The sequence below is a fragment of the Lentimicrobium sp. S6 genome (genome assembly GCF_013166635.1).
Lineage (GTDB): Bacteria > Bacteroidota > Bacteroidia > Bacteroidales > UBA12170 > UBA12170.
Window position 1 is genome coordinate 1 of the sequence record NZ_JABKBZ010000003.1, and the last position, 57,671, is coordinate 57,671.

The 57,671-nt window shown below is 36.0% G+C and carries 47 protein-coding genes and 1 tRNA gene (1 of these 48 running past the window's edge); 21 read left to right on the top strand and 27 right to left on the bottom strand.

Annotation, left to right across the window (positions count from 1 at the left end; genetic code table 11):
* The 6 genes from HNS40_RS01755 to HNS40_RS01780 all read left to right on the top strand — a co-directional run.
* Nucleotides 1-206 (top strand): gliding motility-associated C-terminal domain-containing protein (locus HNS40_RS01755; protein ID WP_172276720.1); only part of this gene is annotated, 206 nt, incomplete at its 5' end.
* Between the two features lie 241 nt (nucleotides 207-447).
* Nucleotides 448-1,188 carry an ABC transporter permease gene (locus HNS40_RS01760; protein WP_172276726.1) on the top strand — a complete coding sequence of 247 codons (741 nt, stop codon included), beginning with the start codon at nucleotides 448-450 and terminating at the stop codon, nucleotides 1,186-1,188.
* Complete coding sequence (locus tag HNS40_RS01765; protein ID WP_172276731.1) at nucleotides 1,185-1,943, top strand: ABC transporter ATP-binding protein; 759 nt, start codon at nucleotides 1,185-1,187, stop codon at nucleotides 1,941-1,943. The genes HNS40_RS01760 and HNS40_RS01765 overlap by 4 nt, the downstream gene beginning before the upstream one ends.
* Nucleotides 1,944-2,480 (top strand): CvpA family protein, encoded by a 537-nt coding sequence (locus HNS40_RS01770; protein ID WP_172276734.1) that lies wholly within the window; start codon nucleotides 1,944-1,946, stop codon nucleotides 2,478-2,480. It begins immediately after the preceding gene.
* A gap of 306 nt (nucleotides 2,481-2,786) precedes the next feature.
* Nucleotides 2,787-4,181: a sensor histidine kinase KdpD gene (locus tag HNS40_RS01775; RefSeq protein ID WP_172276737.1), complete on the top strand. Its 1,395-nt coding sequence runs from the start codon at nucleotides 2,787-2,789 to the stop codon at nucleotides 4,179-4,181.
* A 3-nt stretch (nucleotides 4,182-4,184) separates the two neighbouring features.
* Nucleotides 4,185-4,883, top strand: a complete 699-nt coding sequence (locus HNS40_RS01780) for a response regulator transcription factor (protein WP_172276740.1) — start codon at nucleotides 4,185-4,187, stop codon at nucleotides 4,881-4,883.
* Here the strand turns inward: HNS40_RS01780 and HNS40_RS01785 are convergent.
* Nucleotides 4,870-5,958 carry a serine protease gene (locus HNS40_RS01785; protein ID WP_172276743.1) on the bottom strand — a complete coding sequence of 363 codons (1,089 nt, stop codon included), beginning with the start codon at nucleotides 5,956-5,958 and terminating at the stop codon, nucleotides 4,870-4,872. The genes HNS40_RS01780 and HNS40_RS01785 overlap by 14 nt on opposite strands.
* Nucleotides 5,959-6,240: 282 nt before the next feature.
* On the opposite strand from HNS40_RS01785, the gene kbl reads away from it, so the two are divergent.
* The 3 genes from kbl to HNS40_RS01800 all read left to right on the top strand — a co-directional run bounded on the left by kbl (nucleotide 6,241) and on the right by HNS40_RS01800 (nucleotide 11,682).
* Entirely contained in the window at nucleotides 6,241-7,431 is a 1,191-nt protein-coding gene (kbl, locus tag HNS40_RS01790; protein ID WP_172276746.1) for a glycine C-acetyltransferase, read from the top strand.
* A 124-nt stretch (nucleotides 7,432-7,555) separates the two neighbouring features.
* A complete protein-coding gene (locus tag HNS40_RS01795) occupies nucleotides 7,556-9,547 on the top strand; it encodes a sensor histidine kinase KdpD (protein WP_172276749.1) in 1,992 nt (663 codons plus the stop codon).
* Nucleotides 9,548-9,717: 170 nt separating this feature from the next.
* Complete coding sequence (locus HNS40_RS01800) at nucleotides 9,718-11,682, top strand: HAMP domain-containing sensor histidine kinase (protein WP_172276752.1); 1,965 nt, start codon at nucleotides 9,718-9,720, stop codon at nucleotides 11,680-11,682.
* 129 nt (nucleotides 11,683-11,811) lie between these two features.
* Here the strand turns inward: HNS40_RS01800 and HNS40_RS01805 are convergent, their stop codons facing one another.
* From HNS40_RS01805 to HNS40_RS01840, 8 genes are read right to left on the bottom strand one after another with little or no spacing between them, the layout of a single operon-like run.
* The gene (locus tag HNS40_RS01805; protein WP_172276755.1) at nucleotides 11,812-13,899 is read right to left on the bottom strand and encodes a S9 family peptidase; all 2,088 of its coding nucleotides are present in this window, start codon (nucleotides 13,897-13,899) and stop codon (nucleotides 11,812-11,814) included.
* A 48-nt stretch (nucleotides 13,900-13,947) separates the two neighbouring features.
* Nucleotides 13,948-15,051: a lipid-A-disaccharide synthase gene (gene lpxB, locus HNS40_RS01810; RefSeq protein WP_172276758.1), complete on the bottom strand. Its 1,104-nt coding sequence runs from the start codon at nucleotides 15,049-15,051 to the stop codon at nucleotides 13,948-13,950.
* A 38-nt stretch (nucleotides 15,052-15,089) separates the two neighbouring features.
* A complete protein-coding gene (gene surE / locus HNS40_RS01815; RefSeq protein ID WP_172276761.1) occupies nucleotides 15,090-15,854 on the bottom strand; it encodes a 5'/3'-nucleotidase SurE in 765 nt (254 codons plus the stop codon).
* Nucleotides 15,855-15,878: 24 nt separating this feature from the next.
* Complete coding sequence (locus tag HNS40_RS01820; protein ID WP_172276764.1) at nucleotides 15,879-16,478, bottom strand: DUF502 domain-containing protein; 600 nt, start codon at nucleotides 16,476-16,478, stop codon at nucleotides 15,879-15,881.
* 3 nt (nucleotides 16,479-16,481) lie between these two features.
* Complete coding sequence (locus tag HNS40_RS01825) at nucleotides 16,482-17,084, bottom strand: Maf family nucleotide pyrophosphatase (protein ID WP_172276767.1); 603 nt, start codon at nucleotides 17,082-17,084, stop codon at nucleotides 16,482-16,484.
* Entirely contained in the window at nucleotides 17,081-18,037 is a 957-nt protein-coding gene (locus HNS40_RS01830; RefSeq protein WP_172276770.1) for a geranylgeranylglycerol-phosphate geranylgeranyltransferase, read from the bottom strand. The genes HNS40_RS01825 and HNS40_RS01830 overlap by 4 nt, the downstream gene beginning before the upstream one ends.
* 59 nt (nucleotides 18,038-18,096) lie before the next feature.
* Complete coding sequence (locus HNS40_RS01835; RefSeq protein WP_172276773.1) at nucleotides 18,097-18,621, bottom strand: HAD family hydrolase; 525 nt, start codon at nucleotides 18,619-18,621, stop codon at nucleotides 18,097-18,099.
* Nucleotides 18,622-18,623: 2 nt separating this feature from the next.
* On the bottom strand, nucleotides 18,624-19,403 hold the full coding sequence (locus tag HNS40_RS01840) for a Rossmann-like and DUF2520 domain-containing protein (RefSeq protein ID WP_172276776.1): 780 nt from the start codon (nucleotides 19,401-19,403) through the stop codon (nucleotides 18,624-18,626).
* Between the two features lie 132 nt (nucleotides 19,404-19,535).
* Between HNS40_RS01840 and HNS40_RS01845 the strand changes: the two genes are divergently transcribed.
* The 5 genes from HNS40_RS01845 (at nucleotide 19,536) to HNS40_RS01865 (ending at nucleotide 25,174) form a co-directional block, all read left to right on the top strand.
* Nucleotides 19,536-20,285 (top strand): MTAP family purine nucleoside phosphorylase, encoded by a 750-nt coding sequence (locus tag HNS40_RS01845; RefSeq protein WP_172276779.1) that lies wholly within the window; start codon nucleotides 19,536-19,538, stop codon nucleotides 20,283-20,285.
* A gap of 20 nt (nucleotides 20,286-20,305) precedes the next feature.
* Nucleotides 20,306-21,805 carry a glycosyltransferase family 39 protein gene (locus HNS40_RS01850; RefSeq protein WP_172276782.1) on the top strand — a complete coding sequence of 500 codons (1,500 nt, stop codon included), beginning with the start codon at nucleotides 20,306-20,308 and terminating at the stop codon, nucleotides 21,803-21,805.
* A gap of 236 nt (nucleotides 21,806-22,041) precedes the next feature.
* A complete protein-coding gene (locus tag HNS40_RS01855) occupies nucleotides 22,042-22,773 on the top strand; it encodes a bifunctional 2-polyprenyl-6-hydroxyphenol methylase/3-demethylubiquinol 3-O-methyltransferase UbiG (protein ID WP_172276785.1) in 732 nt (243 codons plus the stop codon).
* Between the two features lie 222 nt (nucleotides 22,774-22,995).
* Nucleotides 22,996-23,919 (top strand): DUF3137 domain-containing protein, encoded by a 924-nt coding sequence (locus tag HNS40_RS01860; protein ID WP_172276788.1) that lies wholly within the window; start codon nucleotides 22,996-22,998, stop codon nucleotides 23,917-23,919.
* Between the two features lie 37 nt (nucleotides 23,920-23,956).
* Nucleotides 23,957-25,174, top strand: a complete 1,218-nt coding sequence (locus HNS40_RS01865; RefSeq protein WP_172276791.1) for an NAD(P)/FAD-dependent oxidoreductase — start codon at nucleotides 23,957-23,959, stop codon at nucleotides 25,172-25,174.
* 286 nt (nucleotides 25,175-25,460) lie between these two features.
* Here the strand turns inward: HNS40_RS01865 and HNS40_RS01870 are convergent, their stop codons facing one another.
* Entirely contained in the window at nucleotides 25,461-26,327 is an 867-nt protein-coding gene (locus HNS40_RS01870; protein ID WP_172276794.1) for a DMT family transporter, read from the bottom strand.
* 51 nt (nucleotides 26,328-26,378) lie between these two features.
* Here HNS40_RS01870 and HNS40_RS01875 point away from each other — a divergent pair, with 51 nt between their 5' ends.
* Entirely contained in the window at nucleotides 26,379-26,744 is a 366-nt protein-coding gene (locus tag HNS40_RS01875) for a hypothetical protein (protein ID WP_172276797.1), read from the top strand.
* Nucleotides 26,745-26,918: 174 nt separating this feature from the next.
* On the opposite strand, the gene HNS40_RS01880 is transcribed toward HNS40_RS01875, so the two are convergent.
* Nucleotides 26,919-27,551 (bottom strand): NTP transferase domain-containing protein, encoded by a 633-nt coding sequence (locus HNS40_RS01880; RefSeq protein WP_172276800.1) that lies wholly within the window; start codon nucleotides 27,549-27,551, stop codon nucleotides 26,919-26,921.
* Nucleotides 27,552-27,828: 277 nt separating this feature from the next.
* On the opposite strand from HNS40_RS01880, the gene ygfK reads away from it, so the two are divergent.
* The 6 genes from ygfK to hydA all read left to right on the top strand — a co-directional run bounded on the left by ygfK (nucleotide 27,829) and on the right by hydA (nucleotide 39,454).
* Nucleotides 27,829-31,050, top strand: coding sequence for a putative selenate reductase subunit YgfK (gene ygfK, locus HNS40_RS01885; protein WP_172276803.1), 3,222 nt, complete (start codon nucleotides 27,829-27,831; stop codon nucleotides 31,048-31,050).
* Nucleotides 31,051-31,076: 26 nt separating this feature from the next.
* Entirely contained in the window at nucleotides 31,077-32,546 is a 1,470-nt protein-coding gene (locus HNS40_RS01890; protein ID WP_216663661.1) for a pyridoxal-phosphate dependent enzyme, read from the top strand.
* A 349-nt stretch (nucleotides 32,547-32,895) separates the two neighbouring features.
* On the top strand, nucleotides 32,896-34,134 hold the full coding sequence (thrC, locus tag HNS40_RS01895) for a threonine synthase (protein WP_172276809.1): 1,239 nt from the start codon (nucleotides 32,896-32,898) through the stop codon (nucleotides 34,132-34,134).
* Nucleotides 34,131-36,677, top strand: coding sequence for a selenium-dependent xanthine dehydrogenase (xdh, locus tag HNS40_RS01900; protein ID WP_172276812.1), 2,547 nt, complete (start codon nucleotides 34,131-34,133; stop codon nucleotides 36,675-36,677). Before thrC ends, xdh begins: the two co-directional genes overlap by 4 nt.
* A gap of 60 nt (nucleotides 36,678-36,737) precedes the next feature.
* Complete coding sequence (locus HNS40_RS01905) at nucleotides 36,738-38,009, top strand: amidohydrolase family protein (protein WP_172276815.1); 1,272 nt, start codon at nucleotides 36,738-36,740, stop codon at nucleotides 38,007-38,009.
* A 197-nt stretch (nucleotides 38,010-38,206) separates the two neighbouring features.
* The gene (gene hydA, locus HNS40_RS01910; protein WP_172276818.1) at nucleotides 38,207-39,454 is read left to right on the top strand and encodes a dihydropyrimidinase; all 1,248 of its coding nucleotides are present in this window, start codon (nucleotides 38,207-38,209) and stop codon (nucleotides 39,452-39,454) included.
* Here the strand turns inward: hydA and ygeW are convergent.
* The 16 genes from ygeW to rsmH form a co-directional block, all read right to left on the bottom strand.
* Entirely contained in the window at nucleotides 39,422-40,609 is a 1,188-nt protein-coding gene (gene ygeW, locus HNS40_RS01915; protein ID WP_172276821.1) for a knotted carbamoyltransferase YgeW, read from the bottom strand. The genes hydA and ygeW overlap by 33 nt on opposite strands.
* A gap of 170 nt (nucleotides 40,610-40,779) precedes the next feature.
* On the bottom strand, nucleotides 40,780-41,967 hold the full coding sequence (locus HNS40_RS01920; RefSeq protein ID WP_172276824.1) for a YgeY family selenium metabolism-linked hydrolase: 1,188 nt from the start codon (nucleotides 41,965-41,967) through the stop codon (nucleotides 40,780-40,782).
* 339 nt (nucleotides 41,968-42,306) lie between these two features.
* Nucleotides 42,307-42,379, bottom strand: a tRNA-Pro gene (locus HNS40_RS01925).
* A gap of 146 nt (nucleotides 42,380-42,525) precedes the next feature.
* Entirely contained in the window at nucleotides 42,526-42,981 is a 456-nt protein-coding gene (locus HNS40_RS01930; RefSeq protein WP_172276827.1) for a GatB/YqeY domain-containing protein, read from the bottom strand.
* 581 nt (nucleotides 42,982-43,562) lie between these two features.
* Nucleotides 43,563-45,101: a cell division protein FtsZ gene (gene ftsZ, locus HNS40_RS01935; RefSeq protein WP_172276830.1), complete on the bottom strand. Its 1,539-nt coding sequence runs from the start codon at nucleotides 45,099-45,101 to the stop codon at nucleotides 43,563-43,565.
* A 138-nt stretch (nucleotides 45,102-45,239) separates the two neighbouring features.
* Entirely contained in the window at nucleotides 45,240-46,532 is a 1,293-nt protein-coding gene (gene ftsA, locus HNS40_RS01940; RefSeq protein WP_172276833.1) for a cell division protein FtsA, read from the bottom strand.
* Between the two features lie 5 nt (nucleotides 46,533-46,537).
* Nucleotides 46,538-47,320 carry a cell division protein FtsQ/DivIB gene (locus HNS40_RS01945; protein ID WP_172276836.1) on the bottom strand — a complete coding sequence of 261 codons (783 nt, stop codon included), beginning with the start codon at nucleotides 47,318-47,320 and terminating at the stop codon, nucleotides 46,538-46,540.
* The gene (murC, locus tag HNS40_RS01950; protein WP_172276839.1) at nucleotides 47,317-48,684 is read right to left on the bottom strand and encodes a UDP-N-acetylmuramate--L-alanine ligase; all 1,368 of its coding nucleotides are present in this window, start codon (nucleotides 48,682-48,684) and stop codon (nucleotides 47,317-47,319) included. The genes HNS40_RS01945 and murC overlap by 4 nt, the downstream gene beginning before the upstream one ends.
* Complete coding sequence (gene murG, locus HNS40_RS01955; RefSeq protein WP_172276842.1) at nucleotides 48,681-49,784, bottom strand: undecaprenyldiphospho-muramoylpentapeptide beta-N-acetylglucosaminyltransferase; 1,104 nt, start codon at nucleotides 49,782-49,784, stop codon at nucleotides 48,681-48,683. The genes murC and murG overlap by 4 nt, the downstream gene beginning before the upstream one ends.
* A 1-nt stretch (nucleotide 49,785) precedes the next feature.
* Nucleotides 49,786-50,943: an FtsW/RodA/SpoVE family cell cycle protein gene (locus HNS40_RS01960; RefSeq protein WP_172276845.1), complete on the bottom strand. Its 1,158-nt coding sequence runs from the start codon at nucleotides 50,941-50,943 to the stop codon at nucleotides 49,786-49,788.
* A 12-nt stretch (nucleotides 50,944-50,955) separates the two neighbouring features.
* Nucleotides 50,956-52,290, bottom strand: a complete 1,335-nt coding sequence (murD, locus tag HNS40_RS01965) for a UDP-N-acetylmuramoyl-L-alanine--D-glutamate ligase (RefSeq protein ID WP_172276848.1) — start codon at nucleotides 52,288-52,290, stop codon at nucleotides 50,956-50,958.
* Nucleotides 52,291-53,547, bottom strand: a complete 1,257-nt coding sequence (gene mraY, locus HNS40_RS01970; protein WP_172276851.1) for a phospho-N-acetylmuramoyl-pentapeptide-transferase — start codon at nucleotides 53,545-53,547, stop codon at nucleotides 52,291-52,293. It abuts the gene before it with no gap.
* Nucleotide 53,548: 1 nt separating this feature from the next.
* On the bottom strand, nucleotides 53,549-55,006 hold the full coding sequence (locus HNS40_RS01975; RefSeq protein ID WP_172276854.1) for a UDP-N-acetylmuramoyl-L-alanyl-D-glutamate--2,6-diaminopimelate ligase: 1,458 nt from the start codon (nucleotides 55,004-55,006) through the stop codon (nucleotides 53,549-53,551).
* Nucleotides 55,006-57,087: a penicillin-binding protein gene (locus tag HNS40_RS01980; RefSeq protein WP_172276857.1), complete on the bottom strand. Its 2,082-nt coding sequence runs from the start codon at nucleotides 57,085-57,087 to the stop codon at nucleotides 55,006-55,008. The genes HNS40_RS01975 and HNS40_RS01980 overlap by 1 nt, the downstream gene beginning before the upstream one ends.
* A gap of 35 nt (nucleotides 57,088-57,122) precedes the next feature.
* Nucleotides 57,123-57,497 (bottom strand): FtsL-like putative cell division protein, encoded by a 375-nt coding sequence (locus HNS40_RS01985; RefSeq protein ID WP_172276860.1) that lies wholly within the window; start codon nucleotides 57,495-57,497, stop codon nucleotides 57,123-57,125.
* 5 nt (nucleotides 57,498-57,502) lie between these two features.
* A protein-coding gene (rsmH, locus tag HNS40_RS01990) for a 16S rRNA (cytosine(1402)-N(4))-methyltransferase RsmH (RefSeq protein WP_172276863.1) crosses the window boundary here: on the bottom strand, nucleotides 57,503-57,671 show its 3' end. 731 nt of this gene lie beyond the right edge of the window; 169 of the gene's 900 nt are visible here — the last part of the coding sequence; the start codon falls outside the window, past its right edge; it ends in the stop codon at nucleotides 57,503-57,505.

Genomic DNA, 57,671 nt, shown 5'->3' on the forward strand with positions numbered 1-57,671 from the left:
TCGAGGACAAGAGCTATCGTTTTAAAATCTTCAACCGTTGGGGCAAGCAGGTTTATGAAACCGATAACTACCTACAACCTTGGGATGGCATTGATGAAACCACTGGCGAAATTGCTCCGATTGGTGTGTATGCCTATGTGATAGAACTGGTTGACCTGAATGGTAATGTGGAGACTTATAAGGGTTCTGTTACTTTGATTTTGTAGCTTAGGGCGAAGAGTATAGAGCTTTATTAAAAAAACTCTGAGGACTGGACTTGACCTGGTTTTAGGAGTTTTTTTATTAAAATAAGAAGCCAATCTCTCTTTTATTTTAACTGTTTTGTCTTCCTGAATTGGAATTTATGATATTTAATTACGATGTAAAAAAACTGACCTGAATATTTTTCCACTTGCCCTTTCAAACAATATCTGTAATTTAGCGTTTATATAGAAACAAAAATTGCAGATGAATTTTTTTCAACAAACAGGTAGGTATCTGTTATTTATGTGGCAAGTTTTATCTAAGCCAGAGAAGCGTAAAGTGTTTTATAAGCAATTGATGACCGAGTTTTATGCTATTGGTGTAGATTCTTTTGGCATAGTAGTTATCATCTCTGTGTTTATGGGAGCTGTAGTATCTATATTAGTAGCTTATAATCTTGACAATCCTCTTATTCCTATGAAAATGATTGGTTATTCCACCAGGGAAATGGCCATTTTGGAATTTAGTCCTACCATGATTAGTTTGATTCTGGCCGGAAAAGTAGGTTCTAGTATTGCTTCACAAGTAGGAACCATGAGAGTGACAGAACAAATTGATGCCCTAGAAATCATGGGAATAAATCCAGCAAACTTTTTGGTATTCCCTAAGCTCATTGCAGCCATTCTAATTCATCCAGCATTAATTGTGTTCTCTATGGTGGTCAGTATTTTTGGTGGTTTTATAGTAGCTTCTCTAACTAATCTTTTCACCCCTGATGAATATATACAGGGTTTGAGATCTTGGTTCGATGCTTTCACCGTGTTTTATGCTTTAATTAAAACGGTGGTGTTTGCTATTATCATTGTGAGCATTGCAGGGTTTCAAGGGTATATTATCAAAGGAGGTTCTATTGAGGTGGGGCGTGCCAGTACTAAAGCTGTAGTTTATGCCAGTATTTTAATAATTGTTTTCAATCTAATTTTAACACAAACTATTTTAATATGATTGAAGCCATAAATATATCGAAGAGCTTTGGAGAACATCAAGTTCTAAAATCTGTTTCTGCTCAATTTGAGAAAGGAAAGAATAACCTAATTATTGGTAAGAGTGGGGCAGGGAAAACTGTTCTATTGAAATGTTTGGTCGGATTACATGAGGTAGACGATGGTCATATCGATTTTGATGGTCGAAACTTTTCAGAAATGAAAATGAAAGACCGCAAACAGATTCGAAAAGAGATTGGAATGTTATTTCAAGGAGGAGCTTTATTCGATAGCTATAATGTGGAAGATAACGTGATGTTTCCTCTCAATATGTTTACCACCATGAGCGAAGAAGAAAAGCTCGAACGAGTAAATCTAGTTTTAGAACGAGTAAAATTGGTTAATTCTAATAAATTAATGCCAGGAGAATTGAGTGGTGGAATGATTAAACGTGTTGCCATAGCTCGTGCCATCTCCAATAGTCCAAAGTACCTGTTTTGTGATGAACCCAATAGTGGACTTGATCCTAATACAGCAGGTGTGATCGATGACTTAATTGCCGAGATTACTGAGGAATATGATATTGTGACCATTGTGAATACCCATGATATGAATTCTGTTTTAAAGATAGGGGATCATATTTCATTTGTAAATGAAGGCCAAATTTGTTGGCAAGGAAACCGAGATGAAATTCTAGATTCAGATAATGAAATATTAAATGATTTTGTATTCTCTACAGAATTAACTAAAAGATTAAAACAATCAAAATATAGATAAATGAGCATATTAGATATTGTTTTTATAATTCCAGTGGTTTGGATGGCATATGTGGGTTTTAAAAAGGGATTAGTGGTAGAGTTATCTTCCTTAGTTGCTTTATTACTTGGGGTTTTTGTGAGCCTTTATTTCTCCGATGTTACAGCAGAGTTTTTAAAAGAAACATTTGAACTAAAAACAAAGTACCTCTCCTTAATCAGTTTTATTGTTACCTTTATTTTGGTGGTGATTGCTGTTAATCTAATAGGAAAGTTAGTTGAAAAACTAGTTGATATTGTGGCTTTGGGCTTTTTAAATAAAAGTGCTGGGGGAGCTTTTGGAGTATTAAAAGCAGCAGTTCTACTTAGTTTTGTCCTTTTCTTTATCGAAAAAGCAGATAAAAAGAAAGTTATTATCAGTGAGGATTTATCCGAAAATAGCTTGTTCTATCCCTATGTTCAGCCCATAGCAGATCATTTAATCAATATTTATGGAGATATAGAATTTGATTTCGATGCAGATGAGTTAAAAGAGAAAGTCTTGCATCCAAATATATAGTGCTGATTATGTTTGAAAAGTAAAGGCAAAAAAAATGCAGGCTATCTTGGGGGAAGCCTGCATAAACCAAAAATCAAAATCAAATCATTTATTCAATGTGGCCAGTTTCACAACTAGCTGTTGTATGAGAAAATTATGTGTTAATCATTGATGCAAATATATAGCCTCTAGCTTCTTGCAATTGTTAAGCGCTTATAACAAGCGTTAAAGAGTGTTAAACCAGTAGTTTCCACATTTTAAGCTTTTATCTTTGCTAAAAACAAAGACCATTTGAATAAGAAAATCATATACTTTATAATCAGCATTATGTCTGTGACATTAATCCTTTTAGTGGTCATTCAGGTGTACTGGATAAAGAATGCGATTATGGTTCGAGAAGCCATCTTTAACAGGGATGTGAATAAGGCTGTAGAAAATGTGGTATTTCAGCTCGATAGAATCGACAGAACAAAAATGATTTCTTTGAGAAAAGAAAAGCTGGATAGAGCTAGAATGAAATGGATTAAGCAAGATTCTCTTCAAACTTTTAGGATAGAAGACTTAAGTCAATGGGGGAGCTCTCAAATAATAGGACCAAATCCAGCAATAGGTAGTAATTTCCAAACTGGAAAGCTGATTGAAAGTATGTTCTCTAATGTCACTAAAGACCGTGGTCTCATCGAGAATCGCGTGAGTAGGAGTCTTGTAGATAGTTTATTGAAGATTGAACTTAGGATAGCAGGAATACATACCAAATATGAGTTTGGTATTTATAGTCCCATGAGGAATGCATTGATTCATCAAAAAACAGGTCAGTACCCAGAAGAATTAATGGGTTCGAGTTTTCGATACCTGTTGTTTCCAGGAGAAATATTTAGTCCTCAAAATTTATTAAAGATTTATTTTCCCAACGAAAGGTCTTACCTTATTACTAGAATCTGGGTTTTATTGGCTTTATCAGTTGTATTGATATTGACCATTATTATTTCATTTACCTATGTGATTACCACAGTTTTTCGGCAGAAGAAATTATCAGAAATAAAGAATGACTTTATTAATAATATGACCCATGAGTTTAAAACACCTATTGCAACTATTTCCTTATCTTGTCAAGCATTAACAGATAGCGATGTGGCAAAAAACCCAGTGGTCTACGAAACCTATCTCAATATTATTACAGAAGAAAATAATAGATTGGCAGGCATGGCCGAAAGAATTTTACAAAGCGCTCGTCTGCAAAAAGGAGAAGTAGTTTTAAAACCTGAAGATATTAATATTCATGATGTCATTAGTGATGCCATACAAAAGGTAAACCTTCAGGTGGAGAAAAAAGGTGGTAAAATAAGTATGGAACTAGAGGCTGAAAACCCAATGGTTTTTGCTGATAGAATTCATATCACCAATATCATATTTAATTTATTGGATAATGCGAATAAATACACACCATGGGCTCCTATTCTTTTAATTAAGACAAAGAATATAGGAGAAGGCATCATTTTTAGCTTAAAAGACAATGGCATTGGAATTAGTAAATCTAACCAAAAAAAGGTATTTGATAAATTATTTAGAGTACCTACTGGGAATGTTCATAATGTGAAAGGTTTTGGTTTGGGATTGAGTTATGTAAAAACAGTGGTGGAAAAACACCAAGGAAAAATTACAGTGGATAGTGAAATTAAAAAAGGTAGTACATTTAGTGTATACTTACCATTAAAACAATAAGATATGGAAAATAAAAATTTGAATATTCTGCTTGCAGAGGACGATAAAAATTTAGGTACAGTATTGAAAGCTTATTTAGATGCTAAGAATTATCAGTGTACCCTTTGTGTTAATGGTAAAGAAGCACTCGAGAAATATAAGGAAAATGAATTCGATTTCTTAATTCTTGATGTGATGATGCCAGTAATGGATGGGTTTACTTTAGCTCGCGAAATAAGAGAAACCGACCAGAATACACCAATTCTGTTTTTAACTGCCAAATCACTCCAAGAAGATGTAATGGAAGGATTTAAAGCAGGGGGCGATGATTATTTATCGAAGCCATTCCATATGGATGAGTTATTGGCTCGTATTGAAGCTATTTTGAGGAGGGCACAGGCGAAAAAAACAGCTAAGCAAGTAGATTCATACACTATTGGTAATTATTCTTTCGATGTAATCAGACATATTTTGAGCATTGGTGGAGTAGACCAAAAGTTAACAAGTAAGGAAGCTGCTTTGCTAGAGCTTTTATGCGCTAGTAAGAATGAGACTTTAGATAGAAGTGAGGCATTAAAAAAGATTTGGTTAGACGATAGTTATTTTAATGCAAGAAGCATGGATGTATACGTTACCAAATTGCGTAAATATCTTAAAGGAGACCCTACTATCGAAATTTTAAATGTACATGGTGTAGGATTTAAGCTCATCACTTCGGATTAGTATCCTCCACATTTTTAATTTCTTTTTTATCTGGACCCTTAAGGAATTGGGTGAATAAATAACCTTGGTCAGCCAATTCTAATTGGTGTTCATTGATAAAATCTCTAATACTATTACTGGCCACTGAGTAAGTGATTCCGTAATTGATGTTTTTCTTTACTTTTACATAAGAGTTTCCATTGTAGGGCATGCTGGGATTATACTTTCTAATATGGCTTTCCTCCTCTGGGACCAGGATGTTTTCATAGTTTGCAGCTACTGATTTGGCCATACCCACCATTTCAAAATTGGGAACTCCATCTCGGATGGCTAAAACTATTCCTCCGCTAATCCCCTTATTAAACAAAGCATCAATTAAGAAGTTTTTCTTGTGCTTTCCGCCAGGCGTACTTACTATTCCTCTTGTTATCATTTGGTAACCTGATGGATAGCCCATGATATATACAAAACTACCCCATTCCAATTCGTCAGAGTTCCCCATAGGATAATTAAATACATGTACTTCTCGTTTTCTATCTTTATCCACTTCTTCTCCCAATATTGCAATGTCTTGATCTTCATCCATCGCTAATATTTTGAGGTTTTTACTGATGGGAAGGTCTCTCACATAATTAAGTTGACGGCTCTTAACTGAAAAAGTTTGAATGGTTTTTACTTCACCTTTTTTGAATACTTCATAATACCCAATAATGGTATCCGGATAATTGATAATATGAGCAGAAGTTAATAAACCTATTCTTTCGCCATCATAAAATATCACTGTGGCTGTTCCGATGACACTTTCTGAATCAAATTGTTTGATGATATCATCATTACGCAAGAATTTCTTATCAATCATATCTTCTGTCACTTGCATCTCATGTGGGAATACATAGGTTTTGTATTCGGCAATACAGTGAATCTTTTTAATGCTTCGAGCCACCTCACCTATTTGCTTTGAACAGGTTTTATAGGGGAATTCGGTATCATATTTCCCATCATTAAGAGTGGGGTAAACGGTCTTTAAGGTATAGGTTTGACAGGAGGTAAAAGTAAAAAATAGTGCAATCGACAATAAAATAATGACTTTTCTCATAATACGATATTTAATGAACAGGTGATGGTTTTACAAGTTACGCTCATAATGCACGGGTAAAGATAATAAAAATGAAATTGTAGGATTCATACAGAGATGTTAAAAGTAATGATAGGAATTTGTGCGCTATTGAACAATAATAAAGTACAAAGAAGAAGGGCTTTTGTTTATGAGCGTTGTCAGATTCAGTAAATTACACATGAAAATCCATTCTTAAGGAGCCGGTTTTTTTTGTAAATTTGCAGCTCGAAAAAATGATTAACAGATTAAAAAGAAAATAATATGTATAAAGGTTTTCAAGAGTTTTTGCAAAAAGAAATGGCCGATATCAGAGAGGCTGGATTATATAAAGATGAAAGAGTAATTACTAGTGCACAAGGTGCAGTAATTAACGTTTCTACTGGGCAAGAGGTAATGAATTTTTGTGCCAACAACTATTTAGGTTTATCAAATAATCCGAAATTGGTTCAGGCTGCAAAAGAAGCTCTTGATGATAGAGGATTCGGTATGTCATCAGTTAGATTTATTTGTGGAACACAAGATTATCACAAGACTTTGGAGAAAAAGATTGCTGATTATTTTGGTACTGAAGATACTATCCTTTATGCTGCTGCTTTTGATGCCAATGGTGGTGTTTTTGAACCTTTATTAGGCTCTGAAGATGCTATCATCTCTGATTCTTTAAATCATGCTTCTATTATTGATGGGGTTCGTTTGTGTAAAGCAGCTCGTTATCGTTATGAGAATGCTAATATGGAGGATCTAGAAAAACAATTAATTGAGGCTCAAAAACAACGTTATAGAATCATCGTTACAGATGGTGTTTTCTCTATGGACGGAAATGTAGCTCCGATGGATAAAATTGTTGAGCTTGCAAATAAATACGATGCTATGGTGATGATTGACGAATGCCACTCTGCTGGTGTTGTTGGTAAAACTGGTAGAGGAGTAACCGAGTTATTCGATATTCGTGGCGAAGTGGAAATCATTACAGGAACATTAGGAAAGGCCTTTGGTGGCGCTATTGGTGGTTTTACTACAGGTAAAAAAGAAATCATTGAGATGTTACGTCAACGTTCTCGCCCATATTTATTCTCTAACTCATTGCCTCCAGTGGTAGTAAATGCTGGTATCAAGATGTTTGAGATGATGGATGAAACTAATGAGCTTCAAGATAAACTTCATTCTAATACTGATTATTTCATGGCAAGAATGACTGCTGCTGGTTTCGATATTAAACCAACAAAATCAGCTATTTGTGCCGTGATGCTTTACGATGCTAAGCTTTCACAAGATTTTGCTGCTAAGTTATTAGATGAAGGTATTTATGTAATTGGATTCTACTATCCAGTAGTTCCTAAAGGGCAAGCTCGTATTCGTGTTCAACTTTCTGCTGCTCACGAAATAGCACATTTAGATAAAGCCATCGCTGCTTTTACTAAGGTTGGAAAAGAATTGGGTGTTTTGAAATAATAAACTTCTATAAATGGTATAAAAAGTCATCCTTTAGGGTGGCTTTTGTTGTAATATGAAAATATAATGCTTAATTTTGAGCATTAAACACAGTGCCAACCATCTATTTCCTCAATACTAAAATATGATAAGTATTTGTCCATACTCTGGCTATGAAATAGAATCACATCCTTATTGGGTATTTAAAAACTTAGACCATTCCTATCGTATTGAGGTTTCAATAATCAATAAATGTATTCTACTGGTTAAACCTATGGGGTATTCTCACTATCTTGATAAGAAGTATATCAGGCCTAAACTTATCTCCCTAATAGAAGAAAGGTTTGACGATAATAAATACTTTTTGGTTATGGATTTATCTGAAACTAATGGAGGAAGTCCAAGGTCTCGATACAGTCTTATTAGCTGGATTAATAAAAATATGGATAGCTTTCATGGCGTTTATTTCTTTAATACTACTTCAGTATCCCAAGTGATGATTAAAGCGGGCTCTTTGGTTTCTAAATCACCAAATAAGGTAAAAATATTTGAGGATTATCAGAGTACAATTCTAAATATAAAACAAAGAGATGAGCCTCAGTTCTTGGAGCCAACTGGAATAATCGATTTAGCTAAACGAAATGATATTTCGGTGAAGGATTGGAAAAAGGGTATTGTTTTTAAATCCATTTCTGGGATTTATTATCCAGTATTGAAAGAGTGGCGGAATGACTTTGAAGGAGGATATACAATTACCTATCAAGTGCAACGGAATATATTAGTTAGGCTCTACTTTGGTAGCTTTAGTGATGATACATTAATGTATACAGAGAAAACCTTAGATGATATTTTAGATGAATTAAATCTAAGCAATCAAACTTTTCACTTTTATATTGATTTCTCAGAAACAACAAATATTTCGTTAAAGTATAGAAAAGATTCTGTAAAATGGTATTTAAAGCATGCAGATAAGATATTAACGAGTGGTTTTTTTCATTTATCACCAATTTTACAGAACGCGATTAACGTGGCTATCTCTTTTACTGCTTCAAGTCAATTAAGAAAGAAGCTATTTATCATCAAAAATGTATCTGATATTTTTAATGCGATTGAAGATTATAAAACCAATGAAGTTAATAAAACAAAGAGCCATGATGATTTAAGCAATCTAAGCAAAGAGCAATTGATTAAATTAATCAAAGACGAACGAGTAGATCGAGATAATAATATAAACCAGTTGTTTTATAAATTGGGTCGCTTATCTTGGGATGAAGAATATAAATTTGAGAAATATGATATTGATGAATCTAATCATCCTTTTGCTGATTTACATAACGCAGTCCGCTTGATCCAAGATGATTTAAAAGGTATATTAGATAGACGAGATGTTTTAATAGCTCAAGCTGAGGAGTCTGATAAGTTGAAATCGGCTTTCTTGGCCAATATGAGTCATGAAATAAGAACTCCCATGAACTCTATCATTGGCTTTGCTAATCTCTTGCTCGATATGCCAGAAATAAAAGAGGAGTCCCGAGTTTTTGTTGATGTGATTGGTCGAAATGGTAAGTTTCTCCTTACACTCATTAATGATATTATAGATATTTCAAAGATTGAAGCAGGTCAATTAGTCATTTATAATGAGGATGTACTTTTAAATAATGTGATTAGAGAAGTTTGTGAAAACTTTAGTCATAAGGTAAATAATACTGATGATTCTAAAGTGAGGTTTAATGTAATAAATCAGTTGGAGAAAGAAAATATATCTATATATGCTGATTCAACGAGAGTCACTCAGGTCTTGAATAACTTATTATCTAATGCTTTCAAGTTCACTAAACAAGGAGGCGTAGAATTAAAGGTATCTAGACTTGGAGGCCATGTCTTATTTCAGGTTAAAGATACAGGTATTGGAATTTCGGAGGAGGATATCCCATATTTGTTTAATAGGTTTGGCCGTAGTCAAGATTCTCAGAAAAACATTTCCTATAATGGAACGGGTTTAGGATTGGCTATTTCAAAAGCTTGTATCGATTTGCTAGGAGGTACATTCTCTGTTGAGTCTGAATTATCAAAGGGTTCTGTATTTGCATTTGAAATACCCATAGATGAACCATTGCAAACCAAAACATTAGAATAGATTTTCCTTTTCTTTCCCTTCCATATAAAATTAAGAGTTTTCAGAACTATTTCAGTTTATTTGCGTAGAAGTGCACATATTTGCACTATTATTTATACAGTACTCTGGATATAATGAGGTGTTTATATATATTGAGTCAGAGTTTATAAGCGCAACCAAACCAATTTGAAATGAGAAAATGTCGATTAACAGGATTTCATATTGAAGAAAAACCAGAATGGTCTTTTTTCTCTCCTAATCATAATTATGCTCTCAAACTTTCTATCATCGATGGAAACATTGTTCACCTCGAGGCTCAAGGTACTCCAACCATAAATAGCCGTAAAGATATTTGGCCAAAAATAAGTGGTATCATCAAGCAAAAGTTTGAAGGAAGAAAGTATTTTTTGGTTCATAATTATGCTGAGTTGAATGGTGTAAATGCTCGAACACGATACGATTATATCCAATGGTTGAAAGACAACATAGAAAACATTCATAATATTTATTTTTATAATACTTCCTCTTTGCTTAAAGTGATGATTAATGCAGGGAAATTAGTATCCAATAGGTTTCAAAATACTAAAATATTTTCTGATTATTATGAGGCTATAAAAGATATTGCCTCTTCAAAGAATTTTCTTAGGTGTAAGATTACTAATGATGTATTTAACTTACGTAAAGAAGGGGATGTTTTCAGTCATCAATGGAAGGAAGGATTAACGATATTGAGTAATTCGGGCCAGGAATACAGTGTTAATAAGATCTGGGATTTTAAGTCCGGTGCTGCCGAATCCAAGACTATACTTATTGGTGATAATATATTATTACGTATTTTCTCTGGTACATTTTCAGTAGATATACAACCTGAAAGTAAAGCGGCATTTGAAAGTGTTGTGGAGGAGTTGGAATTGAAAGATGGAAAATATCATCTTTATGTCGATTTTTCAAATACCAAAAGATTAAGCCCTAAATTCAGAAAAGAAGCTATAAAATGGTATACTAAAAATGAAAAAAATATACTGAGTGGTGGTTTTTTTCATATGTCGTCTGGTTTAAAAATGACTACAAAATTAGCAAGAACTATTTTACCTATTTTCGACTTAAGTCTCAAGGTAGACTTATTGAATTCAGCAAGTGATATGTTCGATAAAATTGAGTCGCAACTTAAAGTTCAGAAAAGCCAGTTTATTGGCAAAGATAGAATTAAAGGCTTGTCAAAAAAGCAGTTGAGAAATCGCTTAGAATTTGTACAAGAACGACAACAGCATGAAATAGATAGTTTATACAGAAAGTTGGGTAGGCTTTCTTGGGATGCTGAATATGAGTTTAGTGGGGCTCATATTGATGAGTCGGAAAATCCATTTGCCGATTTGCATAATGCTATTCATCTAGTGCAGCAAGACCTCAAAAGTATTTTAGATCGACGAGATGAACTGATAGCGAGAGCGGAGGAATCTGATCGGTTAAAATCAGCCTTTTTAGCTAATATGAGCCACGAAATAAGAACACCAATGAATGCCATTATGGGATTTAGTAGTCTATTGATGGCTACTCCAGATTTGGATGAGGATGTAAAAGAATATACAGTAGAAGTACAGAATAGCAGTAATTATCTACTAGCTTTGATTAACGATATGATTGATTTATCGAAGATTGAAGCAGGGCAGATGCAGATTCATAAAAAATATCAGAATCTAAATTTAGTGATAGAGGAGGCTATAGAAACCATATATGCTCAATATATTCACCCTAAGCAGCCTAAGGTAGTTTTCCGTTTGAAGAACGAGTTGGAAAATGGAATGGAATACATATATACTGATGCCACTAGATTGAAACAGACAATTATTAATTTGGTAACCAATGGTATGAAGTATACTAAAGAGGGAAATGTGACCTTGACCGTGAGTTCTTTTGCCGATGGAATACAATTCTCCGTTATTGATACTGGAGTTGGAATTTCACAAGAAGATCTTCCTCAGCTTTTTAATCGCTTTTCGAGGAGTCAAGATGATGAAAAAAATGTAAAACATTCAGGAACTGGATTGGGTTTGGCTATAAGTAAAGCTTGTGTTGAGTTAATGGGAGGAGAAATAAATATGGACTCTAAATTGGGAGAAGGAACTAGTGTTGTTTTCAAAATACCAAAGAAATAGCTTTAAAACAAAGAATAAAAAATCCGCTTCAAATCTTTGAAGCGGATTTTTTGATATTGGTATAAACTAAGTTAAGCCAATCCATCTTGTCGTAGCAAAACTATTATCTGTTAGTTATTAACTGCTAACTTACTCCTTTAGCCATTTATCCAACCAATTATAAAATCTTCGTTGCCATAAAATCCCATTCTGAGGTTGTAATACCCAATGGTTTTCGTCTGGGAAATATAAATATTCTGCTGGAATACCTCTTAATACAGCTGCATTATAAGCGGCCATACCCTGAGAAGCTACAATTCTATAATCCAATTCGCCATGAATCACCATTAATGGTGTATCCCAATATTGAACAAAATGATGAGGAGAGTTGGCATATGATTTTTGAGCGGTATGATTATGTTTATCCCAGAAAGGACCACCTAAATCCCAGTTCACGAACCACATCTCTTCAGTTTCTAAATATTGCTGCTCTAGGTTAAACATACCATCATGAGCAATAAAAGCTTTAAATCTTTTATTGTGATGTCCAGCCAACCAATAAACAGAGAATCCACCGTAACTAGCTCCAACAGCACCAAGTCTGTCTGCATCAAGCCAAGGTTCTTCTTTAACAGCATCAATAGCACTTAAATAATCTTTCATATTTTGCCCACCATAATCACCACTAATTTGCTCTAACCATTCTTGGCCAAAACCAGGTAATCCTCTACGGTTTGGTGCAACGATCACATAATCATTGGCAGCCATCATTTGGAAATTCCAACGGTAAGACCAAAACTGACTTACTGTTCCTTGTGGTCCACCTTGGCAATATAGCAAACCAGGGTATTGTTTGCTCTTATCGAAGTTTGGAGGAAGAATTACCCAAACCAACATTTGCTTGTTATCTGTAGTTTCTACCCAACGCTTGGTGACTTCACCAAATTTAAGCTGGCTCAATAGGTGTTTGTTCTCGAAACTTAATTCAGTATCTTTTCCTGTTTTAGGATCAACCGCATATATTTCTGCAGGTTTACTCATACTTACTCGTTGAGCTATCAACTGATTTCCAGCGTGTGTAACCGCTTGGTAATTATGAACACCTTCAGTAATTTTTCTGATTTTATTATCTTTCAAAGTCAACTGATAAATTTCATCAGTGGCATGCCAATCGGAGATGAAATATATAGATTTACCATCCTCAGAAAAGCTTAGGCCATGAGCCATTTGGTCGAAATCTTCTGTATGATATATCTTTTCACCAGTTTCTAGGTTTAAGGTAAATAGTCTTTGTTTGTCCGCTTCATAGCCGTCTCTTTCCATACTTTCCCAAGCCATCATTTTACCATCAGGAGAAAATACAGGAGCCATATCGTAGCCCATCATTCCTTCTGTCATATTGGTAGTTTTCTTAGTATCTAGATCGTAGAAATAGATATCAGAATTGGTGCTTATACTGCATTCCATACCTTGTTTTTTTCTACAAGTATAGGCGATGGTTTTGCTATCTGGAGTCCAGTTGATTTGTTCCATCCCACCGAAAGGCTTCATTGGAGTTTCCCATTTTTCGCCTGGCATAATGTCTGTTGCTAGTCCCATTTTATTCAATACAAAAGGAGCTACAAAAATGTGTGTGTAAGAATCTACCCAATGATCCCAATGGCGATACATTAAGTCATTATTTACTCTTCCGCTTGATTTTTGAAGGTCTGGATACACATCAGCAACTGTTTCGTCTAGTTTTACTTCTTTAATGAAAAGAATTTGATTCTGATCGGGACTGTATTTAAAACCACCTAAACCACCTTTAACATAAGAAACTTGCTCACGATTTTTACCATCAGCATCCATTTCCCAAATTTGCATTTCGCCATCAGCAGCACATATAAATCCAATCTTTTTTCCATCAGGACGCCAAACTGCATTATACTCACCAAAGCCTGTATGAGTGATTTGCTTTTGGTTTTTTCCATCTATGTCCATCACAAAAAGCTCGCGGTTGCTTCTATTCATATCCTTAGAATAATAGCTTACCCCATAAAGGATCTGTTTGCCATCAGGAGAAACTTGAATATCGCCCAATCGGCCAAAAGACCATAATACTTCAGGAGTCATAATTTCTGATTCTAATTTGATATCATGTCTACCAATTAGATCTTCCTTTTTTAACGGCTTTTGTGCCATCACTGAAATGCTGAGAAAGCTCAACATTAAAGCAAAGAGTGTTATTTTTCTCATTATTGTAATTGTTTGATTTGTTTTCTGAATCTACAAAAGTAATTATTTCTAAAAGCTTTGTGAAATTATTTCAGCAGCACGTTCCGAAGCGCCTCCTGAACCTAGCTTCTCTTTCAGTTTCTCAAAAGATTGTAGCATTTTCTTTCGTCCTGTACCCTCTAAAATCTTTTCTAATTCTACTTTCAGGTGTTTCTCCGTTAATTCTTGCTGTATTAATTCCTTCACTATTTCTTGATCCATGATAAGGTTGACCAGACTGATATACTTAATATCGACTATTCGTTTGGCTATCTCATAGCTAATTCTACTTCCTTTATAACAAACTACTTCAGGAATACCGATAAGAGCGGTTTCTAAAGTAGCGGTACCAGAAGTAACCAAGGCCGCATGAGAATGTTGCAAGAGCTGATGGGTTTTGTTCTGTATAATCTTAACCGGATTGTTTCCGATGATATCTTGATAGAATTTTAATTCTAAAGAGGGAGCACCAGCAATCACAAATTGATAATCGGGGAAATGAGGCACTTGACTCAACATGATATTGAGCATCTTTTTAATTTCTTGTTGACGACTTCCAGGAAGTAAGGCTATAATTGGTTTTTTATCTAATTGGTTTTCTTTATGAAAGTGATCTTCAATACTAACAGGCTTTGGTAGTGCATCGAGTAGGGGGTGGCCCACATAGGAAACAGGATAATCATATTTGGCATAAAAATCTTCCTCAAAAGGCAAAATCACCATCATCTCATCTACATATTTCTTGATTTTGAATACTCGGCTTTTCTTCCAAGCCCAAATTTGAGGAGAGATATAATAAATCACCTTGATTCCTTCTTCATGAGCCCATTCTGCAATACGAAGGTTGAAGCCCGGATAATCCACAAGAATAATAGCATTTGGTTTAAACTTTAGGATGTCTTTTTTACAAAAGCTAATATTAGTAAGTATGGTTCTGAGGTTGAACAAGACTTCCACAAAACCCATAAAGGCTAAATCGCGATAGTGTTTTACAATTTTAGCACCCTGTGCTTCCATTAATTCACCGCCCCAAGCACGAATATTGGCTTGCTTATCCCTATTTTTTAAATGCTTAATGAGATTGCTGGCATGTAAATCCCCTGAGGCTTCTCCTGCTATAATATAGTATTTCATAAAATAAGTACTTAGAATACTTAGAGCACTTAAAGTACTTAAAGTTCAGTTTCCAGAAATTTTAAATCATTAATGGCTTTGTGAGCGGTGAGGTCTACTTGCACGGGAACTACTGAAAGATATCCGTTTTCTATGGCGTGTAAATCTGTGCCTTCGCTATTGTCTTCTACTTCAAAATGACCAGTAAGCCAATGGTAGTCTCCTCCTCTAGGATCGGTTCTGGTATCGAAGCCTTCTTTCCAACTCGCTTTGGCTTGTCTACATACCTTTATTCCTTTCAACTCTTTGGTATTTGGAATATTTACATTTAAGCAAACATCTTTGGGCATTCCATTTTCAAGGATTCCTTTAATAATAGTTTTCATGAAAGGCCTAGCTGGTTCAAAATCTAATTGGCTAGAATAAGAATCGTAGGAAAATCCGATGGCTGGAATTTCATCAATACAAGCTTCAATAACAGCTGCCATGGTTCCGCTATAAATTACATTAATAGAAGCATTGCTACCATGATTGATTCCAGAAACAACCAAATCAGGAAGCTCAGTCAACTTCACATTTTCGGCTAGTTTAATACAATCAACTGGAGTTCCATTACAAGAGTATTCTTTGTACGAATCAGTTTCTTCAATAGTCTTGATTCTCAAAGGATCGGCGAAGGTAATGCTGTGACTTGTAGCTGATTGTCCTTTGTCAGGAGCCATCACATTAACTTCGCCAAATTCTTTTGCAATATCAATAAGAAAACGAATACCAGGGGCATTTATGCCATCGTCGTTGGTGACTAATATTTTATATTTTTTCATTTCTGCTATGTTCAGATTGTAATTTTACTTGACTTGCTTTTTCTCTTGATCCACTTCGGTAACTCCTCCACTCACTATAAATTTCATGATATCGGTTGAGGATTGATTGATGGTTTCTACCATTTCGTTTTTTACTACAATAACGGTTCCCATTACTCCATAGCTATAGGGAAGATAAACTACCATATAACCTTCGGGAATGTTCATATTATCCATCTTTTCTCTAGTCACAAAACCAATTCTTTTTAATCCCGTTTCATTCATAGTGACCAAAACAGGGGCGTTAAACTTCTTTTTACTACCCACGAAAGCACCTAGCAAATCTTTAATCGCAGAGTAAATATCTTTAATTAAGGGCGCTCTATTGATGATGTTTTCTAAAAGGGAAATCAAAGGTTTAAATATGATGGAAGAACCTAAAAAACCAATGAAAACAATAAGTAGAGCCAATATTACTAATCCAAGACCAGGAATTTGAAATCCTAGATATTGGAGCTCATAGGGTTTGACTAAGCTGTCTAAATAATTGAAAGCATAGATAATTACCCAGAGGGTCACGCTGATAGGAACTAAGTAAAGCAGTCCCTGCATAAAGTATTTGATTAATGCTTTCCAGAATTTCATTCTTTAATATTTAGGTGTAAAATTACACATTTCTTGATAAAGCTTTTGAATGGGTAATCCCATCACATTGTAAAAGGAACCTTCTATCCATTCCACCCCTATTTTTCCTATCCATTCCTGTATTCCATAACCTCCTGCTTTATCGTAAGGTTGGTATTCTTCCACATAATATTCAATTTCATCTTCGCTTAATTCCTTGAATTTTACTTTGGTAATGGCGGAAAATGAATTGGTGGCTTCTAAAGATCTAAGACTCACCCCTGTGATTACCTGATGAGTTCTGTTAGATAAAAGCCTGAGCATATCCTTGGCTTCAGCCTCATTACATGGTTTTCCGAGAATAATGGAATCCACAGCAACAATGGTATCGGCAGTAATGACCAAGGTATTCTTTTTCATTCTGTCCAGCGGAAAAGAGGTGGCTTTATTATGACTGATATATTGAGCTACATCCTCAACTTTTAAATTATCCGAAAAGCTTTCGTCAAAATCTAAAGGGGTGATTCTGAATTTGATATCCAATTGACGTAATAAAGCATGACGACGCGAAGAACGAGAGGCCATGATAATATCTAAATGATCGAATCTTTTGTTGAGTTGGGTCATAGTCCGTAGCTTATATAAAATAGTTGCATGCTGAGAATTCCTGCTAGCATGATCACTTTGGCTAAAATACTTAAGTTTGAAAAGTCTTCAGTACTTTGGCTGTTTTTTAGGGTTTTAAGAAAATAGAGGAGGGGAATGCCTATAGCAACGCCCAAATATATGGATAATTGAGTCCATTGATAATAATAAGAAAAATAGATGGCTGAGCCCAGCATGAGTAGCATGAGTATTCCGAGTGAATAGAGTAAGATTTTGGTTTTAGATAATCCAAATTCCACCACAAAAGTTTTCATTTGATATTGGGCATCTCCAGTTTTATCTTCAATATCTTTGGTGATTTCCCTAATCAGGCTTATTACAAAGGCAAAAGCTGAATAATACAAAACCAATTGGTTGATAAACGGAATCAGTTTTTGGCTATTCACCATCATTGTTGAATCCATTTTAAGAACCACCAGATGATAAAGCCAAACGATAAAAATACTGAAAGCGGTGAATAAGCTAATGGCGATATTACCTAATAAAACCGTCTTTTTTAATTGCTTAGAATAATACCAGAGGCCGACTCCTATTAAGATATGTAGAAATACCAATTGAATCATTTCTAATTGGATAGAAAGATAAAAAGCCGGGATTAATGATAATGCCAAAAAAGAATAGGCAATACTTAATCCTGTTTTTTTGGAGAAGGTTTTTCCAATGATTCGTTTTTCTTCTTTATTAATGGCATCTACTTTTTCATCCTCCACATCATTATAAGCATAGCCCCATGCCGCCATAAATACGGTACTCATCATCAATAGCATGAATTGAAAATGATAGAGAGGTAAATCCACATGAATCAAATTCAATACCCGGCCAATCACCATATAATTTAATAGGGATTGTGCCACCATAATCATTAAGAGATTTGGCCAGCGGATGAGTTTGAAAAATGCTTTTATTTTATGCATATTGAAATGAAATTGATTTGAAAGAAAACTTTAAACATTGAACATTGAACATTTTTCAATTACCAATGAAAAGCCTCCTCATCAAACCATTTACCCTGTAGTTTCATCACTTGACGAAGAATATCTCGTACGGCTCCTTTTCCACCAGGTTTATGGCTGATATAATCTGCAATCTCTAGAATTTCTTCGGCTGCATCGCTAGGGCAGGTGGCCACGCCGACGGTTTTTAGCAGTTGATAATCAGGGATATCGTCGCCCATATATAAAATCTCATTCATCTCTAAGGAATGCTTTTTTACATATTCCTCAAAAACAACTTTCTTATTACTCACTCCTAGAAAAACATCCTCTATTTTTAAAGCTGCCATTCTTTGCTCCATGGTTTTCGACTGTCCACCGGAGATGATAGCAATACGATATCCTTTTTTTACTGCATGTTGAAGGGCATAGCCATCTTTTACATTGGCAGCACGCATCATTTCGCCATCGGCAGAAGGATAAACGGTGCCATCTGTTAGAACGCCATCGTAGTCGAATATAAAGGTAGTGATTGTGTGTAGTTTGTCTTTATAATTTGTTGCCATAATTATTGTTTTCTTGATTTGATGATATGGTGACTTAATAATTTATATATTTCATGATATTCAGGAATAGATTCTAAATCCTGTAGATGAGAAGAAATAGTTTCTAAATCGTTACGAACAGCAGGTCCTGTTTGTGCATGATAGGGTTTTAGATGCTGTATTTTATCAGTGGTTTCTTCTATCAATGGCTGAATCACTTCGAAAGGAATATTGTCTTGTGTCAATAAATCCTCAGCAATATGGTACAAATAATTAGTGAAATTCGAGGAAAATACCGCTGCAATGTGAATTTTTTTTCTTTGAGCCGAGGTGATACGAAAAACTTTTAGGCTGAGGTTTTGGGCCAGTTTTTCTAATATTACCAGGTCTTCATCAGTCTTTGCTTCCACCATCATTGGAATTTTAGAGAAATCCACTTCTTTTTCCTTGCTAAAGGTTTGTAATGGGTAGAAGACTCCAATACGTTTTCCAAATTTGTTTAAAACCTCCATCTCCATACTCCCCGAAGTGTGAGCTATTAGCGTATTTGAGTGAGGTAAAATATTAATGATTTCGGCTATGGCATTATCAGGAACTGAAATAATAACAAGATCGTGTTCCTCAAAATTGATATCTGAGATGGCTCCCCATTTTGAGTTTGTAAATGCTGCCAAAGCTTGCGCTGTAATTAAATTTCTACCATAAATGCCAGTGATAGTAAAGCCTTTGTCTGTGAATGATTTTGCCATATGAGAAGCCACATTTCCGCTTCCAATAAATGCTATTTTTTTTATTTCTGACATCAGACAAAAGTAATTGATTTTTAAAAATCCTTTTCAATTATTTATTAAGAATTATCATAGACTGCTTTTAGCTTTTAGCCGTTGGCATTTAGCAAGAAATCTAGTACTTTTGAGAGCCAAAATTGAAAAAATATGAATCTTAATAAAATAGCTATTATAGGTGGTTCCGGATTGGAAAAACTTGATCTTTTTGATCATTCTGAAATGCTGCATCCTAAAACTCCTTATGGGGAATGTTCTGCACCAGTTATTCATGGACAAATGGGTAAAAAAGAAGTTTTTATATTCTCACGTCATGGTTTTAAACATCAAATAACCCCAACACATGTGAACAACAGAGCACATATAAAAGCCATAAAGGATTTTGGTTGTGAAGCTATTATTGCAGCTACAGCATGTGGTAGCTTAAGACAAGAAATAGAGCCTGGTGATTTGGTTTTTCCTAATCAAGTTATCGATTTTACCAGATTTAGAGCCAATACTTTCTTCGATGATTTTAATGATGGTGGGTTTCATCATACCCCATTTGCCGATCCTTTCAATGATGAATTGAATCAGCAATTGGTCAAATTAGCGGAGGCGGCTCAGTTAAAATATCATCTCAATAAAACCATTATCACTATCGAGGGACCAAGGTTTTCAAGTCGTGCGGAGAGTCACATGTTCAGAGCATGGGGAGCCGATTTAATCAATATGAGTACAGCCCCAGAAGTGATTTTAGCCAACGAGTTACAAATTCCTTATGCAGCCATTGCCATGAGCACCGATTACGATTGCTGGAAAACCGATGAAGCTCCTGTGGATGCACAATCTGTTCTCGATGTATTCCATAAAAATGCACATAATGTAACTGGTTTATTAAAAGCGGTTTTGTTACAATAATTTAATGTTGATTTTATAAAATGGATAATATCATATTTTCGATTTCTATTATACTATTAGTTGTTATTGCTTATTTTTATTCGTGGAAGAATTTTAAACAAGAGAATTTTAAAATGGCCTTGTTTATCATGATGAGTGCTGCTTTAGTTTTATATTTTTTTGTAGCTACCGATTTCTTTTTGCACCATTGGGATGAGCGATATCATGCTTTGGTAGCTAAAAACATGATGAAACATCCGCTTATTCCCACTCTTTACGAGAATCCTATTCTTCCATATGATTATACCAATTGGACCGTAAATCACATATGGGTTCATAAACAACCCTTGGCTCTATGGACTATAGCGGCTAGTTTTTGGGTTTTTGGAGTAAATGAAATCGCATTGAGACTGCCTTCTATTATTGTCTGTGTAATAGGTATTTATTTGGTGTTCTCCATTGGAAAGTATTTTTTCAATCAGAAAATTGCATATTTCTCTGCATTTTTATTTTCCATAAATGGCTTGATGGTGGAACTGATGGGAGGTAGAGTTTCAACTGATCATGTTGATGTATTTTTCACCTTTTTTATTTTGTTAGCTATCTATTTAACTATTCGATTTATAAAAACAGAGAAATTTATTTATACCGTATTAGTTGGACTTAGTATAGGTTCTGCGGTGCTCACTAAGTGGTTACCAGGACTTATTGTATTGCCGGTTTGGATCCTGTTATTATGGGATTCTAAGACTTTAAGCCTAAAAGGGATGGCTTTACACTTGAGTATTATTATTGCAATTGCCGTTGCTGTTTTCCTTCCTTGGCAGGTTTATATTTCTACAGCTTTTCCAAAAGAGGCTTTATGGGAATCTAATTATAATTTCAAACACCTATTCGAAGCTGTTGAGGGACAATCTGGTTCAGTGTTTTACTTTCTAAATCAGATTCGAATAAATTATGGTGAGTATATCTATTTGCCTTTGCTTTGGTTTTTCTGGATGATGGTAAAAGATGCCGAAAACAAAAAAAGATGGGCTGCTGCTATTTGGTTCATCATACCATTTTTGTTCTTTTCTATTGCGAAAACTAAAATGCAGGCCTATCTGCTATTCACTTCTCCAGTTTTGTTTTTTATAACAGCTGAGTTCTATTTCATGTTGAAAGAATACAAGAATAATCATCGATTAAAATGGTTGTTTAATATTGTTTTATCTCTTTTTATACTGATTCCTATTAGATACAGTTTAGAGCGTATTAAGCCTTTTGAAAACAGAGATAGAAATCCTCAATGGGTTTTAGATCTTAAATCGTTGAATGAAAAGAATATTAGCGATGGAGTCCTTTTTAACTATAACAAGCCAATTGAGGCCATGTTTTATACGGATTTAATAGTGTATCCTCATATTCCAAATCAGGAAACTATTGAAGGTTTAACTAAGCAAGGGTTTCGAATCCTGATCAATAATAATGGCGCTATTCCTGAAAATTTATTGTGTGATAAAAATATTAAAATTATAAATTTGGAAGTGAATTTGAATTAATACAAATGAAGATTTTTTTTGTGATGAAAATTCTATTTGTCTCTTTGAATTTTTAATTCAATTCATAGGTTGAAAGCTATCTAGGAACCATTGATAATTTTGCTAATTTTGAACGGATTTATTAAGATTGTTTATTGATGAATTCCCAAAACTTTTTAAAAATGCATACGGTATTGTTAATCAGTAGGATATTTGAAATCTAAAATGTTTTTCAACAATAAGAAAGAATGCTTTCAATGACAGATCAAGAATTATTAAAAGACTTAGAAGAAAAGCTAGAGCATTATGATGGAGCTTTAGATAAGTGGAGTAAGAATTATTTGAAGTCAAATAGGAAAAGATATCTATTTGATATTCAGTTAATATCAAAATATTATAAGTCTGGACAAATTCTTGAACTAGGATCCTCTCCTTATCATTTAACACATGTCTTAAAGCAAAAAGGATATTCCATAATAGGTGCTGATATTGATCCAAGTCGTCAAGCTAAATTTATATCTGATCAAAATTTAGATATTGTAAAATGTAATGTAGAAGATGAAAAGCTTCCATTTAAGGATGGAGAATTTCAGTTTATTATCTTCAACGAAATATTTGAGCATTTACGAATCAATCCAATCAGAACACTTCGTGAAATCAATAGGGTTTTGCATAAAGATGGTATTCTTTTATTAACCACACCAAATCTCTACTCAGTTAGAAATATTGTAAATTTCCTAAGAGGAGAAGGATTTGATAATCCCTATGAGCAATTTCTAAAACTTGAAACTCTTGGGCACATGGGCCATGTCCGAGAATATTCTGTGAAGCAAGTATTAGAGTTTCTTGATAATACAGATTACCAAAGTATCGAGGTCTTGAGGAAATCCTATACACCATTGCATGGTTTTTGGCGTCCGTTTAATCTTTTGAGAAAGGTTTTTACTGGTTTGCATACCTACCAGATTCATGTATGTAAAAAGAAATAATCTCTAGATGTGTTCAATTATTTATTTAGCTTAATGGTATCTAGTTCATTACGCTATAAGTTTGTTTTCTAATAAACTGTTGAGCTAATTGTTTTTAAGCATGCTTTTTTCGCTCCCCTTGGGGCTGGGGAAAACGGAAAAAGATTACATATCATGATCTTAGGTATTTGTTTTCTAGTTTAGAATAAGTACTTATCAAAACACCTCAAATAATCTTTTATAATGGAATCAAAAGAAGACTTTCATAAATTTTATCATTCAGAACTAAACAAAGCAGCTACTTTTCTGGAGGATTATAGGCTTAAAGGCAGAAAAATAATTAGACGAAGGTTGTTATTGTCTTTGGCTTTACTTCCATTATTCTTTTTATCAACAATTACTAAATATGGTCCTATTATATTTTTTGCGGCCTTGCCAAGTGTATTGTTTTTAGGGTCTGCTTTTCAAAAGTATTTAGCGACTCATAGGTATTTGAAATTTCGATATAAAAAACACCTTCTAAAAAAGGCAATAGCTTTCTATTTTGAAGATTTTGAATACATTGCCAAGCAGAAAATAGCAAAGCCTGTTTTGATGGAAAGTAAGCTGTTCCCGAATCATATAGATAATATTTATGGGGAAGATTTTATGCGCTTTACTCTAGGTAAAGTGAAGATGATGTTTTGCGAAACTTCTGTCTATAAAAATCGAGACAGTCTTGTTTTTAATGGAGTATTTATCACATCCTCGTTTAATAAATACTTTAAATCTGAAACCTTTGTGATTGAAAGAAAATCTTCTACTTTACTCAAGCGAATTCGCAAACTAATGACAGATGATTTATCTGAAGTTAAGCTTGAGAACTTGGAATTTGATGATAAATTCCAGACCTTGTCCAATAACCAAACTGAGGCAAGGTATATTTTGACCCCTGTTATGATGGAACGTATTATTGATTATGGGGAAAAGGTGGGTAAGAATTTGTCTATTTCTTTTGTGAAGAATCGTTTATACTGCACCATTCCCATGATAAAAGATTTGTTCGAACCTTCTATCTTTAAACCCATTGATTTATCTTTTGTTTCAAAATCAATAGCGCCAGTGCTATTGTTTACCGATATTGTGAAGGATTTAGATTTAAACATGCGCATTTGGTCTAAAAGGTAATTTAACGATCTTTGCATAGAAAAATAGCAGGAAGAATATGAAAGTTGCCATTATTGGAGGAGGAGCAGCGGGAATGTTTTCGGCCATTCAGGTCAAAGTAAATCATCCCCATGCAGAAGTCATCGTTTTTGAGAAATCGCAAAAGGTTTTATCCAAATTAAAGATTTCTGGAGGAGGCCGTTGTAATGTCACCAATGGTATAGAATCCATTGCAGAACTGGTAAAGGCTTATCCTAGAGGAGGGAAAAAACTAAAAAAACTCTTTCCTATATTTAATAATAAAACCATGCAAAAATGGTTGTTAGACAGAGGAGTAGAAACGCTTATCCAAGAAGATAGGTGTGTTTTCCCTGTGGCACAAGATTCTCAAGTCATTATTGATTGTTTCCTCAATGAAGCCAAAAGATTAGGAGTGACCATAAAGTTTGGTGCAGCTGTTGAGTCCATTAAGCAAGTTGACGAGAAAATAAAAATCTATTTTGCTGATGATAGACATTCTTCACAAGTTTTTGATAAAGTAATTGCGACTACTGGTGGTTCACCCCAACGTAAAGGACTAGATTGGCTTGCCAATTTAGGTCATAAAATAGAAAGTCCGATTCCGTCATTATTTACTTTTAATATGCCCAAAGAATCCATTACTAAGTTGATGGGAATTGTGGTGGAAAATGCCATGACTAATATTCAAGGAACCAAGATGAAAGCTGAAGGGCCGCTTCTCATCACGCATTGGGGAATGAGTGGGCCCGCAATATTAGTACTGTCTTCCTTTGGAGCTCGATATTTAAGCGAGCAGAATTATGACTTTAAAGTTCAGATTAATTGGGTGCACGAAATAAATAATGATAGAGTAAAACAAGAATTAGATAAGATAGTAGAGGAGCATCCCAAGAAGATTTTAGCTAATTATCGACCCTATCTCTTGCCAGAAAGACTGTGGTTGTATTTAGTAGAAAAATGTGAGTTGGACGAGAAGAAAAAGTGGGGTGACCTTTCCAAAAAAGGAGTCAATAAGTTGATAAACATCCTCACCAACGATATCTATTCTGTGAAAGGAAAAACCACCTTCCGCGATGAGTTCGTTACCTGTGGAGGTGTTAGTCTAGAGGATATCAACTTCAAAACCATGCAAAGCAAAAAAGTAAAAAATCTATATTTCGCAGGAGAAGTTCTAGATATAGATGCCATTACAGGCGGCTATAATTTCCAAGGTGCTTGGACCACTGGTTTTATTGCTGGGAGGCTTGGGGAATAATTTTGGCCACGAATGCACGAATAAAAATGGATGATAAATACTGATTGAATTTAACGAATAAATGGAATCCAATATTTTCTTAATTTGTAATGTTTTGCCACGAATTCACGAATGGTAATTGATTGTAAATAGTATTTGAAAATCACGAATATGCTAATTAAACTATTCCAACTTTGCGATTCTTCGCGTGTATTTTCCTTTGCGCTTTCTTTGCGCGAAACCTTAAATTCGTGAAATGAAAAAGGATTATTGGCGTGATTTTATTCGTGTATTAGTGGCTTATCGATTAAACTAACAAGGTTAGAATAGCCACAGAAACCAAAGCCAATACCACTCCACTAATATTTACACGGCTCAGCTTTTCTCTAAAGAACATCATAGCAATGGCAATAGAAGCCATAATGATTCCCATATTATTCAATCCATAAACAATAGAGCTATCAAAACCACTATGGTTGAGCGATAATATCAAGAAATACATACTTCCAAAATTGGCCAAACCAATCAATATCCCAAAAAACCAAACCAAAGGATTCCCAAAGCTCTTCCAATCCTTAGGATTAAAACTCAAGATAATGACGCCAATAATTCCCGCCAATCCAAAACTAAAAGAAGTAAAAAGGCTCACATCTCCATCACTCACATAACTATGTTGTGCTAGCTTCACGGCAGAATCAATCACTCCAATCACCAAAAACATCAATAAGGGGAGAAGTGAAAACTTCTTTTGCTCGCCAGACTCGTTCTTCTTTAACACCGCCAATACCACAGATACTACTGCTAGAATAATCCCAAGAGTTTTTAAAATACTAGACTCCTCCGAAAAGTATAAAATAGAAAATAGTATGGGAATAATCACCGACATCTTATTGGCAATAGTCGCAACAGCAATTCCTGCTTTTTGGGTGGTATATCCAATCAGGTAAAACCCAATAATCAATAAACTCCCAATAAGGAATGAAATATATATCCATGGACTATTCAAGATATAAGTTAAACTCAATTCGCCATCGAATAGCAATAAGCCAGCGGTGAGAGCCGAAAAATAATTCAAGACAATCACAGGTAATAAAGCCACGTTTCTATTGTCCATCAATTTGAAAATAACGGCAATAGTAGTAGATGAAAGTATGCTAAGCAGTAGATATATCATGGGCGCAAATGTAAATCATATTTCTTTATTTTTACATTTCAATAATTTACAATGAAAACTAAAATTACGAACAAGCTCAAAGGCATTATTGTTAATCAAGAATTCGAAAAACAGTTAAACGAGGCTTTATTTCTGCCATTTAGGCATAAGCTAGGTTTTAATATCGAAACCTTCAACATACTCACAGCAGGAGTGAAAATCTCAGAGGAATTAGGACTTTATGAGGAGTATCTAGAAATTCAAATTAATGAAACCGATTTATCTCTTAATAATTATGTGGAAGAATCCGCTGTCTATTCCTGTTTTTGTCATACAGAAACGAGAGAAGAACAATATCCCAAAGTCATGAAAGAATTGATATTGGAATTGTTAAAGCTCAACCAGTCCTTGATTTTAGATCATTTAAATGATAACTGAGTTTAAGCTGTATTCCGAAGGATTAATCCTTTAGCGAACTTTGCGAATTCCTTTGCGTTTTCTTTGCGTGAAATAAAATATTCAGATATAAACCAATGATTTATTTTGGTTAAGCTACCTTGTATGAAAACATGAGGGGGGTATGTCAATAAATATTATCTGAGTTTTTCTGTGCTAATCCGCAAAATCAGTGTCATCTGTGTTCTCCTTTTTTATCTTCTCCAAAAACACCAAATATTCCTCCCGACTATTAATATTATCAAGAATCCCCACATCATCCACCTCAACCGAACAGCTTGAATATTCCCCAAGAAACTCGTTCAGCTTCCAATCCCCCTTCTTCTCATTCACCAATTCTTTTATTAGCCTAGGAGACAATAAAATAGGATGGCCACCTTTTTTATTGAAGACAGGTTTTACAAAATCGGCCTCTTCTCTTTTACCATAAATCTCTTTCAATGTACTTTCCTCAACTACAGGCAAATCACTAGGATGAATGAAAGAATAACCATTATTTTCAAGAGCAGAAAGCCCAAGTTTCAAAGAATAAAACTTTTCATATTCAGGATGTTCATTGATGATTAACTGAATAGGATTAGAAATTCTTAGAGGATGTTGCTCAATATATTTTTCCCCTTCAGAGTTTAGAACCACAATAATGTTTCGAATTCCAATATTTAAATACTGATGAATGATGTTTTCGAGAAAGTTGCTTTGCGAGTTAATCGCCAGCGCAAATTTAGGACTACCCATCCTCGATGAATATCCTGCAGCTAAAATAATGACTGAACAGTCGATTAGAATCATAGGTGTTATTAGGTTTTAATAAACTATTGTCAATCGATTCTTTTTTGATTGCCCCAACCCTAAAGGGAGCAAAAAAGCCAATTTTATTCATTCACCCTTTAGGGAAGGGGCCAAAAATGATAAAATTGTAAATAACTTGAATTTTGCTATCCTAAAAGGGTAGACAAAACCAAGATGTCTAGCTTTCTAGACAAAATCTAAATAAGATTTCAAAAATAGTGTAAATAAAGCATATTCAAGACTTTTTATTAAATTTACAGGTCAATATTTATAGCATATGACAGATTATTTTTCCACTATATCATTGGCTTCATTATTAGAAATCATTTTGAAGCAATATGACAGCAACAAATCTATTTTCGGAATCCAAGAGGAACAGTTTTTTAATCCTTTAAACCATAAAGAAATTCATGGTGAAAGGTTTGGTGATTTATTAGAAACGCCAATTGGCGTAGCTGCAGGGCCTCACTCTCAAATGGCACAAAATATTATTGCAGCTTGGTTAACTGGCGCTCGTTTTATTGAGCTCAAAACCATTCAAACACTCGATGAACTTGAGGTTTCTAAACCTTGTATCGACATGCAAGACGAAGGTTATAATTGCGAGTGGTCTCAGGAATTGAAAATACATCAATCCTTTAAGCAGTATTTAAATGCTTGGATTATCATTCATATCTTAAGAGACAAATTCGGCTGGATGGATTCCATAGAACCTGGACTTATTTTCAATATGAGTATAGGTTATAATTACGAAGGCATCCTCAAAGATAATGTGCAGTGGTTTTTCGAGAAGATGGATGATGCTTCTGACGAATTAGTTGAAAAGATAGAAAGCATTAAACATATTTATCCCAATGTTTTGAATTTGTCAATTAATCCTCAACTTTCTAATAATATCACGCTATCCACTATGCATGGTTGTCCTTCTGATGAAATTGAAAAAATTGGAGCGTATCTGATCACGGAAAAGAAGATTCACACTGCCATTAAACTAAATCCTACACTTTTAGGAAAGGAAAAGCTGCATGAAATAATGAAAGCATCGGGATTTGAAACTCAGGTTCCAGATATTGCTTTTGAGCACGATTTAAAATATAAAGATGCGCTCGGAATCATCAAAAACCTTAGTACTAAGGCAAAAGAACAAGATGTTTGTTTCAGTTTAAAGCTCACCAATACTTTGGAGAGTGCCAATCATAAAGAAGTATTTCCTTCAAATGAGGAAATGATGTATATGAGTGGAAAGGCTTTGCATGTGATATCCATGAATGTGGCCTATAAACTCCAAAAAGAATTCAATAATGAATTGGATATTTCCTTTTCTGGTGGTGCTGATGCTTTTAATATTCAAGATATAATAAATTGCGGATTGTCACCAGTTACCGTTTGTAGTGACCTCTTGAAACCTGGTGGATATACCAGATTGCAACAGTATATTCAAGCTCTAGAAAAAATTGAGAAAGCAGAATCCTCTTTCGATTATTTGGAAAAATATATAGAAGAATTAAAGAATAATAAGGCCTATAAGAAGAATGGATTTAACGATCCAAGTATCAAAACCGATAGAGAACTCGGATATTTCGATTGTGCTCATGCGCCATGTGTGGATACTTGTCCAACCAATCAAGGCATCCCTGATTATATGCATTATACTGCAAAAGGCGATTTTGAAAAAGCAGCACAAGTCATTAAGGAAACCAATCCTTTTCCATTAACAACAGGAATGGTTTGTGATCACCTTTGTCAAACGAAATGTACCAGAATCAATTATGACAGCCCTTTACTCATAAGAGAAATAAAAAGATTTATAGCAGAAGAGGCTAAGAAGAACGGAGGAGGGCATCAAGAAAAAATTGGAGATAAAAAAGCAGCCATTATTGGAGCTGGACCCGCAGGCTTATCTTGTGCTTATTATTTAGCCATTGCTGGTGTAGAAGTAAATGTTTACGAGTCAAAAGAGCAAGGTGGTGGAATGGCATCTGGTGCTATCCCTTCCTTCCGATTGACCGATGAGGCCATCGGTTTCGATATGCAAAAAATTATAGATGCAGGTGTAAAGGTTCATTATAATCATCTAATTAAGAAGCAAGAATTTCAAAAGCTTCAAAAGGAGAATCAGGCCATCTTTATTGGTGCTGGAGCTCAGGTCTCAAAAGCTTTAAATATTGATGGAATAAAAGCGGAGGGTGTTTTAGATCCCTTAGATTTTCTCTTCAAAGTAAAAGATAATAAACCTAGTGGAATAGCAAAGAACGTCATCATCATCGGTGGGGGGAATACAGCTATGGATGCTGCCAGAACAGCTTATAGAATGGTTGGCAAGAATGGAAAAGTAACTATCGTTTACAGAAGAACCATCAAGCAAATGCCAGCTGATTTGGGCGAAATAAAAGCCGTTTTAGAGGAGGGTGTTGAAATCGTTCAACTCGCTGCTCCATTAGAAATCAAGACTGAGAATGGCAAGGTACAATCCTTACTTTGTTGTAAAATGAGTTTGGGGAAGAAAGACGAGTCGGGAAGAGCTTCTATCACAGAGATAACAGGTTCTGATTTTGAAATCTTAGCTGATACCATCATTCCTGCTATTGGCCAAGATTTAGATATAGATTTTGCTACAGCTGATGAATTAAAAATTCAAAAAGGAAAATATCAAACCAAGCTTCCTCAAGTGTATATTGGAGGTGATGCTTTGCGTGGCGCCTCAACAGCCATCAATGCCATTGGAGATGGAAGAAAAGCAGCTCAGGAAATTCTAGAAAATCTAGGTTTGGAATATGTTTCTGTACATCAAGAGAAAAGAGAAGCCAAGTCTGTCAAGGAATTGATGCTAAAGAAATCCAAGAGAATAGCGGCTCAAACACCCATTGAAACAAATCTCAATGACAGGAAGAATTTTAAACTCGTTTCAACTACCTTGACTAAGGAACAAGCCATGGAAGAGGCTTCTCGTTGCCTATTATGCGATGAAGTTTGTAATATTTGCACCACGGTTTGTCCAAATTTAGCTTTCCATGCCTATGCAGTGACTCCTCAAAATCTCCAGCTTCAAAATATTAAAGTTAGACAAGGGGAAATGGAGAAAGAAGAAGCGTATCCTTTTAATATAAGTCAATCACAGCAAATTCTTCATATAGCCGATTGGTGTAATCAATGCGGAAACTGTAATACTTTCTGTCCTTCTTCAGGAGCTCCATATCAAGAAAAACCACATTTATACTTAACAATCGAGGAATTTGAGAAAGAAAAAGAGGGTTGTTATTTGAATACAGAAGGAGGAATAACAGAACTCCTGTTTTATAAAGAACAAAATAAATATAACTTAAGATATAAGGAGGGGTCCTTAGAATTTGAAACACAAAACTATCGTTTAACACTAGATAAAAACATTCAGCCTATTGAAATAAAAATAAAAGAAAAAACAAACTTCGAAATTGACTTATCCATAGCCGCTCAAATGAGTTTGCTACTGCAAGGAGCCAAAGATTTTTTAAGAAAATAAATAGAGAACATATAAATACGAAAATGATGAGCACTAACGAATCTGTATTAAAAAACACTATTCAGAGATGTCGTGAAAGACATATTATATTACCAACTTATAAACAAATGAGAAATCCGGATCTGATACCAGAAAAGATCAAGGATAAACTAAAAAATATAGGATTGTGGGATTTAAACTCTCTGAATTTATTTCGTATCAACTGGAAGAATGAACCGGTGAAATCGGGTGGAGGTTTTGGAGATGTGAATTTTTTGGAACTGCCTTCTGAACTCACAGGAACAAAAGCAAGGGTTATCTTATTAATTGGAAAATATTTTCCAACTGGAGCACATAAAGTAGGTGCTACATTTGGACCTTTGGTAGAGAAGCTAATCGATGGGCGTTTCGATCCCACTCGACAAAAAGCACTTTGGCCATCTACCGGAAATTACTGTAGAGGAGGAGCATACGATTCCTACCTTTTAGGTTGTGAATCCATTGCTGTTTTACCAGAAGGAATGTCCAAAGAGCGTTTCGATTGGTTACACAAAGTAGGAGCTGAGGTTTTTGCGACTCCTGGAACCGAAAGTAATGTGAAGGAGATTTACGATAAAGTAAAAGAATTACAAGCCGAAAGAGGAGATAGTATTGTTAATCTCAATCAGTTTGAAGAAATAGGAAATCCATTATGGCATTATGCGGTAACTGGTCATGCCATGGAGGAGGTTTTTAATCAAGTAAAAAATGATGGAGATCGCTTTGCTGGAATGTTCCTCACTCAAGGTTCTGCTGGTACTTTGGGTAGTGCCGATTATTTAAGAGAGGTATATCCAAACCTTAAAGTCTGTGCTGGAGAAGCTTTGCAATGTCCTACTTTATTGGAAAATGGATATGGAGAGCACCGTATCGAAGGTATAGGTGATAAGCATGTTCCATGGATACATAATATCAGAAATATGGATATGGTAGCTGGAATCGATGATAATCCTAACATCCGATTGATGCGCTTGTTTAATGAGAAAGCAGGCCACGATTATTTAAAGAATGAATTGAAAATAGATCCAACAGTAGTTGATCATCTTCATCATTTAGGAATTTCTTCCATTGCTAATTTGATGGGTTCTATTAAGTTGGCTAAGTATTATGAGATGACAGAGAACGATGTGGTATTCTCTGTTGCTACAGATTCCATGGAAATGTATCAATCACGCTTAACTGAAGAGAAAGAACTTCATGGTGAGTTTACCAATAGAGATGCAGCCGTTAGTTTTGAAGCAGATATGTTAGGCTTAAATATCGATCACATGATTGAAATGAATTATTACGAGAAGAAGCGAATGCACAATCTTAAATATTTCACATGGATAGAACAGCAAGGAAAAACAGTAGAAGAACTCAATGCCCAATGGTATGATGAGAATTATTGGAAATCACGATACGCCAAAGTAGACGAATGGGATGAAAAGATAGAAGCGTTTAACGAGAGGACAGGAGTAGCAAAAGAGTATAATTAGTTTTCCAATAAAGCTTGACTTAATCATTAGGCTCGCCTTCTAAATGGTCGTTTAAGGAAAGTAAACTCACATATAGAAGGCTGTACAAGTCTCGAACCGACTGAAAGGAGCTCACGAACACAAAACAAGCTGTACTATTTGTGAGTAATTCAAGCTTTCTTGTTTAAACTATTAACTCGGGCATTGCGCTCCATCGGATTTGTAATCCGATGTGTTTTGTTAGTAGCAAATTGAAAATCCGCTAGAGCTTATGTTTTGTAAATAAATTGCAGATTTGTTAGTATATTAGATTACTCTTTGCGTCTCTGCGGCTTTGTATGAGAATAGAAGTAATAAAAAACGAAATTAAATGGTTAACTCAAAGTTCCACTACCAATGTACCGACTGCGGAAAAACACACAAGGAATCCGAAACAAAATATCTCTGTCCAATATGTAGTAAAGATGCCCCAACAGATCAACCTCCAAAGGGAGTTCTTAAAGCAATTTATAATTACAAGAAGATGCAGGACAAAGGAGTGGATTTTAAAACCCTTAAACAAAATCAATTCCTAGATTTATTACCCATTCAAAACCTAGAAAGCCTACCCAATCTTAGAGTAGGACAAACTCCATTATACTGTATCAAGAAGTTTGAGAATGAAATACTCAATTTCAGACTTTTCCTAAAAGACGATTCCCAGAATCCTACTTATTCCTTTAAAGATAGAGCTTCGGCAGTAGTTTCTGCTTATGCAAAGGAACAGGGTTTTGAAACTATTGTTGCTGCTTCAACAGGAAATGCGGGTTCTTCCTTAGCCGGAATTTGCGCTGCCCAAAATCAAAAGGCCATTATTATGGTTCCAGAAGCAGCTCCAATAGCAAAATTGAGTCAGATTTTAATGTATGGTGCGCAAATAGTTCCAGTAAAAGGAACTTATGATGATGCATTCGATTTCAGTATAAAAGCCACAGAAGAGTTTGGGTGGTATAATCGAAATACTGCATTTAATCCTTTGACGATAGAGGGAAAGAAAATAGTTTCCTATGAGTTATTTGAACAAATGGGAGAGGAGATTCCTGATTTCATCTTCGTTCCTGTGGGTGATGGGGTTATTATCAGTGGAGTATATAAAGGCTTCGAAGATTTGTTGAAATTGGGAATCATCAATAAATTACCCACCATAATAGCAGTTCAAGCTGAGAATAGTGATAATCTAGTCCGAAATATTGGTTGTAAAACTTTTCATGTAGAGGAAAGCCATACCGTGGCGGATTCCATTTCTGTGGATATTCCTCGAAACTTTAATATGGCTCAACAATTTATTCAAAATTATAATGGAAAATGGTTGACTGTTAGCGATCAAGAAATTTTAAAAGCATCCTCTATTTTGTCTAAAGAAACAGGCTTGTTTGCTGAACCTGCTGCTTCTGCTGCTTTTGCTGGATTTGAAAAATGGAAATCTCAAAATCTAATTCCAAAAGACTCCTCAGTCATAGTCTTGCTGACGGGTAGCGGACTTAAAGATTTAAAAGCCATCAGCCAAATCATCAATATGCCAAAATCTATAAAACCATCCTTAGATGAACTTAAAAACTTAATGTCATGATTAATTTCACATTAAACGGAGAAAAACATCATTACGATGGAGATTTGAATCAATCCTTATTGTCGTATTTACGTCTAGACCAACATCTAACAGCGGTTAAAGATGGCTGTTCAGGGCAAGCGGCCTGTGGGGCTTGTACAGTGGAAGTCAATGGTAAAGCAGTTTTATCTTGCGTGACCAAAATGCAAAGACTCGATGGGGCTGAGATATTCACTCCTGAAGGATTTCCGAAATATGTTTTAGATACCATCGCTAAGGCATTTGTAAATAAAGGTGCAGTGCAATGTGGTTTTTGTTCTCCAGGATTTATAAGTAGAACCAAAGTCTTATTACAGAATAATCCCAATCCTAGTATCGAAGAAATTCAAAAAGCTATAAAGCCTCATCTTTGCCGTTGTACGGGATATAAAAAAATTGAGGAGGCCATTCAGTATGCAGGTGCGCATATTTGTGAAAATAAGTCCTTAGAAATAACTCAGACTTCAGGTAAGATTGGTGTAGCAGAGCCTAAATATCAAGCTTATGAAACAGCTATCGGTCAACGAGATTTTGTGGATGATATCTTCTTTGATGATATGTTATTTGCCGCATTAAAATTCTCCGATTATCCCAAGGCTAAGGTGCTGAAAATAAACACTGCTGAGGCAGAAAGATATCCCGGTGTCCATCGTGTGGTATTAGCTAAAGACATACCAGGTGAGAAGGTTGTGGGGTTGATTTTACAGGATTGGTCGGTGATGATAGAGGAGGGCAAGACTACGCATTTCATTGGGGATGTTATTGTTGGTGTGATTGCCGATTCCGATCAAATTGCCAGAGAAGCTATTGCACTTATTGAAGTAGATTATGAGGTGCTTGAACCAGAAACCGATGTTTTTAAAGCCATTGATGGAGCAGCTGTACATCAAGAAAGACCCAATCATTTCGATACTTGTCAGTTTACCATTGGTGATGCTGACAAAGCCATTGAGGAATCTGCCTTTGTAAGTTCTGGGAATTATGAAACCCAAAGAATAGAGCATGCATTTCTAGAAAAAGAAGCTGCCGTGGCTCGTCCCGATGGAAAAGGAGGGATGGAATTGTTTAGTCAAAGTCAAGGTGTTTATGAGGACCGTAGACAAGTGGCCATGATTTTAGGATTACAAGAAGAACAAGTAAGAGTGGTTCTGGTTCCAAATGGTGGAGGTTTTGGTGGTAAGGAAGATTTGAGCATCCAAGGTCATACTGCATTGTTTTCGTTTCTAATGAATCGTCCGGTAAAGATTACCTTAAGGAGAGAAGAATCCATCATATTGCACCCCAAACGACATCCTGTTTTTATGGATATTTCTGTGGCTGCTAATAAAGAAGGAAAGCTCACCGCCTTAAAGTTAAAAGCAGTTGGAGATACTGGAGCCTATGCTTCTGTAGGAATGAAGGTGATGGAAAGAGTAGCTGGTCATGCTTCTGGTGGTTATTTTATTCCGCAAATAGATATTGAAGCCAAGACCGTCTATACCAATAATATTCCCTGTGGTGCCATGCGTGGTTTTGGTGCCAATCAGGTGGCTTTTGCTTTAGAAAGTTGTATAGATGATATTTGTGAGCAAGGGAATTTTGACCGATGGAAATTTCGTTATGATAATGCATTGATGGATGGTTTAACAACTTCCACCGGGCAACAATTACAGGGTGTTGGATTAAGACAATGTCTAGATGCACTGAAAGAGGATTTTTATGAAAACAAATTTGTGGGCTTAGCATGTGCCATTAAAAACTCAGGTGTTGGAAATGGAATGCAAGATGAATCTAAAGTGATTATTGAAATCATCTCAGAAGATAAAGTTTTATTACAACATGGTTGGACAGAGATGGGACAGGGTGTTCATAATATGGCACTCCAAACCTTATGTGAAGAAACTGGGATTTCGCCTTCAATTATAGAAGTAAAAGTAGATACCGAAGCTCAGATTAAAACTGGTATGACTACCTCTTCTCGTGCCACCGCTTTGGTGGGATTGGCAGTTATAAATGCGGCTCAAAATTTGAAGAAGGATTTAACTACAAATACCCTCCTCCAATTGGTAGGAAAAACCTATAGAGGTGCTTTTGTTTGCGACTGGACCACTAAGCCCGGAGCTGATGTCGAAAATCCTATCATTCACTATTCCTATGGATATGCTGCCCAACTTTGTGTATTGAATGAGGAGGGTAATATTGAAAAAATGGTTGCGGCACATGATGCCGGAAAAATCATGAATCCCATGTTATTCGAAGGTCAGATAGAAGGCGGAGTTCACATGGGTTTGGGATATGCCTTAACGGAAGATTTGCCCATGAAAGATGGATTTCTGGTATCAGATAAAATGCGGCAATTGGGAGTGCTACGAGCTCATGAAACTCCAGAAATCATAGTGAAAGGAGTAGAGGTAAAAGACCCTGTGGGTCCATACGGAGCCAAGGGAATTGGAGAAATCGGACTGGTTCCAACCGCTGCCGCTGTGGCCAATGCTTTTTATAGCTTTGATGGAGTACGAAGATATAAACTACCACTAAGTAAATAAGAATACAAGTAGCACAACTCTCCCGAGTTGTGGCTTTTAAACGATTTGAAGATTAAGAATATGTCACTAATCCTAAAAAACACAAAATACATCAACTGGGAAACATTAGAATTCTCAGACACCAATATAAAAGTAAATGAAGGAATCGATGAAAGCTTAGCGTTTTTCGATGGTTTTGATAAAATATCAATCTCTGAAGATGATCAGATTATCGATTGTCAAGGGAGATTTGTGACCAAATCCTTCGCTGTTGGCCACCACCATGCTTATTCTGCCTTAAGTCGAGGAATGCCAGCTCCAAAGAATTCACCGCATAACTTTTTAGAGATTTTACAGTATATCTGGTGGAATTTAGATAAATCATTGGATAAAGAGATGATTGAAGCCAGTGCTTTGGCTACGGCCATTGCCTGTGCTAAATCTGGTTCTACTTTTGTTATTGATCATCATGCCTCACCAAATCATGTGAAGGGTTCCTTGGAAATCATGGCTAAAGCTTTTGACAAAGTAGGAGTTGACCATTTGCTTTGTTATGAAATATCCGACAGAGATGGCATTGCTATTGCTGAGGAGGGCTTAGAAGAAAGTGAAGAATATCTGAATCATCATCAGGCTTTGGTGGGCTTGCATGCTTCTTTTACGGTAGGTGATGAAACCATGAAACGAGCTGCAGATTTAATGAGGAAGAAAGATTCCGGCATTCATATCCACACAGCTGAAGATTTCTATGACCAAGAGCAGTGTTTGCAGAAACATGGCAAACGAGTGGTGGAAAGACTAAACGAGTTTGGTGTTTTAGAATCCTCAAAATCTATTTTAGGTCATTGTCTGCATATTGATAATAAGGAACGGGACTTGATTAGAGACGGAAAAGCATTTGTAGTGCAGAACATGGAAAGCAATTTGAATAATAATGTGGGGCTTTTCAATGGAAAAAACTTGGGAGATAGAATTATGCTGGGAACTGATGGAATGCATAGTGATATGATTCGTTCTGCACAAACAGCTTTCTTCTCAGGGCAAGCAAAAGACAATATCGATTTCGTTTCTGCTTATGAGCGTTTTAGAAAAGTTCATCATTATTTAGCTATCAATGGTTTCAAAGGAGATGGAGAAAACAACTTGGTCATTCTTGATTATCCAAGCCCAACAGACTTTAATCAAAATAATTTCTTGGGGCATTTTATATTTGGTTGGTCCTCAAACATGGTTACTGATGTTATCTCAAATGGAAAACTAATCATAAAAGATAGAATCCTCCAAACCATAAATGAAGAAGAAGTTTGGAAATTCACAAAAGAACAAGCCAACAGACTTTGGAAAAAGCTATAGTGCTTTTTTCATTGTGAAATATCAAAGCTGCAGAGCAGCGCAATATTTATAGCTCAGCACAAAGTGCTGGGTGATAAGTAAAAAAAGGTTTTCAAAGCAGCCCAAAGTATTCAGGAAAGAGTCATCTCCTCATCTGCGATGTATGAAATTAAAATGAAAGAATAATTTAAAAAAGGCTTTGTCAAAGCAAATTTAAAATGGAAATACTAATAAAAAACGCAAATATCATAAACGCAGATTCCACAAACTCCGCCGACATCCTCTGCAAGAATGGAAAAATCTTAGAAATAGGAAAAGAACTAAAGGTCCAATCTAAAAAAGCTAAAATCATAGACGCAGAAGGCAAATATGTATTTCCAGGAGGAATAGACCCTCACGTACACATGCATCTTCCAACACCAGCAGGATATTCAGCAGATGACTTTGAATCAGGAAGCAAAGCAGCATTAAAAGGTGGAACCACCACTATCATAGATTTTGTAACACCCAAAAAAGGACAAAGCCTTCAAGATGCCATAAAAGAACGTCAAGAGGAAGCAAGAAATAGCCTTATTGATTGTTATTTTCATGTGAGTCCCATAGAATGGCGCGATTCCATGGAGCAAGAAATAGCGCAATGCATTAAAGATGGATACAAAAGTTTCAAAGTCTATATGGCCTATAAAGACAGTATTGGCTTAGACGATGATGTGCTATTAAAAGTAATGAAAGCAGTAGCAAAACATGGCGGAATGGTAACGCTACATTGCGAAATGGGAGATAAAATAGAGGAGGCTAGAAATCGACTTTATGCAGAAAATAAAAGAAGTCCGAAGTATCATGCCATTTCTCGTCCAGCAAAATGGGAAGCACAAGCCGTAAAAAGAGCTATAGAATTAGCAACACAAGCCGATTGTCCTATTTACATAGTTCACGTTTCGGCCAAAGAATCACTGGTTTATATAGCTGCAGCACAGGATAAAGGTCAGCAAGTGATAGCTGAAACTTGTCCACAATATTTGCTCTATGATGACTCTATTTATGAAGAAGATTTTGAAACAGCAGCTAATTTTATCATGAGCCCTCCTCTAAGAAAAAAAGAAGATCAAGAAGCCTTATGGGCAGCCATAAAATCTGGAGTGGTCTCCACCATAGGAACAGATCACTGTCCATTTACCAAAGAACAAAAAGCATTGGGAAAAGACGATTTCAGAAAAATTCCCAATGGCACAAGAGGAGTGGAGCAAAGATTAAACCTTATCTATAAACATGGAGTCTTAGAAAATAGAATCACACTACAAGAATACGTAGCTATCACATCCACCAATGCAGCCAAAACCTTTGGCCTATTTCCTCAAAAAGGCCAAATAGCTATTGGCTCCGATGCTGATATTAGGGTCGTCAACCCGCAAAGCGGGTCGACGACCCTAACTCTAAAAGCGAACCCGCTTGGCACCAGAATCTAAAATTCCTTGCAATACAGCGACAGGATTTTTAAATTTATTGGCAAACATCATGGAAGCAATAATATAAGGTTTGAAACCCGCTTCATGATAGGTTTTGATTCTATATTTCTCAAATACTTCTGCTTCTACTTCGCCATCTTTACAGGATACATCGGAAATGTCTGCTGGTAGACAATGCATATATAAAGCATCCCCATCTTTTGTGGTTTTGCGCATCTCTTCGGTATATTCCCAATCTTTGAATTTGGCATTATTCAACAGGGCTTTCTGCTCTAGCTTTTTCAAGCCTGCCATGTCTTTATTCTTTAATAATTCTGTACGCTCTTGCATGATATGAAATGGCGCCCAGCTTTTAGGATATACGATATCTGCATCTTTCATGGCCTCGGCCATATGATGACTGACCTTAAATGAACCACCGCTTTTCTTTGCATTGTCTTTGGCTATGTCAACAATTTCCGGAATTAAATCATAGCCTTCAGGGTAAGCTAATTCCACATCCATTCCATATCGTGTCATTAAAGCAATAATGCCCTGAGGCACCGACATGGGTTTCCCATAGCTAGGGGAGTAGGCCCAACTCATCACTATCTTTTTTCCTTTCAGATTTTCTAAGGAACCAAATTCATTTTTTAAGTGGAGAAGGTCGGCCATGGATTGAGTTGGGTGATCCATATCGCATTGTAAGTTTACAATTCCAGGGCGATTTGGAAGTACTTTCTTTTCATAACCTTCATCTAAAGCTTCGGCTACTTCACGCATGTATTTGTTTCCTTCACCCAGATACATATCATCCCTAATTCCTATGGCATCAGTTAAAAAGGAGATCATATTTGCAGTTTCTCTCACTGTTTCACCATGGGCAATTTGCGATTTGGTTTCATCCATATCTTGCACAGCCAATCCGAGAAGGTTTGCAGCAGAGGCAAAAGAAAAACGAGTTCGGGTGGAATTGTCTCTAAAAATAGAAACGGCCAATCCGGAGTCGAAAACTTTTGGTGAAACATTCTCATCACGCATTTGCTTCAAAATGGCAGCAATTTCTAAAATAGCTTTTAATTCATCGTCACTTTTTTCCCAGGTTAATAAGAAGTCTTTTCCGAAAAGGTCAGTATCTAATTGAGCTAGGGTTTTAATTTTGTCTTGTATATTCATATTTTTATAGTTGATAGTTAATAGATAATAGTTAATAGGTTCAAATGTTCAAAAGGCAAAGCTGGTTTTCAAAGTTTAAGGTTCAATGTTGAATACGATTAATCAATTTCCTTCTTTTTTTTATGCGTTCTTTGAGATTTCTTTGTGTGGAATTTGTTTTTGTTCAAGATTTAAAGTTTATAAGCAAAAGCAGCATAAAAAGCGGATGCGATGACCAAGTCATCAATAGCTACTTTTTCGTTAGGAGCATGTGCTAATATTTCATTTCCCGGGCCAAAACCTATCATAGGGATTTTATATATACCATTGATGACTACTCCATTGGTGGAGAAGGTCCACTTGTCGACTATTGGTTTTTTGGCATAGAGCGCCTCGTAGGCTTGCACTCCTGTTTGAACTACTTGATGCTCTTCTGGGATTTTCCAAGTAGGGTAGTATTTTTCCATGCCGTAAGTTAATCCGGTATAGGCCTCCTCAGAATAGTCTAATACTTCAACTTTGGCATTTAATCCTTCTAGAAGGTCTTCAATTTCTTTTACAGCAGATTCTTTAGTTTCTCCCCAAGTGAGGCGGCGATCTAAATGTAATCTGGCAAAATCAGAAACTGCGCATAGTGATGGACTTTCAGAAACAAATTCAGAGATGGTCACACTGCCTTTCCCTAAAAACTCGTCATAAGCCAACCGCTCGTTAAGCTTTTCTATCTCAAGAGCTACTTTTGAAGCCATATAAATGGCATTCTTACCTCTTTCGGGAGCAGAGCCATGAGAAGAAATGCCATAGAAGCTCACATGCATTTCCATTCTTCCTCTATGTCCACGATAAATATTTAGATTGGTAGGTTCAGTGCTGATGGCGAAGTCGGGTTTTATTTTTTCCTCTTCTACCAAATATTTCCAGCATAAGCCATCACAATCCTCTTCCATTACGCTTCCTACAAAATAGATGGTCAGATCTCTATCAAAACTTAATTCTTTTAAAATTCTACCAGAAGTAACAAAAGCAGCGGGCCCTCCTTCTTGGTCAACGGTGCCTCGGCCATGAACATATCCATCTTTTATCTCCCCGCCGAGAGGATCGAAATCCCAGTTACTCAGATTTCCATTATCCACTGTGTCCATGTGACCATCGATAGCTAATATTGTGCTTCCATTACCAATTCTTCCTATCACATTGCCTAGGCCATCTATCCTCACTTCATCAAACCCAGCCTCCTCCATTTGTCGTTTGAGTTCGAGCTGAACTTCTTTTTCCTGCGTGCTTAAAGACTTTATTTTAACCAGCTTAGAAAGATTCTCTGCGGTATAATCTCGATATTTCTCTGATAAGGATTTTATTTGTTCTATTGTGTTTTGCATATAACTAGAATTAAAATGTTTTTAGTATCTACCATGGATTTTGAAAATGAATATGGTGAATAAGTACGAATACTTATAGAATATTTCATTCATTCAAAATACAAGCAGGCTTGCTTTGTAATTGGTAATAGATACTTCCTTGTAAATATAAGAAATTATTGGGTATGAAGGTCTGATTGTTTGATAGATAGGTTTAGAAAAAATCGCCTTGTTTATAAGTTGTAGTTACTGGGAAAACAAAATAAATCTCACTTATTCCGCCCTAATAGTTTTTTATCAAAATAGAGTGAAAAAGAAAAAGAGCTATAGAATAAATCTATAACTCTTTTTGAATTTATGTCGGAATGACAAGACTTGAACTTGCGACCCCTTGACCCCCAGTCAAGTGCGCTACCAACTGCGCCACATCCCGATTTCTGTGCTGCAATTTTAGGGGGGATTTATCTTGGTTTCTACTCTTGAAAAATATGCAAAAGCCAAATAGTAAGATAAACCTCGAATTGCGGCTGCAAATATATGGAATTATTAAATGGACTAAGCTTTTTTAGCCAAAAAATATTAGCCCAATAAAAGCTCTTTTACTAAGCTACTTATGGTTTTGCTATCGGCTTTTCCTGCAAACTTTTTACTGGCCATTCCCATCAATTTCCCCATGTCTTTCATGCTAGAAGCACCTGTGATTTCAATGATTTCTGCTATCTCTTTTCTGAGTGAAGCTTCATCCATTTGTTGAGGAAGGTAAGCTTGAATGATATCGGCTTCGTAAACTTCATCTTCTGCTAGTTCAGGTCTGTTTTGTTTGGTAAAAATATCAGCAGATTCTCTTCTTTGCTTAACCAACTTTTGTAAAATTTTAAGCTCCACTGTTTCAGGGATTTCGCCACTATTGGTGTCTTTTCCGGTTTTCTCAAGAAGAAGAGCGGCTTTTATAGCTCTTAATGCACCTAATTTCTTCTTGTCCTTGCTGATCATGGCAGCTTTAATATCGTTATTGATTAAAATTTCTAAGCTCATATTATTATTTTTTGCAAAGATAATAAAAGAGGCGTTTATTGGTATGTTGTTTGTGTGTTTTCGTAAAACGATGTTTGTAATCAATAAATGACATCTATTTAATACTTAAAAATGATCTAATTATTGTTCTTTCTTGAATCATGAAGGTGGTCGGCAGAGTTATTAATTTTTTAAATTGAATTTCTGGACGACCTAAATATAACTATTGTTCTTAACCATGGGCGCTGCCCATGGCTATTTTTAACAAAGACTTTCAGCCTTTTTTTTACAATTAAATAAAAGCTGCCTTTTAGTGAAAGCATGATTGTAAAGTTGTTCAGAATCATAAGACCCTGAAAGGGTCAATTATTTCAACCTTGGGCTGCGCCCAAGGTAAATGAGTAGAGATGTCAAAATAGCCGTCCCTAGGTCTCAGGAATAAAAAAGAAATGCAACCGGCGATTAATGATCTAAGGAATAGGCTTAGTCTGATTTTAGCAAATATGATATTTTTAAAGACGTTTTGATCAAAAGAAAAGCCAAAACAAAACCCCTTATCATATTTTGATAAGGGGTCGTTGGTAGGATTATATGTTATAATATTAATCTACATTATCATGTAAAAAACTGTTATTAGTTTTGATTTCAGTGTTGCCTTCGTTATCTGAGAGGGAGTAACGAGCCACTTCTGATTCTTGTGAACTAACAGTATGTGAGATGTGTATATTTTTTCTTTTATAAGCAGGAACGTTCTCCATTTCATCAATATTTTTACCGCTTTTATTGATATAGGATAGCTGTCTGAGTTTTTTAGCTCTTTCAGATAGTTTTCTTTCACTTTCTTCTGAAATTTTAGATGGCTCAGGATTTTTGATATCATTTTCATTGCTTACTTCTGAAACTTCTGGAGCATCTTCGCCTAGTGTTTTGATGATGATATTTGGTTCTTCTTGTTTTTCTTCTTTTTGCTTGGTTTCAGGAGTGCTCATTTTTGGTTGAGAGTCTTGAAAAAGCTGATGTTCGATCTTGGGCTCTTCTTCTTTCTTTAACATTAATGTTGGTGCATCAATAGTTTGAGAAGTTGCTGTGGCTTGGACTTCTTGTGGCTTTGTTACCGGAACTTCTGCGTTTAAAGGTGTAACAGTTTTTGCTGTTGACTCTTCCTTAGTCGCCATTCCTTCTCTATCAAAACCTGTTGCAATTAATGTGATAGAAATAGAATTACCTAAATTTTTGTCTGTACCACTACCCCAAATCACCTCACATTGCTCACCAGTTTGATCTATGATATAATCTGTGATTTCAGATACTTCATCCATTGAAATTTCGCTATCTGTACCAGTAGCAATGTAAAGAAGCATATTGTTGGCGCCATGAATATCATTATCATTCAATAATGGTGAATTCAATGCCATTTCAGCTGCTTCCATAGCTCTGTTCTCGCCTTCGGCTACTCCAGCACCCATGATAGCAACACCGCTGTCTTTCATTACTGTTTTCACATCTTCAAAATCCACGTTGATGTATCCAGTGACAGTGATAATTTCTGCAATACCTTTTGCGGCAGTTGCAAGAATGTTGTCAGCACGGCTGAATGCTTCAGATAGTTTTAAATTGCCATGGAGCTCTCTTAATTTATCGTTGCTGATAATAAGAATGGTATCCACGTATTTTTTCATTTCAGTGATACCTGCTTCTGCCAGTTGCTTACGCTTTCTGCCTTCGAAACCAAAAGGAATAGTAACAATACCCACGGTGAGTATGTCTAATTCTGCGGCGGCCTGTGCAATAACGGGAGCTGCTCCAGTACCCGTGCCACCACCCATTCCAGCTGTTATAAACAACATTTTGGTATTAACCTCCAGTACCTCTTTAATCTTTTCGATATCTTCGATGGCAGCATTGCGACCAACTTCTGGTTTTGAGCCGGCGCCTCGACCTTCTGTTAAGCTGGTACCCAGCTGTATTTTTGTTGGAATTGGGCTGCATTCCAAAGCTTGTGCATCGGTATTGCACAAGATGAAATCTACACCTTGAATTCCTTGACTAAACATATGGTTTACAGCGTTTCCGCCGCCTCCGCCTACCCCTAATACTTTTATTATGGATGACTGATCTTTTGGTGAATCAAATGCTAACATAATCCTCTCATTTTATTTTACTAATGTATAAACGCTAATTCCTTCATTAGTGGAAATTAATAACTTTTATTAACAAAATCTATGTTGATAATCCTCGACTATCAATGCGTGTGTAGTATTTCGATAGTCTAAAAAGATTTACACGATTTCGTTATTATCCTGATCGAAGAAGTCGGTGATTTTGTCTAAAAATCTTCTTTTTGGGGAAGACACAGGAACTTCTTCTTTTCCTTTATCGTTTTTCATCTTGAAATTTTCTTTTCTACTTTCTACATCGTAGCGTTGAAATCCTTCAATAACTAATCCAATACCAGTAGCATAGGTTGGACTTGATAATTCCTCTGGAGAACCATCGGCCAAATGCTCGTTTGGATAACCAATTCTGGTGTCCATGCCGGTTATAAACTCGGTGAGTTGGACCAGATGTTTGAGTTGGGATCCTCCACCGGTTAATACGATACCAGCGATCAGCTTATTCTCGTACCCTGAGTTTTTAATTTCCCAATACACATGTTCTATGATTTCTTCCACACGAGCCTGAATAATATTGGCTAGGTTTTTTAAGGTAATCTCTTTAGGAGGTCTTCCTCTGAGGCCTGGGATGGCTACGATTTCATTCTCTTTGTTCTCGTCCGACAAAGCAGAACCAAATTTTACTTTTAATTCCTCAGCATGTTTCTTAATGATAGAACATCCTTCTTTAACATCCTCCGTAATTACATCGCCTCCAAAAGGGATAACGGCTGTATGACGAATGATTCCATCGTGGAAAATGGCAATGTCGGTCGTTCCACCTCCAATATCTACTAAGGCAACTCCGGCTTCTGTTTCCTCATCACTCAATACTGCTCTGGCACTGGCGATAGGCTCTAATATTAGATCTACAATGTCTAAATTGCTTTTCTTTACACATTTGTAAATGTTCTTAGCAGCGGTGGTTTGTCCAATGATGATATGGAAATTGGCTTCTAATGAGTTTCCCAACATGCCCACAGGTTCTTTAATGCCTGCTTCGTTATCGATAATATATTCCTGAGGAATGACATCGATAATTTCTTCACCTGGACTCATGTTCAGATTACGCATATTATCCATTAGTTGATCTACATCTTCTTGGCTAATTTCATCGTCAATATTCTTTCTGATGATATTTCCACGGTGCTGAAGACTCTTGATATGCTGTCCTGCTATACCTACATTTACATATTCAATTTGTACATTCGATTTTGCTTCGGCTTCTACCACTGCTTTTTGAATGCTTTGAACGGTGTTTTCAATATTGGAAACCACTCCTCTTTTTACGCCAATTGATTCGGATTTTCCTGAGCTTAGAATTTCAATCTTTCCATGCTCGTTTCTTCTCCCGACTATGGCCGCAATTTTGGTGGTACCAATGTCTAATCCTACAATGATTACATCTTTTGATTCCATGACTATTATTTTTTACTACACACTATTTGATTATCATATTTAATATTGATGGACTTATACTTTTGCCAATCAATTCTGTCTTTTCCATTAACATAAAAAGCCTTCAGATTTTCTAGCTTTTTATCTATATCATTGATGTCCCCAAACTCAATGTTTTTAACTCCTAATTTTGGAGTCAGTTCCACTTGTCCATTTTTATTCACGTAAATCTGATCTATTAAAGCTTCTAAAAAGGCATCTTTATGAATGGCTTCAGCAAGTTCGTAAAGTGATTTATATATTTGGGGTAATTCTCTTTCTCCTTTGAGGACTTGTAACTTTTCTTCCTTGTTCAGATGCGGAATGTCTCCACTGGCTACCATAATTCTCTGAGTATAGTCCAAGCTATTATCCATTAATACTAAACCATCGGCGAGGTATAGGTTTTTACCTTTAATATCAAAAATTCTTAAAGAGGCTTTCCTTGGTTTTACTTTAATATGTATTAATCCATCAATTCCAACAAAGGTTCTAACATCAATTAATTGTGCATTCTGGCAAATTTCATTCTCTATTTTAGAAAGATTAATATTTCTCACCGATTGTCCCAGCATGGTAGGCATGGTTTCCAAAATATGAGTTTGTATGCTCTCTTGTGAAATTAAGCTCGGATAATCGGTTTTTAGCATTTTTACTTGAATATCGCTGCTAAAAGAATTGGCTCGCTCTATATTGGCCCATACCAATATCACTATTGCGGCCAAAAACGACGCTATCCACAATGTTTTATTGATTATTTTTATAATCATGACAGTTCGTTTTTTATAGGTTCAACAAATCTGTCAATATCACCAGCTCCCAATGTGACTAATAATTCTAGTTCCATGTTTTTTAGAGTAGAGATTAATTTCTCTTTCCTTAAAAGCTGTTTATGCTGCTTCGCTATTTTATCTAGAATGATTTGGCTAGTAATTCCAGGAATGGGCTCTTCTCTAGCTGGGTAAATATCTAAAAGAATAATTTCATCGGCTATGGATAGGCTTTGGGCAAATCCATCTTGAAAATCTTGTGTACGTGAGAAAAGGTGAGGTTGAAAGACCACAGTCATTTTCTTTTCAGGATATAATTTTTTCAAAGAACTAAGAGCAGCTTTTATTTCTTCTGGATGATGGGCATAATCATCATAATAGCTCAGCTTTTCGTTTTTAATCACCAATTCCATTCTACGTTTGACTCCTCCGAAATTGGCTAATGCTTTTCTGATTTCTTCTCCTTTAACTCCAGACTCAATGGCTAAGGCAGAGGCGGCTATAGCATTTTCTAGATTAATCATTCCAGGCATATTTAATCTTAAATCCTCTATTCTTCCTTCAGGATGGACGAGATCAAAATGATATAAGCCTTGTTTTAATTGAATGTTGGATGCGTAAATATCTGAGGATGGATTATCCAAAGAGTAGGTTTTTGTATTTGTAAAATCTGAAAAATGTTCTTTAAGCTGATAGTGAATAATGACTTGTCCGTCGTTATCTACCTGCTTTGCGTATTCTTTGAATGTATTCTGTAATTGGCTATGGTTACTATAAATATCTAAATGGTCGGCATCCATAGCGGTAATCAGGCCAATATGTGGATGTAGTTGCAGGAAAGAACGATCGTATTCGTCGGCTTCAACTACCATCCATTGACTTGTCTCATGAGTTAATAAATTACTTTCATGGTCTTTAAGTATGCCACCTAAGAAGGCTTGACAACCTATGCTACTGGAATGTAACAGATGTGCCGTCATACTGGATACGGTTGTCTTTCCATGTGTCCCTGCAATGCCAATGCATTTGTATTGTTGACTGAGTAAACCTAAAATTTCTGACCTTTTATACAGTCTGATGTTTTCTTTCTTGAAATATTGAAAGATGACATTGTTTTGGGGAATGGCTGGAGTGAATATATAAAGAATGTCATTCTCCTTGGTTAATCCAATAGGCAGTAACTCAATATCATCTTGATATATAATTTCTGCACCCTCCTCTACAAGTTTTTGGGTGAGTGGAGAGGCTGTTTTATCATATCCATAAACAGGAATATTCTTTTGCATGAAATAGCGGGCTATAGCGCTCATGCCTATGCCGCCAATGCCTAAAAAATATACCTTATTTACTTTTTCTAAATTCATGATATCAATTTAATGACTTCATCAGCAATGATGTCGTCAGCATTTAAAACGCCTAATTTTTTAATTTCTTTTTCCATGCTCTTGAGGAGGCCTTCGTTTGCTAAGCAATCTGCTGTAGTTTGGAATAATTCCTCCGATACTTTGTTATCTGCTATCAGTTTAGCAGCTTGATGGTCGACGAGTTTTTGTGCGTTCTTCGTTTGGTGATTCTCGGCAGCAAAAGGAAAAGGCACGAATATGACAGGTTTTCCAACAGCGGAAATTTCTGATATTGCAATGGCTCCAGCTCTGGAGATAATTAAATCAGCTGCAGCATAAGCTAAATCCATTCTTCTAATGAAGTCATAGATATGTATATTCTTTGCAGCTGAATTCTCTAAAGCAGTTTTTGATTCTTCAAAGGTGGTTTTGCCCGTTTGCCAAATGACTTGTGCATCTAGTTTTGCCCAGTTTTCTATTTCACCAGCTATGGCTAAATTTACAGATTGTGCACCTAGACTTCCTCCAACTACCAAAATGGTTTTCTTTGCTTTGTCAAGCTTGAAAAATTCTAAAGCTTCATTCTTATTGCCTTCTGTTACTTGTTTTCTAATGGGGTTTCCTGTGAGTTTAATCTTTTCCTTAGGGAAGAATTTATCCATTCCTTCATAAGCCACACAGATACTTTTTACTTTATTGGCCAGTAGTTTATTTGTAACACCAGGGTAGGAATTTTGTTCTTGAATGAGGCAAGGAATTCCCATATTTGATGCTACCCTTAACGTGGGCCCGCTGGCAAACCCTCCCACACCAATAACTACTTGTGGTTTGAAATTCTTGATAATGGTTTTGGCTTTCATTAAACTGCTGACAAGTTTAAAAGGGAAACTCAAATTCTTCAAACTAAGACTCCTCTGAAATCCACTTATCCAAAGACCTTCAATCTTAAAACCCGCCTCTGGAATTTTTTCCATTTCCATCTTTCCTTGTGCCCCTACAAATAGAAACTCGGCCAAGGGCATCTTTCTTTGAATAGCCTTCGCAATAGCAATAGCTGGGAAGATATGTCCTCCAGTACCACCGCCACTAATCATGACTCTTATGTTTTCGTTGCTACTCATATTATTGTACGACTTCAATGGGTTCTTTTTCTTTCTTTAAACCAACACTTATGCTTTGAATAATTCCCAAAGCCATGCTCGTAAACACAAAACTGGTTCCTCCTGAACTAATCAGAGGAAGAGGTTGTCCTGTAACGGGTAGTAGGTTGGTGGCCACACCTATATTTATTAAGGCTTGAAAAACGATACTAAACATGAGCCCCATGGCCAAGAGGGCTCCAAATTTCGTTTCACTATTTTTAGCGATAACCATAGCGCGCCAAAGCAATGCTAGGTATATTAAGATGCCAATAAAACCAATAATGGTTCCGTATTCTTCTATGATTATGGCATAGATAAAATCGGCATGAGCGGATGGGAGAAATGCTCTTTGGCTACTTTTACCGGGTAATTTGCCAATGATTGGATTAGAAGCGATGGCGATTTTTGCTTGTAATACTTGGTAGTTGGCATCTTTATCATCGCCGCCAAAATTCTCTATCCTACTCACCCAGGTATCAAAACGAGGAAGTAGATTAGGATTTGTTTTTGCTACCACAAAGGCCAGCATTACAAATAGTATTCCTATGCCAGCTAAGCCTACCAGATATCTGGTTTTTACTTGTCCTAACCACATCATGAAAAAGGCGGAAGTAAAAACCAAAAGAGCGGTACTTAGGTTGGACTTCAATATGAGCACAGTAACGACTAATGCTGGCAGGAAGATAGCTCCAGCGGTATAGTAAATACTGGTTCCGTTATTTTGTTGACCATTGAGTTTACTGATATTTCGGGCTAGAAAAGCCAAAAGGACGATTTTAGCAAAGTCGGAGCTCTGGAAGCTGATACCTATGATCGGTATTGTAAGCCATCGGCTCGCATTATTAATATTGGTTCCCAAAATAGCAGTAAATAAAAGTATGGGTATGACAACAAATATGAAAAGTTTGCTCAGCCACTGAAAGTTTTGATACCTGATTTTGGAGAAGAGTAGCATGGTGATATATCCGGCACCAATTATTGCTATTTGCTTGAATAGGAAATACAAGAAGTTCCCATCCCGCATTTTTACCGCAATATAGCTCGAGGCACTATAGATGAGTACTATCGATGCTAAAGATAGTATCAGGTATATCACCCAAATGGTTTTGTCTCCTTTATGTGTAAAAAACTTTCTCAATGGATTTGAGTTTTATAATTCGTTAACAGCTTTCTTAAATTTATCACCTCTGTCTTCGAAGTTTTCGAAAAGATCGAAACTTGCGCAAGCTGGAGATAATAAAACAGCATCACCTGCTTCTGCTAATCTTTGTGCTGTTTCAACAGCCTCTTGTGCAGAATAGGTATCGATGATAGTAGAAGTGAATTTTCCGAAATTCTCATGAATACTGATATTGTCTAAGCCTAGGCAAACAATAGCTTTAACCTTTGAATTCACTAGGTTTTTGATAGATTCATAGTCGTTTCCTTTGTCCTTTCCACCTGCAATCCAAATGATAGGTCTGTTTACGCTATCTAAGGCAAAATAGGTAGAGTTAACATTGGTCGATTTGGAATCGTTGATATACTGAACTCCGCCTATAGTTGCTACGCTTTCCATGCGATGTGGAAGAGTTTGGAACTCCTCTAAAGATTCTTTTAGATTTTTATTTCTAATGTTCATTAATTTGGAAGCGATTCCGGCTGCCATTGAATTGTAAGTGTTATGCTTACCCTGTAGTGCTAAACTTCTTAGTGTCATGATTAGTTCGTCCTTTTGATTTTTAATTATTACGTTATCTCCCGACATCCAAGCACCGTTTTCAAATTTCTCGTAAAGAGAAAAGGGAAGGAGCTGAATGTTTGATTTCTTTTTGTTTAATTCGGCTGTAATTACAGCGTCATCAGCATTATAAATGAGATAGTCTGAGGAGTCCATGTTTTGAATGATGCGCATTTTTGAATCCACATAGTTTTGAAAGCAATCGTCATATCTGTCCAAATGATCTGGTGTGATATTGGTGATGATGGCGATGTCGGCTTTGAATTCGAACATGCCATCCAGTTGAAAACTGCTGATTTCTAACACATAAGTTTCAAAATCATCCTCAGCCACTGACCAGGCAAAGCTTTTCCCAATATTGCCTCCAAGTCCTACATTCAATCCTGCATTTTTCAGGATGAAGTATAGAAGGCTTGTAGTGGTAGTTTTTCCATTACTACCAGTGATGCAAATTAATTTGGCATCGGTATATTGGGCTGCAAATTCAATTTCAGATATCACTGGAATTCCTTTCGATTTAATTTTCTCAATAAGCTTTATCGAATCTGGAATTCCGGGACTTTTTACCACTACATCTGCTTGTAGAATGATGTTTTCTGAATGTTGACCCTCTTCAATCTCAATTTCATTATCTATAAGAACTTTTTTGTATTTCTCTTCAATTTTGCCTTTGTCACTCAGCCATACTTGATAGCCTTTTTGCAAACCGAGGATAGCCGCTCCAGTTCCGCTTTCGCCTCCACCTAGAACAACTAGCTTTTTCATTTATCTCAATTTTAGAGTGATAATGGTGATGATGGCCAGCATAATCCCAATGATGAAAAAGCGCAATACGATTTTTGGTTCTGAATATCCTAGAACCTGGTAATGGTGGTGAATAGGAGACATCTTGAAGATGCGTCGGCCTTCACCATATTTTCTTTTAGTATGTTTAAACCATGTCACCTGCATAATCACTGATAGGCTTTCCATCAAGAAGATTCCACAGAGAATGGGGATGAGTAATTCTTTACGAATAAGGATGGCGAATACAGCGATAATAGCTCCTAAGGTGAGGCTTCCGGTATCGCCCATAAATACTTGTGCAGGATAGGAGTTATACCATAAGAAACCAATGGTAGCACCTACAAATGCACTCATAAAAATGGTGAGTTCACCAATACCAGGAATAAACATAATGTTCAGGTAATTGGCGAAAATGATATTACCACTCAGCCACGCAAATGCTCCTAATGTGGCGCCAATAATTGCTGAGGTTCCAGTGGCTAAACCATCAATTCCATCTGTTAAATTGGCTCCATTACTAACAGCAGTAATAATGAGAACTACTAATGCGATATATACTATCCACGACCATTTGTCTAAGCTTGGGCTAATCCAAGTAACCAAAGAGGCGTAATCGAAAGTATTATTCTTAAAAAATGGAATGGTAGTTTGTGTAGAACGAACAGGTTCGTTATTGAAAGTAACTTGTGTATTGCTGGTTTTGTCAGTGGTTAATTCAGTTTGTGTTGCACTGTTATTTTGTAGTTCTAATGCTTTTTCCTTGATGGTGATACCAGGATGGAAATACATGGTAGCTCCAACTACGATTCCTAGAGTAACCTGACCAATAACCTTGAAGATTCCGCGTAATCCCTTCTTGTTCTTTCTGAAAACTTTGATATAATCATCTAAGAATCCTATCATTCCCATCCATACGGTGGTGAAGATTAATAGAATGATATAAATATTATTAATTTTTGTAAAAAGCAAAACTGGAATAAGAATAGAACCAATGATGATTAACCCTCCCATGGTTGGGGTTCCTTTTTTCTCATTTTGTCCTTCTAAACCTAAATCACGGATGCTTTCTCCTACTTGTTTTTTACGGAGTAATTCGATGAGACTTTTCCCGAATACCATAGAAATTAAAAGAGAAGTAATCACTGCCATAGCAGCACGGAAAGAAATATACTGGAACAAATTTGCTCCTGGCATATTAAACTCTTCTCTTAGGTATTCAAATAAATAATATAACATGTTATGCTTGCTTAAATAGATTGTTAATCACTTCTTTATCGTCAAAATGCTGGCGTTTTCCATTGGTTTCCTGATAGGTCTCATGACCTTTTCCAGCAATCAGGATGATGTCTTTTGTTTGTGCCATAGCAAAAGCGGTTTTAATGGCTTCTTCGCGATTGGTGATGGCTAGGGTTTTTCTTAATTCTGAAGGGTTTAATCCAGCTTTCATATCCCTGATGATATCCTCTGGATTTTCAAATCTTGGATTGTCTGAGGTAAGAATGAGTTGTTGGCTGTATTGAGCACCTATTTTGGCCATTTCTGGTCTTTTAGCTTTGTCTCTGTTTCCACCAGCTCCAACTACTGTGAATACTTTTCCATTGTCAGTATTGATATCTTGGATGGTTTTTAAAACATTTTCTAAAGCATCGGGAGTATGCGCGTAATCAACTATTGCAGTAATCCCGCTTGGAGAAATCATCAAATCGAAGCGGCCATTGGCAGAAGAAATAGTGCTCATTTGGCTTAGAACTTCATCTTTATCTTGGTCTAACATTATAGCTGTTCCATAAATGGCCAATAGGTTATAAGCATTGAATTCACCTGTTAATCTAAACCAAACATCTTGTCCGTCTATGATTAGATTTAGACCATTAATTTGATTTTCTATGATTCTGGCATTAAAATCACCTAGGGTTCTAAGGCTATATGTTTTTTTTATTGCTTTACAATTCTGAAGTATCACCATCCCGTTTCTATCGTCTTCATTCGTAATGGCAAAAGCAGATTTTTTAAGATGGTCGAAGAATGATTTCTTGGCTTTTATATAAGAAGCAAAGTCAATGTGGTAATCTAAATGGTCGTGACTCAAATTGGTGAAGATAGCGCCATCAAAATCTAAACCTGCTGTTCTTCCTTGGTCTAATGCATGACTACTGACTTCCATGAAGCAGTATCCACATCCTTTTTCTACCATTTCTGCTAAAAGTGCATTTAAGGCAATGGCATCTGGAGTGGTGTGGGTGGAAGGAATGATTTGTTCACCAATTTTGTTTTCAATAGTGGATAGCAAGCCACAGTAATATCCCAATTGGCTAAATAATTTATGGAGGAGGGTGGCGATGGTTGTTTTGCCGTTTGTACCAGTAACTCCAATCAACTTCAACTGACTCGATGGCTCGTTGAACCATTTAGAAGCCAGTAATCCTAATGCTTTTTGGCTATTCTCAACCTTTATATAAATAACATCCTCAGATTTCTCTTCTGGAATTTCTTCACATACTATCGCAATGGCGCCTAGTTCGATAGCTTTAAAAATATAGTTGTGGCCATCTGCCTGAGTTCCTTTAGTAGCAATAAAAAGACTGTCTGTTATGACTTTTCTAGAATCGAACTCAAGTGAAGAAACTCTCGTTTCCAAGTCTCCAATAGATTCAATAAGGTCTACATTCTTTAATATGTCTATTATTCTTTTCATTAGCTGTTTGAGAGATTTAAAGTGATGGTTCTTCCTTTTGTTGCTGGTGTTCCCGCTATAATCGATTGTGTTTTCACAAACCCGCTTCCTACAATCTTTACTTTTAAGCCCAAGTCTTCGCAGAGGTAAACAGCGTCTCTTGCTGTCATTCCAATAAGTTTTGGAATTTTGTGGTCAGAAATTGTCCGAGTGGCATAGTATGCAGAATCAGCAGCAGGTAATCCTATAACTATTTTACTGGCTTCATCAATTTTAGCTGCGGCATTCATTTCTTTCAGAATCATTTGAATGTCTTCGGTAGCGCCGGCTTTATAGTAATTTGCTGGGTTGATTTTACTTGATTTCTCTTCTTCGGAAAAGGCTATTTCTACATGACTAGAATAGATTCTATCTGCAATATTTTTAAATACAGGTGCAGCTACTGAGCTACCATAATAAAAGCCATTACTTGGATTATTGATGACAATGATACATGAGTATTTGGGGTTTTCTGTGGGGAAATAGCCAGCGAAAGAAGCTTTATAGTTTGTTCTATTATAGCCCTTGTTATTTTGAGCTAATTGAGCTGTTCCTGTTTTGCCGGCAATGCTATAGTGTTTGCTTTTGATGTTTTTAGCTGTTCCTCTTAAGACCACGCCTTCAAGCATGTCCTGTAATTTCTCTATGGTAGCCTCAGAAGCAATTTTTTCATTCAGAACAATAGGTTCATAGGTTTCAATGACTTCGTTAGTGTTTCTGATTTCCTTTATAAATAAGGGCTTAACCATTTTTCCATCATTTGCTATGGCATTATAAAAGGTTAGGGTTTGAAGAGGTGTAATGTTGAGCTCATACCCGTAGGCAATCCAAGGTAATGAGATTCCGGACCATGATTTATCCTCTGTATTCTTTATATAAGGACTTGCTTCCCCTTTGATTGGCAATCCTAATTTTTGGTGGATTCCAGTTTTGTAAAGCCCGTCGATAAATTTTTGTGGATCTGTAGAATAGTGTTCCCAAATAATTTTGGCGATTCCAACATTAGAAGACTGTTCAATTACATCTCTTACCGAAATAGTACCGTTGCCAATTTTATGAGCATCGCGTATGGTTTTGCCATAAAAAGTAGTGCTCCCGTTTCCTGTTTCTACACTGTCGTTGAGGTTGATAACGCCATCTTCCAAAGCCACTAAAATAGATGCTAATTTGAATGTAGAACCTGGCTCTTCTGCTTCTCCAATAGCATAATTATAGTCTTCAGTATAATGCCCGTTCTTATCTTTTCCTAAGTTTGCAATGGCTCTGATTTCACCAGTTTCCACTTCCATTACTATGGCGCAACCGTGCTCTGCTTTGTGAAGGATGAGTTGCTTTCTTAAGGCGTCTTCAGTAACATCTTGAATGTCAATATCGATAGTGGTGTAAAGATCGTTTCCGTTTTTGGGCTTGATTTCGTTAGCAGGATCAATAGGCATCCAAGTTCCACCGGCAATTTTTTGCATTAATCTTTTGCCATGGGTTCCTTCTAGTGTTTCATTAAAAGCACCTTCTAATCCTACCTCGTATTTACCTGCTTCATAATTATAAATACCAATAGTTCGTTTGGCTAACTCGTTATAGGGCAGCTCGCGTTTGTTGGATTTGATAATGATTAAGCCACCTTTGTTTCTTCCTAATCGGAGGATGGGCAGTTTTTGAATTTCGAGTAATTGTTTGTAAGTAACGTTTCTTTTAACACGCAGATAGTAGTTCTTCTGAGCTCGAGCTCGAGTAAAAAGTTTCTTGTATTGGGTTTTGGTTCTGTCCTTAAAGATTTTGCTAAATCCGTAAGCTAGAGAATCTATATTGGCATTGAAAAAGTGGTCGCTCTTATTGGAAATTAAATCCACCCTGATCTCGTATTTTGGTATGGTAACCGCTAGAAGGCTTTGATTGGTGCTATAAATATTACCTCTAAGTGCACTGATTTCTCTTTCTTCAATACTTCTGTTGACTCCCATTTTCCTTAGTTCATCACCTTCTTTGAATTGGATGTAAAGAATTTTAGCCATGATCGCAAGGGCAAATAAAACCATAAAGAGGTATGTGATAATACTCTTCAAGTGAATTGATTTTATGGCCTTCTCTGTTGTCATTATTAATCTTCAATTATTATTTTGCGTGGGGGTACTTCAGATTCTTCCAAGCCCATTCCCTTAACTAGTTCCGCCATTTTTGTAGGTCGGGTGCTTTCCATCAATAGTGATTTCATGTAGATGGATTTTATACGCATGGCTTTTACTTCTTCTTTTGTGTGATTTATGTGCCTCTGAGTATCTTGTGCTCTGAATGTATTGCTGATAAATAGAATGATGAGTAGGATGACATAAAAGATGAATGGGAAATTCTTCTCTGCTTTTTCGCGGGAAAAAATGCTTCCATCAAGCAATGGACGTACATAACGGAAGAAGAAATTATTCTTTTTCTCCACCTTAGGATTGACCTCTTTTATGTTTTCTTTTATCTTATTCATTTATTCTACTTGTCTATCTTTTTAGCAACTCTCAGTCTGGCGCTTCTAGCCCTGGAGTTAATTTCAATTTCTTCTTCATCAGCCATGATGGGTTTTCTGTTTACTGCGGTCCATTCGTTAAGAATTTTTCCATAGAAGTCTTTTTCTAAATCGCCCTGTACATTTCCTGTTTTA

Coding starts and splice junctions, on each gene's coding strand:
- ftsZ (WP_172276830.1), bottom strand. CDS start 45,101: ATGTTAGCATTTGATTCACCAAAAGATCAGTCATCCATAATAAAAGTA.
- HNS40_RS01775 (WP_172276737.1), top strand. CDS start 2,787: ATGTCTGTGACATTAATCCTTTTAGTGGTCATTCAGGTGTACTGGATA.
- HNS40_RS01835 (WP_172276773.1), bottom strand. CDS start 18,621: ATGGCAACAAATTATAAAGACAAACTACACACAATCACTACCTTTATA.
- HNS40_RS01805 (WP_172276755.1), bottom strand. CDS start 13,899: ATGAGAAAAATAACACTCTTTGCTTTAATGTTGAGCTTTCTCAGCATT.
- HNS40_RS01840 (WP_172276776.1), bottom strand. CDS start 19,403: ATGTCAGAAATAAAAAAAATAGCATTTATTGGAAGCGGAAATGTGGCT.
- surE (WP_172276761.1), bottom strand. CDS start 15,854: ATGAAAAAATATAAAATATTAGTCACCAACGACGATGGCATAAATGCC.
- HNS40_RS01785 (WP_172276743.1), bottom strand. CDS start 5,958: ATGAGAAAAGTCATTATTTTATTGTCGATTGCACTATTTTTTACTTTT.
- HNS40_RS01875 (WP_172276797.1), top strand. CDS start 26,379: ATGAAAACTAAAATTACGAACAAGCTCAAAGGCATTATTGTTAATCAA.
- HNS40_RS01765 (WP_172276731.1), top strand. CDS start 1,185: ATGATTGAAGCCATAAATATATCGAAGAGCTTTGGAGAACATCAAGTT.
- HNS40_RS01905 (WP_172276815.1), top strand. CDS start 36,738: ATGTCACTAATCCTAAAAAACACAAAATACATCAACTGGGAAACATTA.
- mraY (WP_172276851.1), bottom strand. CDS start 53,547: ATGTTATATTATTTATTTGAATACCTAAGAGAAGAGTTTAATATGCCA.
- HNS40_RS01800 (WP_172276752.1), top strand. CDS start 9,718: ATGAGAAAATGTCGATTAACAGGATTTCATATTGAAGAAAAACCAGAA.
- HNS40_RS01945 (WP_172276836.1), bottom strand. CDS start 47,320: ATGATTATAAAAATAATCAATAAAACATTGTGGATAGCGTCGTTTTTG.
- HNS40_RS01770 (WP_172276734.1), top strand. CDS start 1,944: ATGAGCATATTAGATATTGTTTTTATAATTCCAGTGGTTTGGATGGCA.
- HNS40_RS01855 (WP_172276785.1), top strand. CDS start 22,042: ATGACAGATCAAGAATTATTAAAAGACTTAGAAGAAAAGCTAGAGCAT.
- lpxB (WP_172276758.1), bottom strand. CDS start 15,051: ATGAAATACTATATTATAGCAGGAGAAGCCTCAGGGGATTTACATGCC.
- HNS40_RS01830 (WP_172276770.1), bottom strand. CDS start 18,037: ATGCATAAAATAAAAGCATTTTTCAAACTCATCCGCTGGCCAAATCTC.
- HNS40_RS01795 (WP_172276749.1), top strand. CDS start 7,556: ATGATAAGTATTTGTCCATACTCTGGCTATGAAATAGAATCACATCCT.
- HNS40_RS01870 (WP_172276794.1), bottom strand. CDS start 26,327: ATGATATATCTACTGCTTAGCATACTTTCATCTACTACTATTGCCGTT.
- HNS40_RS01860 (WP_172276788.1), top strand. CDS start 22,996: ATGGAATCAAAAGAAGACTTTCATAAATTTTATCATTCAGAACTAAAC.
- ftsA (WP_172276833.1), bottom strand. CDS start 46,532: ATGGAATCAAAAGATGTAATCATTGTAGGATTAGACATTGGTACCACC.
- HNS40_RS01920 (WP_172276824.1), bottom strand. CDS start 41,967: ATGCAAAACACAATAGAACAAATAAAATCCTTATCAGAGAAATATCGA.
- thrC (WP_172276809.1), top strand. CDS start 32,896: ATGGTTAACTCAAAGTTCCACTACCAATGTACCGACTGCGGAAAAACA.
- HNS40_RS01850 (WP_172276782.1), top strand. CDS start 20,306: ATGGATAATATCATATTTTCGATTTCTATTATACTATTAGTTGTTATT.
- HNS40_RS01930 (WP_172276827.1), bottom strand. CDS start 42,981: ATGAGCTTAGAAATTTTAATCAATAACGATATTAAAGCTGCCATGATC.
- murC (WP_172276839.1), bottom strand. CDS start 48,684: ATGAATTTAGAAAAAGTAAATAAGGTATATTTTTTAGGCATTGGCGGC.
- HNS40_RS01845 (WP_172276779.1), top strand. CDS start 19,536: ATGAATCTTAATAAAATAGCTATTATAGGTGGTTCCGGATTGGAAAAA.
- xdh (WP_172276812.1), top strand. CDS start 34,131: ATGATTAATTTCACATTAAACGGAGAAAAACATCATTACGATGGAGAT.
- HNS40_RS01820 (WP_172276764.1), bottom strand. CDS start 16,478: ATGAAATTCTGGAAAGCATTAATCAAATACTTTATGCAGGGACTGCTT.
- HNS40_RS01865 (WP_172276791.1), top strand. CDS start 23,957: ATGAAAGTTGCCATTATTGGAGGAGGAGCAGCGGGAATGTTTTCGGCC.
- HNS40_RS01890 (WP_216663661.1), top strand. CDS start 31,077: ATGAGCACTAACGAATCTGTATTAAAAAACACTATTCAGAGATGTCGT.
- HNS40_RS01825 (WP_172276767.1), bottom strand. CDS start 17,084: ATGACCCAACTCAACAAAAGATTCGATCATTTAGATATTATCATGGCC.
- HNS40_RS01985 (WP_172276860.1), bottom strand. CDS start 57,497: ATGAATAAGATAAAAGAAAACATAAAAGAGGTCAATCCTAAGGTGGAG.
- HNS40_RS01975 (WP_172276854.1), bottom strand. CDS start 55,006: ATGAAAAGAATAATAGACATATTAAAGAATGTAGACCTTATTGAATCT.
- murD (WP_172276848.1), bottom strand. CDS start 52,290: ATGAAAAAGCTAGTTGTTCTAGGTGGAGGCGAAAGCGGAACTGGAGCG.
- HNS40_RS01880 (WP_172276800.1), bottom strand. CDS start 27,551: ATGATTCTAATCGACTGTTCAGTCATTATTTTAGCTGCAGGATATTCA.
- hydA (WP_172276818.1), top strand. CDS start 38,207: ATGGAAATACTAATAAAAAACGCAAATATCATAAACGCAGATTCCACA.
- ygfK (WP_172276803.1), top strand. CDS start 27,829: ATGACAGATTATTTTTCCACTATATCATTGGCTTCATTATTAGAAATC.
- kbl (WP_172276746.1), top strand. CDS start 6,241: ATGTATAAAGGTTTTCAAGAGTTTTTGCAAAAAGAAATGGCCGATATC.
- HNS40_RS01780 (WP_172276740.1), top strand. CDS start 4,185: ATGGAAAATAAAAATTTGAATATTCTGCTTGCAGAGGACGATAAAAAT.
- HNS40_RS01760 (WP_172276726.1), top strand. CDS start 448: ATGAATTTTTTTCAACAAACAGGTAGGTATCTGTTATTTATGTGGCAA.
- ygeW (WP_172276821.1), bottom strand. CDS start 40,609: ATGAATATACAAGACAAAATTAAAACCCTAGCTCAATTAGATACTGAC.
- murG (WP_172276842.1), bottom strand. CDS start 49,784: ATGAGTAGCAACGAAAACATAAGAGTCATGATTAGTGGCGGTGGTACT.